We start from the raw sequence: 57,671 nt of genomic DNA on the forward strand, positions 1-57,671 counted from the left end.
TCGCCGAACCTTCCGACGATGCACCCATGTTAGGACACCTGTACGACATACCCGGGTTTGCGACCCGTCCTCCAGCACCTCTGGGGACGAAGAGGAGCGAACACCAAGGATGTGGACGGCCAGCGACGCCCTCCCCGGCGTCGCTGCCGGACGCGCGCGACCGGACGGTCGAAACGGGTGGGTGAGTCAGGCGCCGGGATGGTCCGTGCCCACCGGCCGGGCACCGCACCCGTGCAGCTTCAGGAAGCGTGGTGGTGCTCTGCGTCCCGCAGCCGGTACCCCACCTCGCGCACCGACTCCAGCAGGTCGGGGGCCCCGGCCTGCCGCAGCTTGGTGCGGATCCGGCTGATGTGGGTATCCAACGTGCGAAGCCCCGTCCGGGGGCGGTCAAGGGCCTCGGCGAGCTCGGCGCGGGTGAGGACGTCGGGCTGTCGCAGCGCGAGCGCCAGGAGGAGATCGAACTCGGTCCTGGTCAGGTTGACCTCGGCGGTGCCGACCGTGACGGTCCGGCTCCCTGGCGCCACCCGGACGATCTCGCCGACCACCACGTCCGGCGGCACGCGGGTCTCGACAGCCGCGGGTTGCGCGCTTCGCAGGAGCGCCTCCACCCTCGCCCCGATCTTGCGCGGCGGGGCCGGCAGCGCGATGACGTCCCTGGCGCCGCGGTCGAGGAGGACGGCCTCGAAGTCGTCGGTGAGACGCTCGACCAGCAGGAGGGTGGGGACGTCAGCGTCGGTGAGCCAGCGCTGGACGTCCATGAGCAGCGGGGTGATCACCCCGCCGTGGACGAGTGCCACCGCCGGGAGCGCCTGCTCCAAGGCCTCACGCAGCTGGTGCGCCCGGACCGTCGACCAGGCGACCCCGTGCTTCTTCAGCACACCGGTGGTGACCCCGAGGTGTGCCGGAGAAGGCTGAACGGGGATCAGCCAGACGCGACGGCTCACGATGCTCCTAGCAGAGCACGAACGCCGGGACGACATTCCCGGCGACCCCTTCCTAACCTTTGCAGTCTTTACCTTCCCTTTACCGTTGTCAACGGTTCTGCAGGGCCCCGTCCACGGCTCTCGGGCATCACCCCGTCAGCGCACGCGCGGCAGCCGTTGGTCCGACTGCAGCACCCCCCCGGAACAGGTCCCCCCGTTCCGCCAGCCGGTCCAGGATCGTCCTCACCGTCCACCGGTCCGGCCGCAGCTCAGGATCCTCCAGCTCGTCCCAGGCGATCGGCGCCGACACTGGTGCCCCGGCCGCCGGCCTCGGGCTGTACGGCGCCACCAGCGTCTTGTTCACCGCGTTCTGCGTGTAGTCCAGCCGCGCGAGCCCGCCCCGCTCCTTGACCGACCAGCTCCAGCTGACCAGGTCCGGCACCACCGCCCCGATGCTCCGGGACACCTTCTCGGCCCACGCCCGCGTGTCCGCGAAGGTCGGCCCCGGCGGATCGGCACCCACACCTGGAACCCCCGCCGACCCGTCACCTTCGGATAGCCCCGCACCTCCATGTGGTCCAGCGCGGTCCGGTGCAGCCGGGCGAGCTCCACCGTCTGCTCCCACGTCGTCTCCTCGCCGGGGTCGATGTCGAACATCACGTAGCTCGGCCGGTCCGGCGCCTCCGTCGGCGAGGTCCACGGATGCCACTCCAACGCACCGAAGTTCGCCACCCAGACCAACGCGGCAGGCTCGTCGACGACCAGGTAGGTCCGCGTCTCACCAGGGTCGGCGTCGGGGTTGTCCCACCGCCCGATCCACTCCGGGGCGTGACCGGGCAGCTCCTTGTGCCAGAACCCGTTCGACCCCACGCCGTCCGGGAAACGGTGCATGTTCAGCGCCCGCCCCCGCAGGTAGGGCAGCACCGTCGGGGCCACCTGCGCGGCATACCGGAGCAGGTCGCGCTTCGTGACCGGTTCCTCACCCTCCCGCGCGGGGAAGAGGACCTTGTCGAGGTTCGTCACCTTCAGCGTGCGCCCGAAGACCTCCCAGCTGCCGGCCTCGCCGAACCCGTCCAGGGCCGCCAGCTCCTCGTCGGCCACCACGGCGACCCCCCCGTCCCCGACCTCCACCGAGGCGCGGTTCGCGGGAAGGTCGGAACGCCATACCCGCTCCGGGTCCGCCCGCACCTCCTCGTTGGTGCGACCGCTGAGGACGGACCGGGGGAAGTCCTCGGCGTCCCAGCCCTCTTCGACGTGCTCGTCCTGCTTGTGGAACAGCAGCCACTGCTCCTTGTCGCCCTCCTGCCGGCCGGTCCGCACGAGCATGAACTCGCCCCGCAGCTTCTCCCCGTGGAGCCGCACGTGCAGCGTTCCGGCGCGGATCGCCGCCGCCGGGTCGTCGTCGTGGGACTCCCACGTGCCGGTGTCCCAGACGATGACGTCGCCGCCGCCGTACTCGCCCTCGGGGATGACCCCTTCGAAGTGGAGGTACTCCATCGGGTGGTCCTCCACGTGGATGGCCAGCCGCCGCACCTCCGGGTCGAGCGAGGGCCCCTTCGGCACGGCCCAGCTCGCGAGCACCCCGTCGACCTCGAGCCGGAAGTCGTAGTGCCGCCGCGTCGCCCGGTGCCGCTGGACGACGAAGACGGGTCCGGAGCCGGCGGGGTCGTCGGGGCTGTCGTCGCCAGCGCTGCCCTCGGGGGCCTTCCCGCTCGGCTCCGGGGTCCTCCCGAAGTCCCGCATGCGCCGATAGGTGCGCAGGGCCTCCTCGGGCGCCGGTCCCGCCTCTGCGGTCGCGTCCTGGTCCGGGGTATGCCGCTCGCGCGCCACCCCTCCACGGTGCCACGGGGCAGGAGGTGACGCGCGTGGTGGAGCCTCTCCACACCTCGACCGTGCCGGACCGCCTGTCCACAGGAGGCTGTATGACAGGTGTATGACAGCAGAGTATCGTCCCAGCATGGGCATCGTGAACGTCCGAATCTCCGGAGAGGCCGAGCAGGCACTCGCCGAGCTGACCGCCGACGGCACATCGACCTCGGAGGCGGTCCGCCGCGCCCTTCTGGACGCTGTCTTCCTCCGCCGGCGACAGCAGATGCGGGCCGAGGCTGCCCGGGCCCTGGCCGACCCGGACGACCGCGCGGCGGTCGAGGAGGCCATGCAGGAATGGGCCGATGTTGATCCGGGGTGACGTGTATGCCGTGCCAACCGCCCGCGGCGCTCGGGGGCACGAGCAGCGGGGGCCCCGCCTCGGTGTCGTGGTCCAGGCCGACGAGCTGCCGCTGTCGACCGTGGTGCTGGCGCCCACGTCACGCTCCGCCCCGCCGCGCATCTTCAGGCCCGAGGTCCAGATCGCCGGGGAGCGGACGTGCGTGCTCGTGGAGCAGCTGAGGACGCTGGACGTGGGCCGGCTCGGCCCGCTGGTCGGTCACCTCGACCTGGCGGACCAACGATCCGTGGACCTGGCCCTCGAGCTCGTCCTGGGGCTCGATCGTCCGGGCAACGGGTAGGAGAGGTCTGCGAGGAAGGGGAGATCTGCGAAAGGGTGGGGTGATGGCGCAGTCGAAGGACACGGTGCAGACCGCCTACGACCTGGTGGCGGACGACTACGCGCGGCTGCTGCCGGACACCCGTGCCGAGACCGCCCTCGACCTGGCCGTGCTCGACGCCTTCGTCGCACGGGTCCGGGACGAGGGGGATGTTCTCGACGCCGGCTGCGGGGCCGGGCGGATGGCCCGCCACCTGGCCGACCGGGGCTGCAGGGTCCGCGGTGTGGACCTGTCGCCCCGGATGATCGCGGCCGGACGTCGCGCCCACCCCGACCTCGACCTGACGGTGGCGTCGCTGGCCGACCTTCCCTTCGAGGACGGCCGGTTCGCGGGGGTCATGGCGTGGTACTCCACGATCCACACCCCCGACGAGGAGCTGCCCGGCGTCCTGGCCGAGCTCGTCCGGGTGCTGCGGCCGGGTGGCCACCTGCTCGTCGCCTTCCAGGCGGGGGAGGGTGTCGTGGACCTGGCCGAGTCGTACGGCCGGCACGGGCACGACGTCGTCCTGGAGCGCTACCGGCGCACGGTGGGGACCATGGCCGACCTCCTGGTCCGGGCCGGCTGCCGGGAGGTGGCCCGGATGGTGCGTGCCCCGGAGGGGAAGGAGGCGGAGGACCAGGCGGTACTGCTCGTGCGGCGGCGATGAGCGGCGGCTCAACCCACCCACACCTGCTCCGGCTCGGGGTGGGACAGGAAGTGGCTCATCGCCTGGGTGACCGCGTAGGCGCCGGCCTGCCCGAACACCACGACGTCCCCCGGGCGCAGGTCCTCGGGCAGGTCACCGGAGCCGACCCGGTCGAGCGAGGTGCACAGCGGGCCGGCCAGCGTCGTCGGCACGAGGCTCGCGCCCGTCCGGTCGGCCGGACCACCGTCGCCCAGCATCCCCACACCCGGCCGCAGCGCGACCGTCGGGAACGACTGCCCGGTCAGCAGGGGCCGCAGCAGGTGGTTGATCCCGCCCTCGAGCATGACGAACCGCTGGCCGCGCGAGACCTTCGTCCGCACCACGCGCGCGCAGTAGACCCCGGTCGGCGCCGACAGCCACCGCCCCGGCTCGAGCAGCAGCTCGCCCTCGAACCACGGGTTCTCGGTCAGCACCCGACCCAGTCCGGCACCCAGGGCGCGCACGTCGAGGCTCGGCTCGTCCGCGGCATACCTGACCCCCAGGCCGCCGCCGAGGTCGATCAGGTCGAGGCCGTGCCCGAGCACCCCGGCCAGCTCCCGCCCGATGCGCAGCGCCGTGCGGTGGTTGGCCAGCAGCCGGCCGGCGTCCAGCTCGTTGCTGGCCGCGAACACCTGAAGCCCGGTGATGCGCACCCGGTCGTACGCCCGCGCCGCCGCGACGAACTCCGCCACCTCCTCCTCGTCGACGCCGAACGCGCTCGGACCGCCGCCACCGATGATGGCCGCGACCTCCGACACACCCGAGGCGGGGTTCACCCGCACGCTCACCTCGAGCGGCTCGTCCCCGGTGTTGAGGGTATGCAGCCGCGCCACGTCCTCGATCCCGTCCACCTGGACACGTGCGCCGGCGAAGAGCGCCGCCTGCAGGTCGCGCTCGGACTTTGCCGGCCCGGCGAAGACCATCCGCCGGCCCGTGCCCCCGGCGGCGAGCACGGCCGAGACCTCGCCCGCGCTCGCACAGTCGAACCACGCACCGGCGGCCGAGAAGGTCTCCAGCAGCGGCAGGCCGGGGTTGGACTTCACGGCGTAGGCGAGGCGTACCCGCTCGGGCAGCGCGGCCCGGAGCCGGGCGAACCGCTCCCGCGCCACGCCCAGGTCGTAGGCGAAGAACGGTCCTGCGTGGTCGGTGGCGAGGTCGAGCAGCCGCTCGGCCCCGAGTGCGAAGAGGTCGGTCGTCGACGGTGCCAAGATCATCCTTCCCACCAAGGCGCCAGGCGCAACAGGCCCTCCACGAGCTCCTCGACCGGCCCGCCGAGGCTGACCCGGAGGAAGCCGGCGCCGCGCGGCCCGAAGGCGACCCCCGGCACGGTCGTCACCAGGCTCTCGTCGCGGACCCGCAGGGCGAACGCGGTCGTGCCCGCCGGGTCGATCCCGGCCGGGAGGGGGAGCCAGAGGTAGAAGCCGGCGCGCGACATCGAGCGGGATCCGGCTCCTGCAGCGGGTTGCTGCCCGCTGCAGGAACCGGTTCCCGCTGCAGGTCCGGGGTGTGGCCTGCCCGCAACCGCGTCGGCCAGCGCCAGCAGCTCCGGCGCCACCTCAGCCAGCACCTCCCAGCGCCGGGCGACCTCCCGCCGGGCGGCCGGGAGCACCTCGCCGGCCGACGTCAGCAGAGCGGTCGCGGCGTCCTGCGAGGGCCGGGCCGGGGCTGTGGTCATCGCGTTGTGGACGACCCGAGCGGGGGCCAGCAGCTCCGCCGGGCCGACCGCCCACCCGACCCGCAGGCCGGGGGCACCGAAGGCCTTGCTGACTGAGCCCAGCACCACGCCGGCGGCGAGCCCGGCCACCTCGTGCAGCCCGGCTGGTTGTCCGCCCGCGCCGACCCACAGGTCCCGGTAGACCTCGTCGCTGACCAGCACCGCCCCGTGCCGCGTGCACAGCTCGGCCAGCCGCCGCAGCGACTCCGCGTCCGCCAGCCCTCCGGTCGGGTTCGCCGGGTGGTTGACCACGACCACCGATACCGGACGCCCCGAACGCAGCGCCTCGCCCAGCGCCGCCTCGACCAGGTCGACGTCGAGCGCACCGCCGGGACCCAGGGCATACCCCACGGGGTGCGCCTGGCAGAGCTGCGCCAGCGAGCGGTAGGCCACGAACCCCGGGTCCGGCACGAGCACCGCGCTGCCCGCCTCGACGTGCGCGTGGAAGAGCGCGAACAGCGCCGCCTGGCTGCCGGAGGTCACCATGACCTCCTCCGGCGCGAGGGGTATGCCGTGCTGCCCCGCCACCGCCGCGACCAGCTCGGGGGAGGAGGAGTTGGGACCGTAGGGCAGCGGCCCGCCGGTGCGGCCCTGGTGCTCAAGTGAGCGTCGGGCCGGGGCGGGCATCGGCCAGCCGGGCTCGCCGAGGGCCAGGCTGACGGTGCCCTCGCGCGCGCCGACGGCCATGCGTCGGATGGGGGAGACGGCGAGGCCGCCCACCCGTGCTGCGACGGTCACCGCAGCGCCCCCTCGAGGACGGTGGCGGCGTCGGTGCCGGCGTCGCGGTACTTGACGATGACCGGCGCGTAGAGCGAGAGGCCCAGCACGTCGGCGTAGTCGCCGCGGGCGGGCCGCGACCCCGGCACGACGACTGCGCCCTCGGGCACCTCGCCGCGCCACTCGCGCTCCTCGACCAGGTCGTAGACCGTCGTCCCGGCCGTCAGCACGACGCCCGGCGCGAGCACGGCCCGCGAGCGCACGACGACCCCTTCGTAGAGACCGCACTGCGCCCCCACGAAGACGTCGTCCTCGACGACGACCGGGCGGGCGCCGACCGGCTCGAGGACGCCACCCAGCTGGACCGCGGTCGACAGGTGCACGCGCTCGCCGACCTGGGCGCACGAGCCGACGAGCACGTGGCTGTCGACCATCGTCCCGGCCCCGACGTAGGCGCCGACGTTGACGTAGCTCGGCGGCATGACGACCACCCCGGCCGCGACGTGGGCGCCCCGGCGCACCGAGGTGCCACCCGGGACGACCCGCACGCCGTCGGCCGTCCCGAACGTGCGCGCCGGCACCAGCGACCGGTCGACCGCGCCACCGGGCCAGTCCATCTCCACGGTGTCGCTGAGCCGGAAGGCCGCCAGGATGCCCTCCTTGACCCAGGCGTGAGCCGACCAGCTGCCGTCCTCGCCCCGGGTCGCGGCGCGCACCGTCCCCGCCTCGAGGTCGGCCAGCAGCTCCTCGACCTGCTCGACCGTCCCGACCCGGCGCTCGCCGTCCATCGTCCGCACCTCGTCCACGCCGTCCGTCACCTGCTCCTCCGTCCCTACCGTCACGACGCCACCCGACCGGTCAGGCTCTCCCGGGCCGGCGCGTCCAGCCGTGCGGCGCGACGGGCGGCGACCACCCCGGCGAGCGCCGTCTGCACCTGCGACCAGGTGCCCGGCTCGGCCGGCGACAGCGGCAGCCGGACCATGGCCGTCCCGAGCCCCAGGCAGGCCAGCGCGGCCTTGACCGGCACGGGGTTGGTCTCGACGAACATCGCCTCCATGAGCGGTGCCAGCTGCCCGAACAGCTCCCGCGCCCGGTCCAGGTCCCCGCGCCGGGCGGCCCGCACGAGCTGCGCGGTCTCGACCGGGGCGACGTTGGCGCACACCGACACCAGCCCCTGCGCGCCGACCGCGACCGAGGCGAGCGCGAGGTCGTCGTCACCGGCCAGGACGACCCGCCCGGCGGGCACCTCCTGACAGATCCTGGCTATCTGCCGCAGATCGCCGGAGGACTCCTTGACCGCGACGACCTGGTCGACCTCCCAGATCCGCCGCATGGCCTCGGGCGTGAGGTTGGTGCCGGTCCGCCCGGGCACGTTGTAGGCCACGATCGGCACGCCCGGCGCCGCCTCGGCGACCGCGCGGAAGTGCGCGACAAGCCCGCTGACCTGCGGCTTGTTGTAGTACGGCGTCACCACGAGCAGCCCGTCGGCCCCCGCCGCGACCGCCTGGGCCGCGAGCTCGCAGGTGCGGTCGGTGTCGTTGTGGCCCACGCCCACGACGACCGGCACGTGCCGCCGCAGCCGTCCGGCGCGCCGCGCCGCCGAGACGTGCCCGACCGCCTGCCGCACGAGCGCGTGCCGCTCGGAGTCGGTCACGGTCGCGGCCTCGCCGGTCGACCCGAGCACGACGAGGAAGTCGACGCCCCGCCCGTCGGCGAGCACGTGGTCGAGCAGCCGCGCGTACGCCGGGTGGTCCACCTCCGGCTGTCGCCCGGCCCCTCCCGCGTCGGTGCCGGTGGTGAACGGGGTCGCCAGGGCGACGCCGAGACCGGTGAACGGGGCAGCAGCCAGGTGGGACATGAGGAACCTTCCGTGCAGGTATGTGGCGCGCCCGGTCAGGCGGCCGCGTCCGGCGCGGGTGCGCCGGGGGTTGTGGGGGTGGTCAGGGTCGTCAGGTGCTCGGCGGCCAGGTCGGCCATCGACCACCGGCCGGCGGGTCGGCCGACCAGCCATCGGGCGGCCGTCAGCGCGCCGGTGGCGAAGACGGCCCGGTCGTGGGCCTCGTGCGCCAGGGTGATCGTCTCCAGCGCGGAGGCGGCGACGACCTCGTGCCGGCCGACGACCTCGCCGACCCGCAGGCTGGTCGTCTGCACCTGGCCGGCGTCCGCGTCCGCGCCCTCGGCCAGGGCCTCCCGCAGCAGGACGGCCGTCCCGCTCGGGGCGTCGACCTTGTGCCGGTGGTGGGTGTCGGTGACGGCGAGGTCGACGGGGGAGGGGGTGTGCGCGGCATACCGTCCCAGGGCGCGCGCCAGCTGCTCGACCAGGGCGACGCCCAGGGAGAAGTTGGGGGCGACGAGGACGGGCAGGTCGACGTCGGCCGGCACGAGCGCCGGGTCCCAGCCGGTGGTGCCGACGACCAGCGGGGTGCCGGTGCTGCGGGCCCAGGCGAGGTGGCCGGCGACCGCGTCCGCGGAGCTGACGTCGACCGCGACGTCGACCGGTGCCAACCCGTCGAGGGACGTCCCGCGGCCGACCGCCCAGACGACCTCCACGTCGTCCTGCGACGCGGCGGCAGCCCGGATCGCCGACCCGAGGCGGCCGGTGCCGAGAAGTCCGACGGAGAGTGCCATGCGTCGAGTATGCCGCCGCTGGAGGGGGCCTTCAGGCACTGTTTGTGCAGGTCAGAGAGGGTTTCCTGCCGTCCGCCGCGTTGACCGGACGATCTTCGGCGGTGGGGTGCCGGCGGCCTCCGAGACGTCCCGCGGATCGGCGAGAAGTTGGTACGGGCAGGAACGCGAGGGCCGGGCCGCTCAGGGACGGACGAGCCCCGACCGGTAGGCCAGGGCCACGAGCTGGGCCCGGTCGTGCGAGCCCGTCTTCATGAGCAGCCGGGAGATGTGCGTCTTGACGGTGGCCTCGGAGAGGAAGAGCATCTCGGCCAGCTCGGCGTTGGTGGGGGCGTCGGCCATGAGGCGGAGGACCTCGATCTCGCGGGGGGAGAGGAACTCCAGCGTCGGCCGCCCCCGCCCGTCCGTCGGCGACATCGCCCGGAGGGTGGCGATCACCTTGCCGGCCACGCTCGGGTCGATCCAGGAGCCGCCCTCGGCGACCGTCCGGACCGCGTCGACCAGGTCGGACGGGGCCGAGTGCTTGAGCAGGTAGCCGGAGGCCCCCGCCCGCAGCGCCCCGTAGAGCACGTCGTCGTGGTCGAAGGTGGTCAGCACGAGCACGGCGACGGTCTCCTGCGGCACGCCCCCGTCCACGGCCCCACCCGCGTCCTCAGCCACGTTCCCGCCGCGGCCCCCCTCCGTACCCCGACCCACGGCCGTGGACCCCTGGACCTGGTGCTCGGTGATGAGCCGGGTGGCCTCGACCCCGTCCACGCCCGGCATCCGGATGTCCATGAGGACCACGTCGGGATGCTCCCGCTCGGCCAGGACGACCGCCCGGGAGCCGTCGGACGCCGTGCCCACGACCTCGACGTCCGGCTCGGCGGCGAGCATCATCGCCAGTCCCTCCCGGACCTCCCGCTGGTCGTCGGCGACCACCACGCGGATCATCGCCGGCCACCCTCGACGGCGCCCGCGCCGTCCGCGGCCTGGTGGGAGGCCGGCGCCTGGGACGACGCCGGCGCCTCGGACGAGGTCGCCGCCTGGGACGAGGCCGGCGTCGGGGACGAGGTCACCGCCTCGGGCGGGGCCGTCAGCGGGAGGTCGGCGGTGGTGACGAACTCCTCGCCGACCCAGCCGGCGTCGAACCGCCCGCCGACCAGCTCGACCCGCTCCCGCAGGCCGACCAGCCCGTGGCCACCCTCGGCGACGTCGGGCCGGAAGCCCTCGGGTCCGGGGCGGCAGCGCACCTGGAGCTGCAGCTCGTCGGTGCCCCAGGAGATAAAGACGTCGACCACGGCCCCGTGGCCGGCGTGCTTCATCGCGTTGGCCAGCGCCTCCTGGAGGACGCGGTAACCGGCCAGCCCCACGGACCAGTCCACGTCCCGCGGCCGGCCGGACTGGTGCACCTCGACGACGAGTCCGCTGCTGCGGGTGATCCGGACCAGCTCGTCGACGGCGTCCATGCCCGGTGGGCTGCTCACGACCTCCCGCTCCACCGGCCCCTCCTGGTGCAGCGCGCCGAGCAGCCGCTGCAGCTCGCGCATGCTCTGCGACCCGGTCGTCTCGACGGAGGTCAGCGCCGCCTCGACCGAGCCCCAGCGGGCGTCGCCCTGACCGTCGCCCTGGCCGCCCTCGGGGCCCCCGCCCTGCCCGTCCCGGGCGATCGCCCGGGCCACCGCGCGGGCCCCGGCCGCCTGCATCATCATCGCGCTCACCGAGTGGGCGAGGATGTCGTGCAGCTCCCGGGCGATCCGGCGGCGTTCCTCGGCGACGGCCTGCTCCTGCAGCCGCGCGAGCTCCACGCGCAGCCCGGCGGTGTCGCGCGCGGCCCGCTGCTCGCGGCGGCCGAACAGCCACACCCCTCCGGCCACCGTCGCCCCGATCACCGACCCGACGAACGCGTCCGAGCCCCGGTCCGGGTGCAGGGCCACCGGCCCGGCCACGGCCACCACGCCCAGCACCAGGGCGGTCCGGGCGAGCCGTGGGCCGTCGGCCGTCCTCGCGGCGGCGTAGAGGGCCAGCAGCGCCCCGGCGACCGGCTGGGCCTCGACGGAGACGTAGCTCAGCGCCAGCGTCACCACGGTCATGGCCGTCAGCACCGTCATCGGCCACCGCCGGCGCAGCAGCAGCACGGAGTAGACCAGCGCCAGCACGATCATGTAGGTGGCCACGTCGACGTCCCACCGGCCGAACGCCAGCCAGTGGTGGCCCGTGCGTTCCTCCCCCGAGGCCAGCGTGAGGAAGAGGTCGACGAGGTAGACCACGACCGTGGCTAGCAGGAAGACGACCTGCCGCCACCTCCGGGGCGTGACCCGGGCCGCCCATGCGGTGACCGCCGCTGGCGCGGTGCGGGAGTCCGACGTCATACCTCTCCCTTCCCGGCGCAGCGGTCCGTCCCTGCCATTGTCGCGCAGGACGGCGTATGAGGTGTGGCCGCGGCGTCCGCCCCTGCCACCCCCTGCTGCGGCAGGGACGGACGCCGTTCGTGGTGCACGCGCGCCAGTCGTCCCAGGGCTGGCACGCTCACGGGTCGGCGGCTCCTCGACGAGAGGTGCTCCACCGGGTGCACCGTCAGTCAGTCTGGTGGGCGGGGGGACCGGGGTCGTCATCCTCCAGAGTGATTTCCGGGCGTCGTGGGGCTGCAGGACCCCGCCGGACGGAGGTGCGGGTGTGGCAGGCTGGGCGCACACGTCCTGCGCCCGGTCGCGGCGCGGACCCGGCACCAGGAGGACCCATGGAGCGCGTGCAGGTCGACTTGGACACCGAGGGTGCGGGCCGCGGCACGGTCATCCGCTACGGCCACTGGGGGCGGCCGGTGCTGGTGTTCCCCTCGGAGGCCGGCCGCGCTTGGGACTTCGAGAACAACGGCATGGTCGACGCGGTCCGCGACCTCGTCGAGGGGGGCCGGGTCAAGCTCTACTGCGTCGACGCCTTCGACCACCTGAGCTGGTCCGACAACAGCCTGCCGACCGAGGAGCGGGCGCGTCGTCACGGCACGTACGAGAAGTGGATCCTGGAGACGGTCGTGCCGCGGATCGACGAGGACTCGCCCGGCCACGCCGGGATCGTCACCACCGGGTGCAGCATGGGCGCCTTCCACGCGGTGAACTTCGGGCTCAAGCGGCCGGACCTGTTCCCGGTGGCGATCGGCCTGTCCGGCAACTACGACCCGACGTCCTGGCACTGCTGGGGCGACCTGGGCGAGGCGACCTACTTCGCCAACCCGTGCGCCTACGTCCCGGGGATGGAGGACGGCCACCTCGACTGGGTTCGGGCGCACGCCAACATCCTGCTCGTCGTCGGCCAGGGCGCCTTCGAGGTGCACCCCACCAAGTCGCTGCCCGGGGCCCATCAGCTGGCCGACCTGCTCGCCCAGAAGCACATCCCGCACGAGCTGGACGTCTGGGGCCACGACTCGGCCCACGACTGGCCGTGGTGGCGCAAGCAGCTGGCCCACCACCTGCCGCGGTTCTGCTGAGGCGCGTCGCTTCCTCAGGTCGATCACTCCTCGCCTCCGCCCCTCATCAGCGCGTCTTTGCCAATTCTTGACCAACCCTTGACCCTGGCTTTACCGGAGCGGTAGAACTGCCCCTAGGGCGAACCGTCTGGTGCGGAAGCCCGGGACAGGGGCACGCCGTGAGTGCGGACGAGAACGTCTCCACACCGGCCTGGTCGGCGTTCAGCCGGCGCAGGTTTCTCGAGTACGTCGGGATCTCCGGCGCCACGGGGGCCGCCAGCGCGGCCGCCGCCCAGCACGCGTCCGCGAGCCCTTCCGCGACGGTCTCCGGCGGGGCCAGGACCGTCGCCGAGGAGAACCAGCTGCCCGGGTCCCCGCCGGAGGAGTGGGAGTCCTGGGGCGACTTCACCTCCATCGCCGGTTTCACCACCCGCTACAGCTACCTGCCCGGCGACACCGTCCAGTTCAAGATCTCGGCGGAGGCGCCGGCCTACGACATCACGATGTTCCGCCTCGGCTGGTACCAGGGCAACGGCGCCCGGCACCTGGCGGACGTGACGCCCACCGGGTTCCCCCGGCAGCCGGAGCCCCTGCGGGACGAGACGACCGGGCTCGTCGACTGCGGCAACTGGTCGGTCTGCGCCACCTGGCAGGTCCCTGCAGATGCCGTCTCCGGCGTGTACTACGCCCTGCTCAGCCCGTCCGACGGCAGTCGGTCCAGCCACATCTTCTTCGTCGTCCGGCGTCCCGGTCCCTCCGACATCCTCGTGCAGACCTCCGAGATGACGATGCACGCCTACAACCGGTTCGGCGGGAACAGCTTCTACTACGGCCAGCCGGCGGGCCGGGCCTACAAGGTCAGCTACAACCGTCCGCTGCAGAACGACGAGGCCGAGAGCAACTTCCTCAACGCGGAGATCCCTCTCGTGCGCTGGCTGGAGCGCAACGGCTACGACGTCTCCTACTGCGGGGGCATCGACGTGCACCGGGACGCCGGCGTCCTGCAGGGGCGCAAGGTCTACATCTCCTCCGGTCACGACGAGTACGTCAGCGGGCCCCAGCGGGCGCATGTGGAGGCCGCCCGGGACGCCGGCACCCACCTGATCTTCATGACCGGGAACGAGTACTTCTGGCGGGTCCGCTTCGAGCCCTCCATCGACGGCTCGGCCACCACCGACCGGACGATGGTCTGCTACAAGGAGACCCTGGACGACGCCAAGACCGACCCGCTGCCCGAGTGGACCGGCACCTGGCGCGACCCCCGCTTCAGCCCGCCCTCCAACGGTGGCCGCCCCGAGAACGAGCTCACCGGACAGCTCTTCCGCGCCATCCTGCCCATCGCCTCCCCCGACTACCGCATCACGGTCCCGGCCGAGTTCGCACGGCACCGCTTCTGGCGGGACACCGCGGTGGCCGAGCTGCAGCCGGGCCAGACCCGCGACCTGGCCCCCAACACCCTGGGGTACGAGTTCGACGTCGACGCCGACAACGGCTTCCGCCCGCCGGGCCTGATCCGGCTGTCCACGACCGAGGCCGAGGTCCCGGCCCTGCTCATGGACTACGGGAAGACGTACGTCCGGGGCACCTGCACGCACCACCTGACGATGTACCGGGCCGCCAGCGGCGCCCTCGTGTGGGGAACCGGCACCGTGCAGTGGTCCTACGGGTTGGACGACTACCACATCAGCGACGTCGACACCCCGACCGATCCCGTGATGCAGCAGGCGACCATGAACGTCCTGGCGGACATGGGCGTCCTGCCGACCACCCGGCAGTCCGGGCTCGTCATGCCGGTGGCCTCCGCGGACACGCTGGCCCCCACCACGACGATCGTGACCCCGGCGCCCGGCAGTCAGGTGCCCATCGGGACTCCCCTGGTGCTCACCGGGACCGCCGTCGACGCCGGCGGCGGGATCGTCGCCGCGGTCGAGGCGTCCGTCGATGGCGGGGCGACCTGGCACCAGGCCACGGGAAAGGAGTCCTGGACCTACCTGGCCACGCCCACCGAGACGGGCGACTTCACGGTGCAGGTCAGGGCGGTCGACGACAGCTGCAACATCGGCGCCGCCGCCACGCTGACGCTCACCGCGGTCCCGCGCGGCTACCCCTGCACCATCTTCGCCGAGGGCACCGTCCCCGCCACCGAGGCCGTCGACGACCCGGGAGCCATCGAGGTCGGGGTGCGGTTCGAGCCCCAGATCGACGGCTTCGTCACCGGGTTGCGGTTCTACAAGGGTGCGGGCAACACCGGTGAGCACCTCGGCCGGCTCTGGACGGCCGGTGGCACGCAGCTGGCGTCGGCCCCCTTCACCGCCGAGAGCCGGGCGGGGTGGCAGACCGTCTCCATCCCGGCTGTCGCGGTCTCCGCCGGCACGACCTACGTCGCGTCGGTCTTCATGCCGGCGGGGCACTACCCGGCCGACGCGGGGTTCTTCCAGTCGGCCTACGAGCTGGCCCCGCTGCGGGCGCCCGCCAGCGGCGAGGCGGGCCTCGGCAACGGGGTGTACCGGTACGGCACGGCCGGGTTCCCCACCCAGACCTTCGGGGCGACCAACTACTGGGTCGACGTCCTGTTCGACACCGACAACCACCTGGCGCCGACCGTCGTCGACCACAGCCCGGCGTCCAACCTCCAGTCGGTGGCCCCGACGACCACGGTTAGCGCCAGGTTCAGCGAGGCCGTCCTGCCAGAGTCCGTCGAGCTCACCCTTCAGGGCCCGGACGGTGCCGCCCGTGCCGCCGCCCTCACCTACGACCCGGCGACCCGCACCGCGACCCTCGCTCCCGAGTCCGCCCTCGAGCCCCTCACGGCCTACACGGCGACCGTCGCCGCCGCCACCGACGAGGTGGGCAACCCCCTGGAGCCCTTCTCGTGGGGCTTCACCACCATCGGACCGCCCGGGACCACCCCCACGAGCCTGTGGGACACCGCCGCCGGGCCGGTCAGCTTCGAGGACGACCGCAGCCCGGTCGAGCTGGGGTTGCGCTTCCAGGTCACCCTGGCGGGCGCGGTCACCGCGCTGCGGTTCTACAAGGCCCCCGGCAGCAGCGGTTCCCACGTCGGACACCTGTGGGACGAGGACGGCTCCCTCCTGGGGACGGCGGTCTACGCCTCGGAGACGGCGGTCGGGTGGCAGCAGGCGCCGCTGAGCGCGCCCGTCGACCTGTTCCCGGGCCGGACCTACACCGTGTCCTACCACCTGCCGAACGGGTCCTACGGCTTCACGTCCGCAGCGTTCGCGGCGTCCGGCCACCGGCGCGGGCCCCTGCAGGCCCCGGCGAACGACACCGTCGGCGGCAACGGGGTGTATGCCTACGGGTCCGGGGGACTGCCGACCAACGCCCACCGCAGCACCAACTACTGGGCGGACGTGGTCTTCGAGGTCGCACCGGACGTGGGTCCGCCGGAGGTCGTCGACGTCGAACCGGCGTCCGGGCTCCTCGCCGTCGCCCTCGACACGACGGTGCGCGCCCAGTTCGACGAGCCGGTCGACGAGGCCTCGATCTCGTTCCGGCTGCGCACGGCCGACGGGGTGGAGGTGGCGAGCACGATCGCCTACGACCCCGGGTCGGCCACGGCGACGCTGACGCCGCGCGACCGTCTCGACCGCCAGGCCGGCTACACCGCCACGGTGACGGCGACGGACACCGCCGGCAATCCCATGGCCCAGCCCCACACCTGGTCCTTCACGACCGTTGCGGCGGACGGCTCCTCCCCGACCACCTTGTGGGACACCAGCTTCCGGCCGGCGGTCGAGGCCGAGGGCGATTCCTCCCCGGTCGAGCTGGGCGTCCGGTTCCAGACCTCCCGCCCAGGGACGATCACCGGGCTGCGCTTCTTCCGGGGGCCGGGGAACGACGGCCCGCACATCGGTCATCTCTGGACCGCCGACGGCACCCTCCTGGCCACGCTCAGCTTCACGGGCGAGACCCGGAGGGGCTGGCAGCAGGCCCTCTTCGCCGACCCGGTGCCGGTCGCGGCCGACACCGCCTACGTCGCGTCCTACCACGCACCCGTCGGCCGGTACGCCGCCACGTCCGGCGGCCTGGCCGCGGGACGCACCAACGGGCCCCTCGTCGCGGTCGCCGGCGGGTCGGACACACCCAACGGCGTGTTCGCCTACGGACCCGGCGGTTTCCCCTCCAGCAGCTGGGGGAGCGGCAACTACTGGGTCGACGTCATCTTCGCCGACAGCGTGGCTCCCTCCGTGGTCCAGCGGTCGCCGGACCCGGGGGCCGTGGTGGCACCGGACGTGGTGGTCTCCGCCGTGTTCGACGAGCCGGTCGACCCGGCGACCGTCGCCCTCTCCCTCCGGGACGGCGGGGGTGGGAAGGTCGCGGGGACGACGACCTACGACCCCGAGACGTGGCGGGTGGCGCTCGCCCCGGACGGTCCGCTCGCACCGGGGGCCACCTACACGGCCAGCGTCTCGGGGGCGACCGACCCGCAGGGCAACGTCATGGACGCCGCGGTGAGCTGGAACTTCACGGTGGCGGACACCGGGTTCTCCAGCCTGTGGAGCCTCGCCGACGCACCGGCCGTCACCCTCTCCGGCGACCCCGGGGCGGTGACGCTGGGGCTGAGGTTCCGGCCGGTGGTCGCGGGGCACGTGCACGGTGTCCGCTTCTACAAGGGAGGCCCGGCGAACGCGGGGCCGCACACCGTGACGCTGTGGAGGGACGACGGGACCGAGGTCGCCACGGCCGTCCTGGGCGCCGAGAGCGCCCGCGGCTGGCAGACGGGGATGTTCACCGCCCCGGTCCCGGTGGTGGCCGGAACCCTCTACGTCGTCTCCTACCACGCGCCGCACGGCAACTACTCGGTCACCGGCGGGTACTTCACCGACGACGCCCGGGCCAACGCCGAGGTGGAGGCCCCACGGAGCGCGGACGTGGGCGGCAACGGCCTCTACCGGTACGGAACGTCCGCGGCGTTCCCGCAGAGCTCGTGGAACGGCAGCAACTACTGGGTGGACGTGCTCTTCCGGACGGGCTGACACCAGCTCGGTCGCCGCGTCGGAGCGGGGTCGACCGACCGGTGCCGGCCCTCGGGCAGGGGCATCTCCTCGAGACGGAGGCATCATGCAGGGAGAGAGCAACGGTCGGCCGCTGCGTGTCGCCGTGGTCGGCGCCGGCTACTGGGGGCCCAACCTGATCCGCAACTTCGGCGCCAGCCCCGAATGGGACCTGCGGGTCGTCGTCGACCTGGACGCCGACCGGGCCCGTCGGGCGGTCGCGGCGCAGCCGGGGGTGCGGACCACCGCCTCCCTGGCCGAAGTCCTCGACGCCCACGAGGTCGACGCCGTCGCGATCGCGACCCCGGCGGCCACCCACGAGACGCTGGCGACCCAGGCGATGGAGGCCGGGGTGCACGTCCTCGTCGAGAAGCCGCTGGCCCACTCGACGGACGCCGGTGAGCGGATGGTCCGGCTCGCCGCCGCGCGCGGCCTGGTGCTCATGGCCGACCACACCTACTGCTACACGCCCGCGGTGCGCAAGCTGCAGGAGCTGGTGGCGGACGGCGAGCTGGGTGAGGTCCTCTTCGTGGACTCCGTGCGGATCAACCTGGGACTCGTCCAGCCCGACGTCGACGTCTTCTGGGACCTCGCGCCGCACGACCTGTCGATCCTGGACCTCATCCTCCCCGGGGGGCTGAACCCGACGACCGTGGCGGCGCACGGCGCCGACCCCCTGCGGGCCGGCAAGGCCTGCGTGGGCTACCTCACCCTGCCGCTGCCCGGGGGGGCGATGGCCAACGTGCACGTCAACTGGCTCAGCCCGACGAAGATCCGCCACATGGTCGTGGCCGGCACCCGGCGCACCGTCGTCTGGGACGACCTGAACCCCCAGCAGCGGCTGAGCGTCTACGACCGCGGGGTGGACCTCGTCCAGCAGGCCGAGGACGCCACCCGACGACGCAGCGCGATGATCTCCTACCGGCTCGGCGACATGTGGGCCCCCGCGCTCCCGGAGGTCGAGGCGCTCCTGCAGATGGTGACCGAGTTCGCGGCCTCCATCCGGGAGGGGCGCCCCAGCATCACCGACGGCGCCGCCGGACTCCGGGTGCTCCGCACCCTCGCGGCCGCGCAGGAGAGTCTGGCGCTGGGAGGGGCGACGGTCCCGCTCCCACGGACCGACGCGCGACCCGGTCCCGGGGGCAGTCGCACGAATCGGGGCGCGGCATGAGCACGGTGGCCGGCGCGTCCGCCGTCGTCAGCGGAGGTGCCGGCACGATCGGCTCCACGCTCGTGGACCAGCTCGTGGAGGCCGGCGCCTCCCGAGTGGTGGTTCTCGACAACCTCGTGCGGGGCCGCCGGGAGAACCTCGAGCACGCCCTGGGCACCGGTCGCGTCGAGCTGGTCGAGGGCGACATCCGCGACCGGGACCTGGTCCACGACGTCGTCCGCGGGAGCGACCTGGTGTTCCACCAGGCGGCCATCCGCATCACCATGTGCGCCGAGCAGCCCCGACTGGCGCTGGAGGTCCTCGTGGACGGCACGTTCAACGTCGTGGAGGCTGCCGCCGAGCACCGGGTGGCCAAGTTCGTCGGGGCCTCCAGCGCGTCCGTCTACGGCCTCGCCGAGACCTTCCCGACCCGTGAGGACCACCATCCCTACGACAACGACACGATCTACGGTGCGGCCAAGACCTTCAACGAGGGGCTGGTCCGCAGCTTCCGTGCCATGCGCGGGCTGGACTACGTCATGCTGCGGTACTTCAACGTGTACGGCCCCCGGATGGACATCTACGGGCTCTACACCGAGGTCCTCGTGCGGTGGATGGAACGGATCGCCGACGGACGGCCCCCGTTGATCTTCGGCGACGGCAGCCAGACCATGGACTTCGTCTACGTCCCCGACATCGCCCGCGCCAACGTGCTGGCGGCCACGAGCGAGGTGACCTCGGGCGTCTACAACATCGCCAGCGGGACCGAGACCTCGCTGCTGGAGCTCGCCAGGGCGTTGCTGCGGGCCATGGGGTCCGACCTGGGCGTCGAGCACGGGCCGGACCGCCCGGTCAACGGGGTCACCCGTCGTCTCGCGGACACGACGGCCGCCCGGCGGGACCTGGGCTTCGAGGCGAGCACCGGGCTGGAGGACGGGCTGCGGCAGCTGGTCGAGTGGTGGCGGCCGCGCCGCGAGGCCGTGGCGGCCGGCGCCCCGGCGGGGGGTGCCCCGTGACCCGCGTCAACGTCATGCAGCCCTGGCTGGGCGAGGAGGAGGTCGCCGCGGTCGCCGAGGTCATCCGGTCCGGCTGGGTGGCCCAGGGCCCGCGGGTGGCGCGGTTCGAGCGGTCCTTCGCGGCGCGCCAGGAGGTCGGGCACGCCGTCGCCACCTCGAGCTGCACGTCCGCCCTCCACCTGGCACTCCTCGTGGCCGGGATCGGCCCGGAGGACGACGTCGTGGTCCCGTCCTTCTCCTTCATCGCCACGGCCAACGCGCCGACCTACGTGGGCGCGAGACCGGTCTTCGCCGACGTCGACGCGGGGACGGGCAACCTCACCCCGGCGACCGTGGAGGCCGCGCTCACCGATCGCACGCGCGCGGTCGTCGCCGTGGACCAGGGGGGTGTGCCGGTGGACCTCGACGCCGTCCGTGAGCTCTGCGACCCCCGGGGGATCGTGGTGGTCGAGGACGCCGCCTGCGCGATCGGGTCCACCTACCGGGGGCGTCCCGTCGGGGCGGGGGCCGACGTCACCGCCTGGTCCTTCCATCCGCGCAAGCTCCTGACCACGGGAGAGGGCGGGATGCTCACCACGCCGCACGAGGAGTGGGCGGACCGGGCGGCACGGCTCCGCGAGCACGCGATGAGCGTGTCGGCCGCCGCTCGGCACGCCCAGGTGCTCGCCCCGGCCGAGGAGTATCTCGAGGTCGGGTTCAACTACCGCATGACCGACCTGCAGGCGGCGGTCGGACTGGTCCAGCTCGACCGTCTGGACGCCATCGTCGCGCGCCGGCGGCAGCTCGCGGCCGCCTACCACGCCGCGATCGGGGAGATTCCGGGGCTGCGCGCGGTCACCGACCCCGGCTGGGGCACGACCAACTACCAGTCGTTCTGGGTGGAGGTGCTGCCGCGCCACCCGCTCGACCGGGACACGCTGCTCACCCGGCTGGCCGAGGCCGGGATCTCGGCGAGGCGGGGGATCATGGCGGCCCACCGGCAGCCCGCCTACGCGGACCGCAACACCGGGGGCGCCGACCTGTCCGTGACCGAGCGGCTGACGGACCGCACGCTCATCCTGCCGCTCTACCACCAGCTCACCGACGACGAGCTCGGCCGGGTCGTCGACGTGCTGCGCAGCACCCGGGGCGGCTGAGGTGGACGACGTGCTGCTGGTGGCCGCCAGCGGCCTGGCGCGGGAGGTGCTGGCCGTGGTCCGCGTCCTCGGCCGTCACCGGGTGGTCGGCGTCCTGGACGACGACCCCGCCCTGCACGGGTCGAGCGTGGACGGCATACCCGTCCTCGGGGGCACGGAGCAGGTGGCCGCCCACCCGGATGCCCAGCTGCTCCTGTGCCCAGGGGACGGGGGCGCCCGACGGGCGGTGGCGGAGCGGCTCGCGGTCGGGCCGGAGCGCTGGGCCACCGTGGTCGCGCCGTCCGCCGACCTGGCCCCGGACACGACGCTCGGGCACGGGGTCGTCGTCCTCGGCGGGGTCGTCGCGACCGCGGCCGTCACCGTCGGCTCCCACGTCGTGCTGATGCCGCACGTGGTGCTGACCCACGACACCCGCGTCGGCGACTTCGCCACCCTCGCCGCCGGCGTGACGCTCGGCGGCCGCGTCCGAGTGGGGGAGGCGGCATACCTGGGCATGTCCGCGAGCGTCCGGCAGGACGTCCGCGTCGGCGCGGGCGCCGTGCTCGGCATGGGCGCGGTGCTGCTCACCGACCTGCCCCCCGGCCAGACCTGGGCCGGGGTGCCGGCCCGTCCGCTGGCCGCCCGGACGACGGAGGCCCCGGCATGAGAGTTCCCCTGGTCGACCTGGCCGCGCAGGGCGCCGAGATCGCCGACGAGGTCCTTCCCCGCCTGCGCGACGCGCTGGAGCGGGGCGCGTTCATCGGCGGGCCGGCCGTGGCCGGGTTCGAGGAGGAGTATGCCGAGTACGCCGGCGTGCGGCACTGCGTCGGGGTGGGCAACGGTACGGACGCGCTCGAGCTGGCGCTGCGCGCCACGGGGGTGGGCCCGGGCGACGAGGTGATCCTGCCGGCCAACACCTTCATCGCCACGGCGGAGGCGGTCAGCCGGGCGGGGGCGACCCCGGTCCCGGTCGACGTCGACCCCGATCACCTGCTCATCGACCCCCGCGCGGTGGCCGCGGCGGTGACCGACCGCACCGCGGCGATCGTGCCGGTCCACCTGTTCGGGCAGACGGCGCCCGTGGCCGAGCTCCTCCCGGTGGCAGGGACGGCGGGGGCGGTCCTGATCGAGGACGCCGCCCAGTCGCAGGGTGCCAGCCGGGCCGGCCGCAGGGCCGGGACCTGGGGCGTGGCGTCGGGCACCAGCTTCTACCCCGGCAAGAACCTCGGCGCGGCCGGCGACGCGGGGGCCGTGCTCACCGACGACCCGGAGGTCGCGGGTCGGGTGCGGGTCATCGCCGACCACGGCAGCCCGCGCAAGTACGTCCACGAGGTCGTCGGCCTCAACTCCCGCCTGGACGCGGTGCAGGCGATCGTGCTCTCGGCCAAGCTGCGCCGCCTGGAGGAGTGGAACGACCGGCGCCGTGCCGCGGCGGACCGCTACGACGAGCTGCTGGCGCACGTCGAGGGGGTCCGGACGCCCCGTCGACACCCGGACAACACCGACGTCTGGCACCTCTACGTGGTCCAGGTCGAGGACCGTGACCGTGTCCTCGCCGAGCTCGTGGAGCAGGGGATCGGGGCGGGCGTGCACTACCCGACGCCCGTGCACCTGACCCCCGCGTACGCCCACCTCGGGCACGCCGTCGGGTCGTTCCCCGTCGCCGAGGCCGCGGCCGCCCGGATCCTCTCGCTGCCGCTGCATCCGCACATCACCGCCGAGCAGCAGGAGCGCGTCGTGACCGAGCTGGCCAGGGTGACGAGCCGGCCATGACGCTGGACCCGGACGGTGCGCCCGCCCCCGAGGGCGGATCGTCGAGCCTGGCGCGACAAGCCTCCAGAGCGCTCGGCTGGAGCGTCCTCAACGCCTTCGTCTCCAAGTTCGGCACCCTTGCGATCGGTATCGCGCTCGCCCGGCTCCTGGGTCCCGAAGCCTTCGGCACCTACGCCGTCGCCATGGTGGCCCTGCTGGCGGTGCTCAGCTTCAACGAGCTGGGCGTCAGTCTGGCCATCGTGCGGTGGCGGGGGGACCCGCTGCGCATCGTGCCGACCGTCACCACCGTCTCGGTCAGCACGAGCCTGGTGCTCTTCGTGGCGGCCTACCTGGTGACCCCCACGTATACCGCGGCCATGGGAGACCCGGAGGCCACGAGCGTCGTCCGGCTCATGCTGGTCGGGCTCGTGGTGAACAGTCTCGTGGCCAGCCCGGCAGCGCTCATGCAGCGAAGGTTCCGTCAGAAGCAGCGCATGCTGGTCGACCAGGTCAACGTCTGGGTGGGGGCGGTGCTGTCGCTGTTGCTGGCCGTGGCCGGTCTCGGGGCGATGAGCCTGGCGATCGGGCGGGTCGTCGGGTCCGTCCTCGGGGCGCTGCTCTTCATCTGGTTCGAGCCCGCGGGGATGCGCTTCGGGTTCGACCGAGCCTTGCTGCGCCCGCTGCTGCGGTTCGGCCTACCGCTCGCCGGGTCGAGCAGCATCGTCTTCGCGGCCGGGTATGCGGATCAGATCGTGGCCGGGTCGCTCCTGGGACCCACCGAGCTCGGGTTCTACGTCCTGGCCTTCAACCTGGCGTCCTGGCCGGTGACGATGTTCTCCCAGCCGTTGCGTGCGGTCGCGCCGGCAGCGTTCGCCAGGCTCCAGGACGACACCGCCGCCCTGACCGGATCCATGCGGTGGGTCGTGGGTGTGCTGGCCGCAGCAACCTTCCCCGTCTGCTTCCTCCTGGCCGGTGCGGCTGGCCCCGTCATCCGTCTGGTCTACGGGGCCCAGTGGGCCCCGGCCGCCTCCGCGCTCGCCTGGCTCGGCGTCTTCGCCGCACTGCGCATCGTCTTCGAGCTGGTCTACGACTACCTGGTGGTGCTGCGCCGGACTCGGGGCATCTTCGGCATCCAGGTCGTGTGGCTGGTGGCCCTGGTGCCGGCGCTGGTGCTGGGAGCCAGGGGCTGGGGCATCGCAGGTGTCGCGGCCGCGCAGGTCGTCGTGGCCATGGTGGTGGTCCTGCCGCTCTACCTGGTCCAGCTCGCGCGCACCGGTCTACCTGCCGCCAGCGTCCTGGGACGGCTCGTCGTCCCGTTCCTCGGTGGAGCCGCGGTGTGGCTGGGGGCTGTTCTCGCCTCGCGGACGGTGGGGGGCGATCTTGCCGCTGCTGCGTCGTCGGCGGTGCTGGCGGGAGCAACGGCGGCCGCCCTCGTCCTGCGGGACCGCACCGTCGTGGCCCGCCTGCGCGAGATGCGCCGACAGGCCACCGACCTCCCGGTGAAGGTGTGACCATGGTGTCCTCGCGGAGCGAGACCCGAGGGTCAGGGGAGGAGCGCCTGCGGGTTCTCGTCTACCCGCACGCGATGGAGGTGGGCGGCAGCCAGATCAACGCCATCGAGCTGGCTGGGGCCCTGCGCGACCGCGGTCATGAGGTGTGGGTGTACAGCGAGGACGGGCCCCTGCTCCAGCTCGTCCGACGGCTGAACCTGCCCCGGGTCGCGGCGAGGCGCGGATACCACCGGCCCTCTCCGCTCACGGCACTGCACCTGGCGGTCGTGGCCGCCCGGGGACGGTTCGACGTGATCCACGCCTACGAATGGCCGCCGGCGGTCGAGGCCTACCTGGCGACGGCGTTCTCACGACGCCGCGTCGCCGTGGTGACGGTGATGTCCATGGCAGTCGCCCCCTTCCTGCCCTCGTCGATGAGTCTGGTCGTCGGGACCGAGCGCATCCGGCAGCATGCGGCCGCGCGCAGGTCAGGAGCGACCTCGCTGCTGGAGCCGCCGGTGGACGTCGAGTGGAACGCGCCCGCCGGGCGGGGCGCCGACTTCCGCGCCGCCTACCGGCTCGACGGGCCGCTGGTCGTGGTCGTCTCCCGACTGGCCCACGAGCTCAAGCTCGAGGGGATCCTCACCGCCGTGCGCGCAGTCGGTCGGCTGGCGGGGGAGACACCGGTGCGGCTGGTGGTCGTCGGGGACGGTCCAGCCGCGCAGGAGGTGCGCGACCTGGTGGCGGAGCGGGGGCACGGCGCGGTCCTCCTCACGGGGTTGCTCGAGGATCCCCGCGGTGCCTACGACGCTGCTGACGTGGTGATCGGCATGGGGGGGTCGGCGCTCAAGGGCATGGCGTTCGCCAAGCCGCTCATCGTGCAGGGCGAGCACGGATTCTTCAGGCTCCTCACGCCAGAGTCGGCGGGCGACTTCCTGGAGCACGGGTGGTACGGGGTCGGGGAGGGCGACCTCGCGATGGCTGAGGACGATCTCGTCCACCTCCTCCGGGAGCTGCTCAAGGACGAGCGGCGTCGGGAGGAGCTGGGCAGCTACGGAAGGCAGCTGCTGGAGCAGCGGTTCTCCCTGGTGCGGGCGGCGGCCGTGCAGGAACGGGTGTATCGGCAGGCGATCGCCCACCGCGCCGGGCTGGCCCGACGCGTCCTGGAGGGGGTGGTCGCGGCAGCAGGCCTGGTGGCGCACAAGGCGGGCCGACGCCTCGCGCGGCGCCGCGGTGTGGTGCAGGTGGACGACTTCAACGCGAGGCCAGCATGAGGCGGAGCGGGCATCGCGCCCGACGGGACCGTCAGCCGGGGACGGTCCAGCACATCTAGGTACGGAGATCCAGGATGCCGGCGAGTGTCTCGGCTCGCCGGGCCCACGTGTGCGTCGCCGCGAAAGTGCGACGCCGCTCGACGAGTCGGGGATCGGCACAGGAGATGACGGCTTTCCGCGCTGCCCGGGCGAACGGCTCTGGCGTGTCTGCCTCCACGATGTCCGGAGACCCAAGCCAGTCGTTGGCGGGAAGGCCTGTCGAGACCACCGGGAGCCCCGCTGCGAGGTACTCCAGCGTCTTCAGCGGGAAGCTGTAACGGTTGAAGTCGTCAGTGCGGTAGGGGACGAGCCCGACGTCGACGGACTCCATCCAGAGAGGCAGGTCCTCGAAGGGTTGCGGGCCCACGGCCCGTGCCCTCGGGTGGGCCAGGATGCGGGACAGCCGTGCGCCGTCGAGGTCGCTGCTGACCGGCCCGACCAGCAGAAGGGACATCCCCTCGTCGAGCACGGCGGCCAGCAGGTCCAGGTCCGTCCTCTCGTTGAGGTGACCGACGAACCCGGCCACGGGGCCGGGCAGGTCGACCTCGATCCTGGACTTCCCGGGGGCGGGGGCGAGAAATCGTGAGACGTCACAACCGTTCGGCAGGTCGTGGACCGTGTGCCCCGCACTGCGCCACCGCTGTGCGGCCAACGGGCTCGCGGCCAGGATGGCGTCCGCGGCGGCGGCCACGCGCCGCTCACCCCGGAGCAGCGTGGCCCCGTCCATTCCCCAGTGGAGCGCGCCCGTGGCGACGTCGTCCTGCATCCAGTAGAGGTGGGACGCCTCCGGTGCCAGGTCGAAGACGTCGACCAGCAGCATCGTGCTGACGACAGCCCGGACCTCCCCTCCCAGCTCGGCGACCGCCTGCCGGATCCGGTGGCGGACCACGCGTCGGGTCAGCGGCAGCACGGACCGTCGGAACGGGCGGGGCGGCACCACGGGGGTGAGCCGCACCAGACCGGGCTGGACCTCACGCAGCCGTGGCCGTTCCAGTGCTGGCCTGACCCGCGGGTTGTGCCGGGGGCCGAGGTGGGAGAGCGGGGGGTCCACGTAGAGCACCGGCGCGTGGTGCACGAGCTCCTCGGCGAGCGGCCGGTCGGCGAGCCTGACGTCGTCCCAGTTGTTCGCCGCACAGAGAACCACCATGTCGGACCAGGCTCCGGCCGGGAGCGCGGCTAACCCCTCCATTCACGTGCCCACGGTCGAGACGGGATGCTGGTCGGGGGTCTTGCGCGAGGCGCCCGGCGCCGCAGGCCTGACACCTCGGTCCAGGCCGGCCTGCCGGCGCTGGACGCTGCCGTCCAGGTCGTCACGGTCCCGGCTGGGGCGTCGCTGCGGACGACGAGGCCCCTCGCCCCGACGGCGTCGGTGCTGACGGGCCGCTGTGAGCCACTCGCCGAGAGAGACGGACGCGAACACCAGGATCCCGCCGGCCAGCAGGATGCTGATCACGGCGCGGAGCCTGCTGGAGAACTTCTCGGTGGCCTTGGGGGAGTCGGCGATGAGAAGCGCCTCGAAGTGATACGTGGGGTCTGCCCCGTAGACCTCCTGGACGACGCGGAGGTCCTCGACGAGGATCTCCGCGAGCGCCGCCTTGGTGTCCTGGGCGGCCGTCGGGCTGTCCCCCACGCCGGTGATGTCGAGCACGAAGCCGTTGCCGACCCCACCCCTGGCCACCGTGTACTCCGGGCTCAGACCCCGGGCGTCCAGGATGTCGGCGGTGGTGTCGCTGCTCAGCCGGGTGAGGAGCACGTCGGTGATGAGTGTGGGGTTCGATGCCCGCAGGTAGGGGTTGTCGCTGTTGACGTCCTTGAGCGCCGGGTCCTCCTCCAGCTCGACGTCGGTGGGTACGTCGGGGTTGACGAGCGCGTAGCTGATGGTGGACTCGTACTGACGGGGTCCGTACTGGAACATCGCACCGGCAGCTACCAGCGCGACGAGCAGGGCGGGCATGGCGAACCACCGCTGCCGCCACAGGGCACGGAGCACGGACACCGGGTCCATCAGAGACCTCCTGGGATTGGTTCGCCCGCCGGGGGTGCGTCTGGTCGCGGCGCGCCCGCATCTCGTCGGGCCATGAGCCAGACGGCACCGCCGAGGCCGACGAGAGCGGGATAGGTGAGCGTGAAGACGGGGAAGGACAGCGAGTCGAAGGTCAGGGACCCGACCGTGGCGACGGCGCAGCCCGCCGTGACCGCACCCGCCAGGGTCCGCAAGGCGGGTGCCTGGGCGGTGCGGGCAGCGTGCAGCGTGGTGATGGCAGGGAAGGCCAGGTACATCACCGTCCCGGCGAGGCCGACGAGCCCGATGGTGACGGCGCTCTGCAGGTACTGGTTGTCCAGGATGTGCAGGGCGTTCTCCGGAAGGTAGTTGCCGGGTCCGAGGCCCAGCCACGGTCGCTCCTCGAGCATGGCGACCACCCGCGGGTAGTTGTTCATCCGGGTCGTGAGGGACAAGTCGTTCGGCGGTGGGTTGAGGGCGTTGCCCAGGGTGCTCATCAGCCCCGGCACCGTCATGAAGAGCCCCACGAGAGCGACGGGGGCTGCGACGGCAGCCCACACCCGGGCCGCCCTGGGCAGGAACGGGAAGAACGTGGCCAGTGCCACCACGATCCCGAGGACCCCGGAGCGCGAGATGGTGATGGCGATGCCGAAGATGAGCAGCGCGGTCCCCACCGCGTGTACCCACTTGCGGCCACGCCGGTCATAGATGAGACGCCAGATCGAGAGAGGCAGCAGCATCGAGCAGACGACGGCGAGCTCGATCGGGGTGAAGGTGCTGCCGGCCACCCGCACCATCGCGCCCCGCAGCTGGTAGACCGTGGCCCCGCCGTTGTCGACGAAGCCCGGCATGGCCATGCCGATCCACTCCATCGGGTTGACCTGGATGGTGAACTGCGCCACGGCGACGAGGGAGCAGAAGAGTGCGCCGTTGAGGATGGCGCGGACGTAGCGCAGTGCGTCGTCCGTCGACCGGATGGTCTCTGCGGCCACGACGACGATCGCGAAGCTGGCGAGCAGGACGAGCAACCAACGGTCCGCGGTGGCGCGGGTGGTGGCCGTGCTCCCGCCTGTCAGCCCGGCATTGAGGGCGGCGTACGACAGCAGGGTGACGAAGATGAGACTGCCGATGGCAAGCCGACCGGGGTGTCGTAGGGGGAGCGGGTTGTGCAGGCCCAAGAGGGCGGAGGCGAACCAGAGCATGAAGAGGATGAGCGACAGGATGATGGGCACGGTGCCGGCGGCCCCGAGCGGGTCGAGCACCATGGTCGAGGGGAAGAAGAAGACACTGAAGGCGATCACCCGCAGGAGCAGAGGAGGCCCTCCGGGCGGCACGGATTGGATCGCTGGCTGCCCCGGACGACTCACGCGGGCTGGTACGTCCAGGGTCATCCGATGCCGCATGTCCCACCGTCCAGCTGGTAGATGTGGACCGCGTTCGCGTCCCGGAACTCGTCGACGAATCGGCCCTCCGCTACAGGCACCGACCTTTCCTCCCCGACCACCTGTCCTGCGGTGGCGGTGGTGCACGCGAGGTCGAAGGTCGCCAGCTGGTGGCCGTCGGCGGTGGACCCCGCGATGATCGTGAACGAGTCGTCGTGCACCTTCACCACGGCGTCCACTCCGTCCGACGTGGTGAGCAGACCGTCGACGAAGGGGGCGTTGAGGATGGGGGCGAGCTGGTGGATCTGCCGGTTGACCGCGGCGACGTCCGCGCGGACAGCATCCCCGCAGGCGTCGCGCAGGACGTGCTGGGTGATGCAGTCACCACCGAAGTTGTGGTTGAAGTAGATGACTCCCCGGGCCCCGTGGACGATGCCGCTCCAGACGGCCGCGCGGATCTGGGGTCCGGTGATGGTCGGCGCCCAGGACTCGCTGAACGGGTGCCCGACCTCGACGAAGTGCCATACCGGTTTGCTGCCCCTCGGCTGCACGAGGGATCGCGCGCGTTCGACCGTCCAGCCGTAGTTGGCGGCGAGGCGGCACCGGCTCTCGCCCAGGTGTCGGCCCTCGCCCGGCCCCTGCCCTCCCTCGGACCTCCCGCAGATGTTCGGGTCGGTGAACCAGTAGGTGTCGACGGAGACCAGATCGACGAGGTCCAGGAATTGTGCGGCCTCTGCGTCGGAGTGCCAGAACGCTACCCCTTTGCCGTAGTTGACGTACGTCATGACCCCGGGGGGAGCATCGCGGAGGAGCGTCTCGACCACCGTGAAACCGCACCTGGCGGTGGAGAGCCTGCAGATCTGCCCCTCGCCCGGGTAGTTTCCCGACCACTCCTCCGAGCCGGCGCCGGCCCACATGTCCGGCTCGTCCGTCACGAGGAAGCCGTGAGCCCGCCGGTCGTCCGAGCTGACGATCAGCGACATCCCGGCCTCGGTGGCCAGGGACAGGTCGGAGTTGGCGGTGACCTCGACATAGGTGTTGATGCCCAGGCTGCGGTCCTGGGCCACGTCCTCGGCAGAGACGAGGCTCTCGAACCACACACCGACGGGGAAATGGTCCGCCGACGTCGGCAGACCGTTCGTGAACTGTGCGTAGTAGTCCGTGCCGCCGTCGACCGGGCGGACGGTCGGTTCTCCACCGACCCGCGTGGGAGGGGAGCTGGCCCTGTCGTCCGCCGACGTCGAGGCCGCCTCGCACGAGGCCAGGACGACGACGAGAACGATCAGCAGGGGGGCGACCGATCCCGGTCCGCCTGAGTTCCTGACCGACGGCCGCCGCATCATCGGGTTGCCTCCCTGACCGCGTCGTGCACGTAGCGCTCGATCTCCGGCGGGGTGTGCGCGTTGGACTGGACATGGATGGCGATGTCGTCGTCCGCGAGGCTGTCGACGAACTCGCGTGCACTCCTCCTGTTCAGCGGTTCCCGCTGCCAATAGACATGACACAGCGGTCTGTCGGACTGGAAGGCGCGCTGGGCCGGCGAGGCGAGGTTCATGACGTACTCGCCGTAGAGGGTGTACTCGGAGATGTCCAGGCACCTGCCGATGACGGTCTGCCAGGGCCGGCCGGCCACCTGGGCGACCCGATCGGTGCAGTCGCGCACCAGCGTGGTGTCCCACGAGGTGATGCCCCCGATGAAGTCGTCGTAGGGGGGATCGTCGAACGGGTCCAGTGCCAGCAGCCGATGTGCCCTCCGGTGCCAGGCCCGATGACGTGCCATGCCTTCATGGACACCTTCGGGCAACCGGAACAGCCGGGTGCATCCCCCACGCCGGAAGGTGGTCTCGGTCACCGGGCGGATGAGCTGGGTCTCGGAGTCGACGAAGACCAGGGTGTCGGCGTCCACGTGCTCGGCGGCGGCCAGCTTGACCAGTTGCTGGAGGATCCATCCCCGCATCGGTGGCCAGGGTCTTCGCACGTTCACCGCTGCGATCTGGACGGCAGACGGCAGACCGGGAAGTCGTGCAACGGTGCGGTTGAGCCACTCGGTGGTGACGATGGTCGACGACAGCACCTCCCGCGTGCTCGTCAACCGCAGGCGTCCTGAGCGGGTGAGCGGCGCGAACAGGTCGACGTCCGCACGAGGGACGAACGCGTAGTGCATCAGGTCGCTGTACTGGACCACGGAGTCGTGAAGGCGGGCGAACCGGTCGAAGTCCGGTGCGTAGGAGGTGGTGACGAAGGCTGTGCTCACGAGGGACCTCGACTGGTGGCGTCGCGTTCCCAGACGGTCCCGGCCGGGTCACGTCCGCTGCGCGCAGCGATGGCAAGGCTGGCGTAGACGACCGCATCCAGAAGACTCAGCGGTCCCGTCACCGTGCTGGCCAGCTCACGGACGGTGGAGGCCGACGTGCTCACCCCCAGCTGGGCGGGGCCACGGGCCTGACGGCGGAGAACCGTCAGGAGCGCAGTCGTCGTGCGCGGGGTCCGGACCACCGCCGGATCCGTCGGTACGACGACCTTCTCGTCCTGCGCGAAGGTCGAGTCGACGAGCAGGTCGTCCGCGATGACGTCGGGAAAGGGAGCGACCCGCCGGTGTCCCTCCTTGCTGAGTGCGTAGACGCCGGCGCCCCAGAGCGCTCGTGACATCGACGGCATCCGCGATCTGGCGCGGTAGTAGCTGCGCACGAGCGGCCCCGCACCGCGCAGGTCCCACACGTAGGGCGGCCGGGCGGCCAGGGCTCCGGACTGCAGCTGCGTGAAGACGTCCATGACCGCCCGCGGCGTAACGGTGACGTCCGCGTCGAGGTAGAGCCGGGGCCAGGACCCGGCCACGGCGTCGGCCGCGTTGAGGGCGGCGGTCTTACCTGGGGCGGGGAGGTCCAGGACGCGGGTGCCTGGTGCCGCCCGGGCGATCTCGACCGTGCCGTCGGAGCAGCCGTTGGCAGCGACGACGACCTCCACCCCGGCCTGGCACAGCGGGGTGACGGCATCGAGCGTCCGTCCGAGCACGGCTGACTCGTTGTGCGCGGGGATGATGATGGAACCACCCAGACCGGTGCGGGGGGTTCCCCGGTCCGCGTGCGGCAGGTCGATCCAGGACGACTCCCGCAGCAGTGTCCGGAGCGCCGCCCGGTGGACCGGGGCGTACGAGCGAAGCGCCTCGCCCAGGACCACGGCGGCACGGAACTGGGCGGCTCTGCGGGGAGACTGGTGCTTCCGGGCATACCGGACACGGTTCACGGTGAGGAGGACGTCGAGGTCCACGGAGGTCCCGGAGCCTCCTTGGCGGTGGTGGACCCGGGCAGCGGGCTCGTACCAGATGGCGCCCCCGGCATCGCGGACCCTGCGCATGTAGTCCGTCTCCTCCGAGTAGAGGAAGAACCGCTCGTCCCACTCGCCGACCTCGTCAAGAGCGTCCCGCCGCACGAGGAGGGCCGCCCCGGTGGCCCAGTCGATCTGGTGCGCCACCTCATACCCGGCGCGAGCCCACACGGTCTCGCTGGTCGACCCCGGCCGCCGGCGCAGACGGCTGCCGAAGAGGGCATCCCCCAAGGCCGTTCGCCGTGTCGGTTCTCGCCGCAGTGAGGGGTAGACGTCCCCGTCGCTGTCCCGGATCTGCGGGACCACCACCGCGGCGCCCGTGCGTCGCATCGTCGACACGAGGGCCGCCACGGCGCCAGGTTCAAGGACCAGGTCGGGGTTGAGGATGAGCACCGCGTCGACGGGCGGAACGGTGCGGACCGCCACGTTGATGCCCCCGGCGTACCCGAGGTTGCCACCGGCGGTGACCACGGTGACTCCCGGGTGCGCCCCGGCCACCTCCACGCTGTCGTCGGTGGACGCGTTGTCGACCACGATCGCCGACAGGCGGATGGAGTCGTGGAGCTGGGCCTGCAGACTGTTCAGCAGCGTGGGGAGGTGGCCCGCACTGTTGTGCGTGACGGTGACCGCGCAGACAGCCGTCGGCGCCACGGCCGCCATCTCCTGCTGCCGCATCGCCTGGGGCCTCGGACCTCGGGTCCTGGTGGGCGCCGCACGGACGGTCGCGTCGGACAAGGTCATGCCGCCAAGGCGTTCCCGCGCAGATGAACGCGATGTGCTCGGGTCCGGATGCCGGTGGTCGTGGTGCCCATGAGGAGCAGCAGGGCGAAGGGCAGGTCGTCCAGGAGGTAGCGTCTGGCGAGCCGACGCGGTTCACGAACGAGACGGTAGGCCCATTCGAGCCCGACCCTCTGCAGCAGCGTCGGTGCCCTCGGGATCCGTTCGGCCGCCATGTCGATGGCGCCGCCGCATCCCACGAACCACACCCCGGGGAACTCCTCGAGGATGCCCTGGATGAGTCGCTCCTGCTTGGGGAAGCCGAAGCCGCAGAAGACGATGGCCGGGTGGGCGCCGTGGAGGCGCTCCGTCAGCAGGGCCATCTGCTCCGCGGAGCGTTCGAAGCCGAGGGGCGGGGAGTAGACGCCGACGACGACCTCGGCGCCGGGGTGGCGCGCGTTGAGCTGGTGCGCCGCCAGCTCGGCCACGCCGTCGGCGGCGCCCAGGAGGAACACCCGGTGCCCCTCACGGGCAGCACCGGCGGTGAGGGTCCAGATCAGCGACGAGCCCGTCACCCGCTCCGGCAGGGGGGTGCCTGCGAGCCGGGCGGCCCAGATCACGGGCATCCCGTCGCAGACGACGAGGTTGGCGGAGTTGACCAGCTCACGCAGAGTGGCGTCGCGCGAGCGCTGGAGGATGTCGATGTTGGGTGTGACCAACCACCCCCCTCGCCCCTGTCGCAGCTCGTCGAGAACCGCCTCGACCGTCTGCTTCTCGGTCAAAGAGTCGAAGGTCACCCCTCCGACGCAGCACCTGTTTTCGCACAACATGAACCCTCCCCAGAGTTCACCCCACGCCGCAGGCGACCCCGGTTGCTCGCGCTCACCGTCACGTCACCCATTGCGTGAGCGGGGCTGGGTCGTCTGTCCTGCTTTACCTGAAACCGACCGCTTCTTTACGAAAACTTGACGATTCCTCGTTCAAGGTAGCGCTGCTTCAGGTTGACGTAAAGGGGTTGACGAGATATTGGTCACACCAGTTCTGGGCAGGAGGCGTCCCCTGCTCCTGCGGCGACGTGACTCGCCGGGGGCGTTCGACCTTGGTGCGCCTCAGCCCACCGGATGCCCGGCGGCGACCAGCACCTGCTCCCAGGTCACCGACCGCGGGGCGCCCAGCCGGTCGGGCGTCGCCAATGTCGCGATGGCCTGCGCCCGCTCCCGTCGGCCCAGCTCCTCGCCGAACCGGTCCACGACCAGCAGGGCCCGCGGGCGGGCCAGGCCGCCGAGCAGCTCGCGCACCGTGTCCATGAGGTCCACGGCGATGGCGTCGAGGTCGGCCGAGCCCGCCCCACCGGCCGCAGCACCGGAACCAGCTGCGCCCCCGCCACCCGCAGCCCGCGACAACGTCACCGCCGCCACGAGCGACCGCCCCAGCTCGGGGTCCTTGCGCCAGGTCACCTCGGCCCGGTCGACGTAGGGGTGCTCCGTCAGTACCTCCCGGACCTCCCGCAGCGACACCAGCTGCCCCGAGATGGACACCACGTCGTCGGTCCGGCCCAGGAACTGCACCGCCCCGTCCTCGTCGACCCGCCCCAGGTCGCCGGTCGCATAGACCCCCGGGTGCCGCGTCCAGTGCGCCTCGGCCACGCCGGCCGAGTCGCCCTCGACCCCCACCATCGTCGCGGCCCACGGCCTGGTCAGCACGACCTCGCCGGTCTCCCCGGCCGGCACCGGCACCCCGTCGACGTCCACGATCGTCAGCCCGCAGTCGGGCAGGGGCGGCGCGTCGGACAGCCCGGTGATCCGCACGATCCCGCCCAGCTCCAGCTGCCCCCAGGCGTCGGCCACCTCGGTCCCCTCGACGCCGAACGCCCCGCGCAGCCACGCGGCCAGCTCCTCCTCGACCGGCTCCCCGGCCGTCGCCACCCGCCGCAGCGTCGGGATCCCCGAGATCCCGGGCATCTCCCGGGCCCAGCCCCGCACGGTCCGCATGACCGACGGGCTGGTCAGCAGCGACTCCACGCCATACCGCCGGATGATGTCCCACGCCCGCTGGTGGTTGGGCACGTCGAGGGTGCCCTCGAACATCACCGTCGTCGCCCCGCCCGCCAGCGGCCCGTAGATCCCGTGGAACTGCGTCACCGCCCAGGCGATGTCGCCCACGCACCAGAACGGCCCGCCGGTCGACAGGTGCTCGTGCACCGCGACCGCACCGGCCAGCATCGTCCCGGTCCCGTGCACGATCGAGACGGCCTGGCCGCCCCGGTTCGCCAGCGGGATGCTCGCCACCGGGTGGTCGACCGGCAGCGCGACCGCGTCGCCGTTGAGCTCGGGCCGCCCCTCCCCGACCCCCGGCCGCGACCCCGCCAGTAGGTCGTGCAGCCACCGGTCGCCCTCGTACCACTGCACGTCCATCCCCGTGCGCCGCACGACGACCGTGTGCTCGATCCCGCCGGCGGCCAGCATCGCCTCGTCGGCCCGCGCCTTGAGCGGCAGCACCGTCCCGTGGCGCCACGCGCCGTCCTGGGTGAAGAGCACCTTGAGGTCCAGCAGCGAGAGCCGGTCGGCCAGCGGCTCCACCGGCAGCGGCGCCGGCAGCACCGTGTGCACCGCCCCGATCCGCGCGCAGGCCAGCATCGCCACGACCGTCTCGGGCAGCCAGCCCAGGTGCAGCCCGACCTTGTCGCCGACGCCCACGCCCATCTGCCGCAGCGACCGTGCGAGCGCGACGACCTGCTCGTGCAGCTCGGCGTAGGTCAGGCTCCGCCGGTCGCCCGGCTCGCCCTCCCAGTGCAGCGCGACCTGGTAGCCCCGCTCGGCCAGGTGCCGCTCGACGCACGACACGGACAGGTTCACCGTCGCCCCGGACATCCAGGTGCCCGACCTCTCGCCGGGCTCCCACAGCGACTCATAGGGGGTGAGCAGCCCCAGCCGTCCCACGACGTCCGCCCACGCGCGCTCGTCCGGCATGGACCGAGGGTATGAGGTGGAGCTCGCCTCCGCGGTCCCGTCCCCCTCACGCATGGCCCAGCGTCCTTCCCGCGGCCCGTGCAGCCCGGCCGAGGTGTGCGGCCACGGTGGCCACGTGCGGCTCGTCGGTGGTGTCGTCGACCGTGGCCGCCAGCGCGGCGACCGTCGTGCCCTGGCCGTCGACGACCGGGACGGCGACCTCGGCGGGCAGCATCGGGTCCTCCGGGGTCACGGCCAGGTGGTCGGCCGCGGCCCAGGTCTCCTGCTGGCCGCGGGCGATCTCGACCAGCTCCGCCGGTGCCGACTCCAGCAGCCGGGCCCACTGGTCGGCGTCGCCGCGGGAGCCGAGGACCCGCCCGCCGGCGCTGTCGAGGGCGTGGTGCACGCGGTGGGTGTCGCGGTAGGGGCCACGGTCCTGCCCGTCGACCCGGTCGATGTCGACGACCTCGCAGCGCACCAGGGTCTGCACCCGGACGGTCGCGCCGACCTGGTCGCGCACCTGGGTCAGGTAGGGCGCCAGCGCCCCGAGCAGCGGCAGCCGGGACAGGTAGTGGTTGGACAGCCGGGTCAGCTCCGGCCCCAGGCCGTAGCGCGAGGACCGCGGGTCCTGCACGACGAGGTCGGCCAGCACGAGCGAGCGCAGCAGCCGGTGGACCGTCGGCACCGAGAACTGGCTGCGCTCGGCCAGGTCGGTGAGGTGCTGGTAGGCGGGTCCGTCGCTGAGCAGCTCGAGGAGCTGCACGGCGTTGCGGACGGTGCCCAGGCCCCCCCGGGCCTGGCCCTCGCCCCCGGCGTCACTGTTCGGCATGCGGGCCATCTTCCATCACGTGTGGGTTCCGTACCATCATGCGTCGAAAACTTTCTGCAGACAACCCTTGATTTCCAGATAGTGAAAATGTAGCGTCAACCTCCGATACGGATCGAGGACGACCCGAAGGAGTGCCCGTGACGAGGACCCGCCCGTGCTGACCAGGGCCTACCAGCATTCGCTCAACGGCAGCAGCCGCCCGACCGGCCTGCCGCTGCTCGAGGTGGACGACATCTCGCTGCGCTTCGGCGGCGTCAAGGCGCTGACCGACGTCTCCTTTACCGTCACCCAGGGCGACGTGCACGCGATCATCGGCCCCAACGGCGCCGGCAAGTCCTCGCTGCTCAACTGCATCAGCGGCATCTACCACCCCCAGGAGGGGCAGATCCGCCTCCACACCGGCGGCGGCCAGGACGTCACCGGCAAGGACGTCGCCGAGGGCCACCACCTGCTGACCCAGCTGCCCCCCTTCAAGGTCGCCCGCCTCGGCGTGGCCCGCTCCTTCCAGAACATCGAGCTCTTCTCCCACCTGACGGTGCTGGAGAACCTCATGCTCGGCCGGCACATCCACATGCGGCACAGCGTGATGGCCTCGATGCTCTGGTTCGGCCCGGCCCGGAAGCAGGAGATCGAGCACCGGCACCTCGTCGAGGAGGTCATCGACCTGCTCCAGCTGCAGGAGTTCCGCAACAAGCCGGTCGGCGCCCTGGCCTACGGCATCCAGAAGCGCGTCGAGCTCGGGCGCGCGCTCTGCATACAGCCCGCGCTCCTGCTCCTCGACGAGCCGATGGCCGGCATGAACGCCGAGGAGAAGGAGGACATGGCACGCTACGTCCTCGACGTCCACGAGCTCGCCGGCGTCACCGTCATGCTCATCGAGCACGACATGAACGTCGTCATGGACGTCTCCGACCGGGTCAGCGTGCTCGACTTCGGCAAGCTCATCGCCGACGGCACCCCCGACGAGGTCAAGGCCGACCCGGCGGTGATCGAGGCATACCTCGGCGCCGACGAGGACGAGAAGCAGGGGGCCTGACGATGGCGACCGCGACGACCAGGATGAAGTCCTCGGCCCAGACCCCCGTCGACCTGGACACCGCGACCTTCCCGCGGCTCATGCTCGACCTGGCGAAGACCCGCCCAGACGGCGTGGCCATGCAGGAGAAGCTCTACGGCATCTGGCAGCCGCTGACCTGGGCCGACTACCGCCAGCGGGTCGAGGACTTCGCCCACGGCCTGGCCGGCTACGGCGTGCAGCGCGGCGAGATCGTCGCCGTCCTGGGCGACAACCGCCCCGAGTGGCTCATCGCCGAGCTGGCCGCCCAGAGCATGGGCGCCGCGGTCGTGGGCATCTACCCCACCTCGATCGGCGAGGAGCTCGAGCACATCCTGTCGATGTCCCGCGCCCGCGTCGTCGTCGTCGAGGACCAGGAGCAGGTCGACAAGCTGCTCCGCCTGCGCGAGACCAGCGAGAGCCTGCTCGTCGAGCAGGTCGTCTACTACGACCCGCACGGCCTAGAGTCCTACGACGACCCGTGGCTGGTCGACTTCACCGAGGTCGAGGCCGCCGGCCGCCGCCGGGCCGAGCAGCAGCCGACCTGGTTCGAGGACGAGATCGCCCGCAGCACCCCCGAGGACATCGCGGTCATCTGCACCACCTCGGGCACCACCTCCAAGCCCAAGCTCGGCGAGCTGTCCCACCGCAACCTGCTGACGATGGCCGACCACCTCACCGAGATCGACCCGGCCGACCACACCTTCCGCTACGTCTCCTTCCTGCCGTTCGCCTGGATCGGCGAGCAGATGCTGGCGGTGGCGATCGGCCTGTCCCGCGGGCTGACGATCTCCTTCCCCGAGGACGCCTCCACCCAGCGCAACGACCTGCGCGAGATCGGGCCGGACGTGATGTTCTCCCCGCCGCGGATCTGGGAGTCGATGCTCTCGGAGGTGCAGGTGCGCATCGACGAGGCCGGCTGGCTCAAGCGCAAGATCTTCGGGTGGGGGTATGACGTGGGCGACCGGGCCGCGCAGGCGCGCGTCCACGGCAAGGGCGGGGGAGGCCCGATGAGCTGGCTGGCCGACCAGGTCAGCACCCGCCCGGTGCGCGACCAGCTCGGCCTGTCCCGGGTGCGCCGCGCCTACACCGGCGGTGCGCCGCTGGGGCCGGACGTCTTCCGCTTCTTCCACGCCATCGGGGTCAACCTCAAGCAGATCTACGGCCAGACCGAGATCTGCGGCATCGCCGTGGTCCACCGCGACGATGACATCGCCTTCAACACGGTCGGCCAGCCGATCCCGGGCACCGACCTGCGGATCAGCGACGACGGGGAGATCCTGCTGCGCTCCGCCTCGGTCTTCCGCGGCTACCACCGCCAGCCGGAGGAGACGGCCAAGACGGTCGACCCCGAGGGCTGGCTGCACACCGGCGACGCCGGCTACCTCGACGAGGACGGCCACCTGGTCGTCATCGACCGGGCCAAGGACGTGCTCACCGCCCCCGACGGCAGCCGCTACTCCAGCGCGTTCATCGAGAACAAGCTCAAGTTCAGCCCCTACGTCGAGGAGGCGGTCGTCTTCGGCCCCAACCGCGAGGGCGAGCGGATGACCGCGATGATCACCATCGACCCCGGCACCGTCGGCTCCTGGGCCGAGCACGAGCGGCTCAGCTACACCACCTACACCGACCTGGCCGGCAAGCCCGAGGTCTACGAGCTGGTCGCCGAGGAGATCACCCGGGCCAACGAGGACCTGCCCGAGTCGATCCGGGTGGCCCGCTTCCTGCTCCTGCACAAGCAGCTGGACCCCGACGACGACGAGATCACCCGCACCCGAAAGGTGCGGCGCAACGTCATCGACGAGCGCTACGCCGACCTCATCGCGGCCCTGCGCAGGGGCGACGACTCGGTGGGGATCTCCAGCCGGGTGACCTACCAGGACGGCACGTCCATCCTGCGGGAGCTGTCGCTGACGATCTTCGACCTGACCACCTACTCGATCCCGGAGGGCCGGGGTCGTCGACCCGTCTGGAGTGGCCGCCGATGAGCACCTTCCTCAACCTGCTGGTCTACGGGCTGGCCGACGGCGCGATCCTGGCGCTGGCCGCGCTGGGCTTCGTGCTCATCTACAAGGCCACGAGCGTCATCAACTTCGCCCAGGGCGAGTTCCTGCTCGTCGGGGCCTACATGTTCTACACGGCCTTCGTCGTGATGGGGCTGCCGCTCATCGCGGCCGTCGCGGTCGGCGTCGTGGTCGCCACGATCCTCGGCGTGGTCGTCGAGCGGTTCATCCTGCGGCCGATGATCGGCGAGGACCCGATCAGCATCATCATGGTGACGATCGGCCTGTCGATGCTGCTCAACGCCCTGGTGCAGATGTTCTACGGCACCAGCGTCAAGAGCCAGCCGGCGATCCTGCCGCGCGGGTCGGTGGACTTCCTCGGTGCGACGGTGCCGCTCAACCGGCTGCTCGTCATCCTCATCGCCGCGGTCGTGCTGACCGCCTTCACGATCTTCTTCCGCCGGTCGCGGCACGGCATCGCGATGCGCGCCGTGGCCGACGACCAGCAGGCGGCGATGACGATGGGCATCTCGGTGCGGCGCATCTTCGCCCTCGCCTGGGTGCTGGCGGCGGTCTCGGCGCTCATCGCCGGTGTGCTGCTGGCCGACATCTCCGCGGTCGACCAGAACCTGGCCGCCTTCGGCCTGCTGGTCTTCCCGGTGGTCATCCTCGGCGGGCTCGACTCGGTCCCCGGCACGATCGTCGGTGGCCTGACCATCGGCCTGCTCAAGCAGTTCGTCTCCGGCTACCTCGACCCCGGACTGGCCACCGTCATCCCCTACGTGGTGCTCGTGCTGATCCTGCTGGTCAAGCCCTACGGCATCTTCGGCGAGACGCGGATCGAGAGGGTCTGACATGGCGACCGCAACCGGCATCTACCACCGGACATACTCCTCCGAGCTGCGTCTGCGCAGCACCCGCGCGGAGCTCTTCCGCCTCGGCCTCATGGTCGTGCTGCTGATCGTCCTGCCGTTCGTGCTGGACAACTACTGGCTCTCGATCGTCAACACGATCCTCATCGCCGTCATCGGCGCGGTGGGCCTGAACATCCTCGTCGGCTACACCGGCCAGATCAGCCTGGGCCAGGGCGGCTTCCTCGCCGTCGGGGCCTACTCCTCGGCGCTGCTGTCCGAACGGATGGGGATGCCAGTACCGCTGGCGATCGCGTTCGCGGTGGTCTTCACCGCGGTGATCGGCACCTTCTTCGGCCTGCCGGGCCTGCGCCTCAAGGGGCTCTACCTGGCGATCGCGACCCTGGCCTCCCAGCAGATCATCGAGTTCATCATCCGCCGCTGGGGCTGGCTGACCGAGGGCCGCGGCTACATCACCCTCGACCGGCTCAACGTCCTCGGCTGGACGCTGCCGCGGGAGTCCTTCGAGCAGAGCTGGTACTGGATCCTCCTGGTCCTGGCGGCGATCGCCGTGATGGCCGCGCGCAACCTCTTCCGCACCGGCCTGGGCCGCTCGTTCATGGCCGTGCGCGACCAGGACATCGCCGCCGAAGCGATCGGGATCAACCTCACCCGGGCCAAGCTCACCGCGTTCGCGGTCTCCAGCGGGTTCGTCGGCCTGGCCGGCGCGCTGACCGCGCACTACACCGAGACGGTCACCTGGGAGGCGTTCACCCTCAACGTCTCGATCATGTACCTGGCGATGATCATCGTCGGCGGCCTGGGCAGCATCGCCGGCGCCGTCTACGGCGCGGTGTTCATGTCGCTGCTGCCGGTGCTCATCCGCGAGCTCGCCGACGTGGTCGGCCCCGCCGCCCCGTGGTTGTCCAGCCAGCTCCCGGCGATCCAGAACGCGATCTTCGGCCTGGTCATCATCCTGTTCCTCATCATCGAGCCCCGCGGCCTCAACAGGCTGTGGGAACGCGCCAAGGAGTACATCCGCTTCTGGCCCTTCCGCTACTAGATCCCCACCACAACTCTCAACGAGGAGAACCATCATGAAGAGCACTGGACGTGGCGCGTTCGTCGCCTCCCTCGCCGCGCTGGCGCTGGGCCTGTCCGCCTGCGGCAGCGACGACGGCGGCAACGGCGGTGGCGGTGACGCCGGCGGCGACTCGGGCGAGCCGATCAAGGTCGGGATGATCGCCGACCTCACCGGCGCGACCGGCGACGTGGGCGCCCCCTACAACGAGGGCATGCTGGCCTACGTCGACTGGCGCAACGAGAACGGCGGCGTGGCCGACCGGGAGATCGAGGCCATCTCCAACGACTACGCCTACGAGGTCCCGCAGGCCGAGCAGCTCTACAAGCAGTACGTCAACGACGGCGTCGTGGCCATCCAGGGCTGGGGCACCGGTGACACCGAGGCGCTGCACACCAAGGTCGCCGACGACGAGCTGCCGTTCATGTCCGGCTCGTTCGCCGAGAGCCTCACCGACCCGGAGGAGGCGCCCTACAACTTCGTCGTGGCGCCGACCTACTCCGACCAGATGCGCGTCGCGCTCAACTGGATCGCCGAGGACTCCGGCGGCGGCGCCGAGGTCGCGGTCTTCCACCACGACAGCCCGTTCGGCCAGGCCCCGGTCGCCGACGGCGAGGCGTGGGTCTCCGAGGAGGGCCTCGACCTGGGCTACCAGGCCTACGCGATGCCCGGCGGCCAGCAGAACTACGTCGGCCTGCTCTCCCAGGCGCAGAGCCAGGGCGCGGAGTACATCGTCATCCAGAACGTCGCCTCCCCGGCGGCGCAGGTCGCCAAGGACATCGCGGCGCAGAACCTGGACATGAAGATCGTCTGCCTCAACTGGTGCGGCAACGAGCTGTTCATCGACACCGCCGGCGCCGACGTCGCCGAGGGCCACATGCTCGTCCAGCCGTTCGCGCCGATCACCGCCGAGAAGGACGGCCACGAGGAGATGATCGCCTACCTGGAGGAGCAGGGCGAGGACCCGGCCAGCAAGGGCACCTCCTGGGTGCAGGGCTGGATGGTCATGCACGTCATGGCCGAGGGCATGGAGAAGGCCGCCGAGGACGGCGAGATCACCGGCCCGGCCATCCGCGAGGCGCTGGAGACCATGGGCGCCATCGACACCGGCGGCGTCATCGGTGAGGGCAACATCGAGTTCTCCGCCGACTCCCACCGCGGGTCCACCTCCACCGGCATCTACACCGCCGAGGGCGGCGAGATGGTCGAGGTCGAGGCGGGCGCCACGCCATGAGCACCACCGCAGGAGTCACCCCGGGCGCGGCCTCCGCGCCCGGGGGCGGCCCCGGCGCGAAGGACTCGGACCTGCTGGTCCTCAACAACGTCGAGGTCATCTACGACGACGTCATCCTCGTGCTGCGCGGCCTCTCGCTCGGCGTGCCGGAGGGCAGGATCGTGGCGCTCCTCGGCTCCAACGGGGCCGGCAAGTCGACCACGCTCAAGGCGGTCTCCGGGCTGCTGCCCAGCGAGCGCGGCGAGGTCACCGACGGGTCCATCTCCTTCGCGGGGGAGGACATCACCCGGATGGAGCCCTCCGACCGGGTCACCCGCGGGATGAGCCTGTGCATGGAGGGGCGGCACGTCTTCGAGCACCTCTCCGTCGCGGAGAACCTCGTCGCCGGCGCCTACACCCGCTCGGGCAAGGAGTCCTCCTCGGACCTGGAGATGGTCTACGAGTTCTTCCCCAAGCTGGCCGACATGCGGGCCCGGGTCGCCGGCTACCTCTCCGGCGGCGAGCAGCAGATGCTCGCCATCGGGCGGGCGCTCATGGCCCGGCCCAAGCTGCTCATGCTCGACGAGCCGAGCCTGGGGCTGGCGCCGCTGCTGGTGCAGGAGATCTTCGGCTACATCAAGCGGCTCAACGACGAGACCGGGCTGACCGTGCTCGTCATCGAGCAGAACGCCCGGCGGGCCCTGGAGGTGGCCGACCACGGCTACATCATGGAGCAGGGCCGGATCGTGCTCGAGGGCCCCGCGGCCGAGCTGCGGGAGAACCCCGACGTCAAGGAGTTCTACCTGGGCCTCGGCGACGAGGGCAGCCGCAAGAGCTACCGCGACGTCAAGCACTACAAGCGCCGCAAGCGCTGGCTGTAGACCCCCACCTTCCCCAAGGAGTGACCATGTCGATCCAGGCTGCCCTCAAGGCCCGCGAGGAGGCCCTCGCGCCCGTGCTGGAGCAGAGCCTGCGGCGCGCCGCCGAGCGCGTGCCGGGCTTCGCCGCCCGGCTGGCCGAGGCGGGGCTCACCGTCGAGGAGGTATGCCGTCCCGGCGGGCTCGGCGCGCTGCCGGTGCTGTCCAAGGACGAGCTGGTCGAGCGGCAGCAGGCCGACCCGCCGCACGGCGGCATGCTCGCCGCGGACGCGGACGTGGCGCGGTGGTTCCAGTCGCCCGGGCCGCTCTACGAGCCGCAGCTGGAGGGTGCCGACTGGCGGTGGGGGCAGGCGCTGGCCGACCTGGGCGTCGGCGGCGACGACGTGGTGATCAACTGCTTCGGCTACCACCTCTCGCCGGCCGGGGCGATGCTCGAGCAGGGTGCGCGGTCGGTCGGGGCGGCGGTCGTGCCCGCCGGGATCGGCAACCAGGACCTGCAGGCCCGGGCGATCGCCGACCTGGGGGTGACCGGCTACGTCGGGCTGCCGTCCTACCTCAAGGCGCTGATCGAGCGGTTCGACGGGCTGGACGGTGTGGAGGCGGACCGGTGGCGGCTGGAGCGGGCGCTGATGACGGCCGAGCCGCTGCCGGAGTCGCTGCGCGCGGTGCTGGCCGAGCGGGTGCCGATGGCGCGGATGGCCTACGGCACGGGGGAGACCGGGCTGCTGGCGTGGGAGCCGGCGGGGGAGGACCCGCTGGCCGGGCACGGGATGGTGCTGGCCGACGGGGTGGACGTTCAGGTGTGCGAGATCGGCACCGGCCGGCCGGTGACCGACGAGACCGAGGGCGAGGTCGTGGTGACGCTGCTGCGCAGCGACTACCCGCTCGTGCGCTTCGGCACCGGCGACCTGTCCGGGTGGACGCTGGGGCCGGACGGCTCGCTGCGGCTGCGCGGGGTGCTGGGCCGGACGGGGGCGGCGGTGAAGGTGCGGGGCATGTTCCTGCACCCGCGCCAGGTCGCCTCCGTCATGGAGGGGGTGGAGGGGGTCGCCGACTACCGCTTCGTCATCGAGCGGGTCGACCACGTCGACCAGCTGCGGTGCGAGGTGGTGCCCGCCGCTGCCAGCGGCGGGGAGCCCGGCGCCGGCGCGACGACCACCGGGCCCGACGGCGATGGCGACGAGCTCGCCCGCCGGGTGGCTGACCGGGTGCGCGAGGGGTTGCGCTTCAGCACCCGCGTCCAGGTGGTCGAGGCGCTGTCGCCGGGCGACGGACCCGTCGTGGACCTGCGCGACTGGAGCTGAGGGGTCTCGTCGGGACAAGGCTGTGCACCGGACACCACGTCGGTGACGTTGCATCGGTCCCCCAACCTTGTCTCCGGCTGGTCGGCCTGCTTCGGTGGGCAGATGTACCTCAGCTGCCGGACCTCCGGCCCCGCCCTCGCTGCGAGCCTCGTCGGCGTCCTCGTCCTGACGGCCTGCGAGCCGGCGGTCGAGGGCTCGCCCCAGGAGGTCGCCGACGCCGTGGCCGCGGCGCTGGAGACGGGGGAGTTCGACGCGGTGCCGATGGTCGACGGCGTCCCCGCGGATGCTCAGGCCCGGCGCGAGGAGGCCTACGCCGCGCTCGGCGAGGTGCCGCTCGACGTGCAGGTGCTCGACGTCTCCGACACCGAGGACGTGGCCGAGGCGCGCCTGCAGCTGACCTGGGACCTGCCCGGCGAGGGCGAGGACCTGGCGCGCGAGGTGCCGGTGCGGATGCAGGTCGTCGAGGACGAGTGGGCCGCCACCTGGGACCCGGCGCTGGTGGGCGTGCCCGACGGCCGGGTGTTCGCCGTGGAGGAGACCGGGCAGCCGCGCGCCGAGATCCTCGACCGCGACGGCGAGGAGCTGGCCACCGCCCGACCGGTGTGGCACGTCGGCATCGACAAGACCCGGGTCGAGGCGCAGGAGGTCGAGGAGTCCGCGCGCCGGCTCGCCGAGGCGGCCGGGACCGACCCGGAGGGGTATGCCGCGTCCGTCGCCGCGGCGGGGCCCGAGGCTTTCGTCCGGCTCATCACCTACCGGCAGAGCGACGAGGAGGGGGAGCGGCTCGTCGCCGCCACCGAGGAGATCCCCGGCGCGGTCGCCCTGGACGCCACCCAGGTCCTGGGGCCGACGCGGACGTTCGCCCAGCCGCTGCTCGGCACCGTGGGGGAGGTCACCGCCGAGCTCGTGGACTCCGACCCGGAGCGCTACGCCATCGGCGACGTCGTCGGGCTCTCGGGGCTGCAGGCGGCCTTCGACGACCAGCTACGCGGCGAGCCCGGATTGGTCGTCTCGGCCGTCGACCCCGACACCGGCGAGGGCTCCGAGCTGCTGGACCGGGAGGGCGTGGAGCCCGAGCCGCTGCAGGTCACGCTGGACCTCGACCTGCAGGAGCTGGCCGAGGACGTGCTCGCCGACGTCGGGCCCGCGAGCGCCCTCGTGGCGCTGCAGCCCAGCACCGGCGACGTGCTGGCCCTCGCGAACGGTCCCGGTTCCGAAGGGATCTCGACGGCGCTGGCCGGTCAGTACCCACCCGGGTCGACGTTCAAGCTCGCGTCCGCGCTGGCGCTCCTGCGGGCGGGCCTGACGCCGGAGTCGACGGTGCGGTGCGAGCCGACGCTGACGGTGGACGGCTACGAGTTCACCAACGTCCCCGGCTACCCGGAGTCCGCGCTGGGCGACATTCCGCTCGTCACGGCGATGGCCAACTCCTGCAACACCGCCCTCATCGGTGAGCGCGACCGCATACCCATGGAGGAGCTGGCGCGGGCCGCGCGGGACCTCGGGGTCGGAGCCGTGTGGGAGATGCCGGTCACGGCGTTCAGCGGCAGCGTCCCCGACGAGGCGGGGTCGCAGACGGAGCACGCCGCGAGCCTCATCGGGCAGGGCTCGGTGCTGGCCTCGCCCGCCGCGATGGCGGTGGTGGCGGCGAGCGTCGCAGAGGGCGGGCCGGTGGTGCCGCGCGTGGTCGCGGGCCAGGAGGTGCCGGAGCCGGAGGGGAGCCTGTCGACCGAGGAGGCGGAGGGGCTGCGCACGATGATGCGGGCCGTGGTCACCGACGGCAGCGCCTCGATGCTGGCCGACAACCCGGGGGAGCCGGTGCTGGCCAAGACCGGCACGGCGGAGTCCGGCACGCAGGACCCGCCGCAGACGCACGTGTGGATGGTCGCCGTCCAGGGCGACCTTGCGGTGGCGATCTTCGTGGAGGAGGGGGAGTTCGGCTCGACGACCGTCGGGCCGCTGATGGACGCGTTCCTGACGGAGGCGGCGGGCTGACGGGGGAGGCCGTTCGCGATGAGCGGTACGGGCCGACTATGGTCGGGGCAGGGGTCCGGCCCGCCGTCATGCGATCTGGGAGGTCCCGTCGTGCCCCTCTGGGTGGTCCGAACCCTCACGGTCCTGACCCTGGTCTCCGGGACGATCTACCTGTTCTGGCGGTGGACGGACTCGATCAACTGGGCCGCGTGGTGGATCGGCGTGCCCCTCGTCGTGGCAGAGACCTACACCCTCATCGACGTGGCGCTCTTCGGGCTCACGGTCTCGCGGGCCCGGCCGCGCGGTGAACCTCCTGCCGCGCCATCCGGCCTGAGCGTGGACGTCTTCATCACCACCTACGACGAGCCACCCTCGATGGTGCGCGCCACGGCGGAGGCTGCCCGGGCGATCACCTACCCCCACCGCACGTGGATCCTCGACGACGGGGAACGGACCGAGGTCGAGGCGCTGGCCGCCGAGCTGGGGGTGGGCTACCTGACCCGCGGCGAGGAATGGGTCGGTCGCCCCCGGCACGCCAAGGCGGGCAACGTCAACAACGCCCTCGCGCAGACCGACGGGGAGATCATCCTCATCCTCGACGCCGATCAGGTGCCGGCGCCCCACATCCTGGACCGCACGCTCGGCTGGTTCACCGACGACCGGGTCGCCCTCGTGCAGACGCCGCAGTTCTTCACCAACGTCCCGGCCGCAGACCCGCTCGGCAGCCAGGCGCCGCTCTTCTACGGGCCCATCCAGCAGGGCAAGGACGGGTGGGACGCCGCCTTCTTCTGCGGGTCCAACGCCCTGCTGCGTCGCGAGGCGCTGATGGAGGAGGGGCTCCTCGGCTACGTCCGCGACACCGAGTACGCCATGGAGCGGTCCCTGTCGGCCTCGCGCACCGTGCTGCGCCAGGCCAGGCGCCGACCCGGTGCGAAGCACCCCGTCGCCGCCCGGCTCATCGAAGAGGTCGACCGGGCGGTCGCCGAGGCCCGTCGGCAGTTCGACGCCGGGACGCCGATGGCCGACGTCTCGCTCATGCTCCAGCGGCACGTCGACTCAGTCCTCGTCGACGCGCACGGGGAGGGGTGGTCGCTCACCCGCTCGGACGAGACCTTCGTCCAGGAGCTTCAGGACAGCCTGGCCCACGGCTTCGACACCGACGACGTCGACGAGGCGATGGACCGGGCCACCCACCACGAGTGGACGCCCGAGGGCGCCCTGGAGATGGTGCACCAGCTGGTCCGTGCGATCTCCGTCGAGCGGGGCCACGAGGCGCACCCGGTCATGCCCCTGGCGACCGACTCGGTGACCGAGGACATGGCCACGTCCATGCGGCTGCACGCGCTGGGGTGGTCGAGCGTCTACCACCACGAGATCCTCGCCCACGGGCTCGCGCCGACGGACCTGGAGTCCATGCTCAAACAGCGCCTCCGCTGGGCCCAGGGAACCGTGCAGGTCGCCCTCCGGGACAACCCGCTGACGCAGCGCGGCCTGAGCATCGGGCAGAAGTTCATGTACCTCTCGACGATGTGGTCCTACCTCAGCGGGTTCGCCGCCGTGGTCTTCCTGGCGGCCCCGGTGATCTACCTGCTGCTCGGCATCCTGCCGGTGGACGGGCTCACACCCGACTTCTTCGTGCGCTTCGTGCCCTTCCTCGTGCTCAGCCAGCTGCTCTTCGTGGCCGCCGGGTGGGGCATCCCGACGCTGCGGGGGCAGCAGTACAACATGGCGCTCTTCCCGGTCTGGATCCGCGCGTGCAGCACGGCGGCCAAGAACGTCTGGTTCGGCCGGCCGCTGTCCTTCGTCGTCACCCGCAAGACCACGACCGCCACGACCCCGCCGGCCTGGACGCTGGTCCGGCCGCAGCTGATCGCCATGGTGCTGCTCGTCGTGGCCACGACGGTGGCGCTGGTCCGCTGGGCGGGGGGCGTGGGCGACCCGGTCGGCATCGGCGTCAACCTGGTCTGGGTCGTCTACGACCTGGCCATGCTCGGAGTCCTCATCCCGGCCCTCGGCTACCGCGGGCACGCGCCCGAGAGTGCACCCGTCCCCGCCGGGCCGCGGAGCTCGGTCGATGCCTGACACGCCCGGCACGGCCGACTGGACGGTCCTGCGCCCGTACGGGCGGATCGACCGGGAGCACGCCGCCGCGCTGGTCGAGCAGGTCACCAGGACGTGCGCGGACACCGGTCCGCACGTCGTCCTCGACCTCTCCGACGTCTTGCAGGTCGACGCCTCGGGGCTGGGGGCCCTCGTCACCTGTCTGCGCATCGCCCGGACGGCCGGCGGCGATCTGCGGCTGGTCTGCGCCCCCGGGCCTGTCCGGGACCGCCTGCAGCGCTACCGCACGGACCGGGTCTTCCGCCTGCACGAGTCCGTCCACGAGGCCATGGCCGCTGGCAGCCCGTCGACCCGGCGCCTCCGGCCGCCCGCCCCGGTGAGGTGGGCAGGTCCCGGCCGCCGGAAGGGCGACGGGCAACCGGGGTCGACCGGCCCCGACCTCACGGACGGTCCGTGAGCGCATCCTCGAGGACGTCCTGACTGTCCTCCAGCAGACGCCAGTCGGCGACGTCGTCGTCGGCGTGGAACCAGACGAACCCCGTGACGTCCTCCTGCTCCCCGAGGTAGGACACCAGGTCCGCGGCCCACTGCCCCTGGTCGCCACCGACGGCGGTGCTGGCGGTCTCGGCCACGACCAGCTCCTTGCCGGGCGCCAGCGAGCGGACGTGGTCGAGCGTGGCCCCGAAGATCTCCTCAGGACTCTGCCAGGTGCTCCACTCCGCCGCGGTGCCCCAGTTGTAGCCGTCGACCCCGACCACGTCCACGTAGTCGTCGCCGGGATACATCCCGGACAGGTCGTCCGCAGGGTCGGCCAGGGAGTTCGGGCTCCACATCCACCGCACGTTGTCCGCCCCGGCCTCGGTCACCCGGTCGTGGACGTGCCGGTATGCCTCCACGTAGTCACCGGGCTCGTTGCCGTTGACCGACTCGCCCCACGGGTACCAGGTGCCGTTCATCTCGTGGGCGAACCGCACCGTCACCGGCTTGCCCCAGGTGGCCAGCGCCTCGCCCCAGTCGGCGAGGTAGTCGTCGTAGCGGCCCGCGGTGATCTCGGACAACCGGAAGTCCGGCTGGTCCACCCCCTCGTCCCACCGCCACGGCTCCCACGACAGCACCGCCTCGGCGCCGCGTCCGGCGACGACGTCCAGCTCGTGCAGCGGAGGGTCCTGGGCGAAGTCCTTGTAGAAGAGGATGATGCTGGGGCTCTCGCCGACCGCCTCGGAGAGGTCGACCAGGGTCTGCCCGGTCGGCCCCTCGGGCACGGCCAGGCCGAAGCGCAGCCGTGCGTCGGCGATCGGCGGCAGGTCCTCCGCCGCGGGCGCCGAGGCGTCCTCGGTGGGGCTCACGCTCGTGGCGGCGGGTGCCGCCGTCGACGGGGCGGCGCCGTCGGACGCCGCGTCACCTCCGCTGCCCGGGCTGCAGGCGGCGAGCAGGCCCGCCGCGACCAGGGTCGTGGCGAGCGCTGGGCGGGCACGTGCGGGCACCGGTGCGACCTCCGGGGTGCGGGTGGGGCGAGGTGGCAATCTATCGCGGGACGAACCGGAAGAGGAACTTCGAACGCACCATGAGCAGGAGCGTCAGGATGACGAGCCCGTAGACCAGGGTGTTCAGCCACACGTCGCCGTAGGGCACGATCCGCAGGTTCGTCACCAGGATGATGACGAACACGTGCATGATGAAGACGTAGAGCGTGGCCCGTCCCAGGGGGACGAGCAACCAGCCCAGCAGGGCGTGGATCGGCTTCCACAGCACGGTCAGCAGCGCGAAGGCCGCGACCACCAGCACGACCACGTTGAGCAGGCGCCCGGGGCGTAGCTGCGTGCGGTCGAACCACTGGTTGTACAGCGGGTTGAAGACCTCCGGGTCGACCAGGCTGAGTCGCACGTCGTAGGCGTTGGACAGGAACGGGTTGTTCCACGACAGCAGCATGAAGCCGGCCGCGGCCAGGCAGCTGAGCAGGAGCAGGCCACGACCGGTCCCGCTGCGCAGGAACCGCAGCAGCTCGGGGCGGAAGAAGCCGGCCGCCATGCCGAGCACGAAGAGCAGCTGCCAGGCCAGGACGGGGAAGGCGTCGTCGGACTGGAACGGCAGCACCTGCAGGCCGGTCAGCTGGCCCAAGGCGTAGAGCGCGCCGCTGACGAGCAGCACCTGGGCCGTCCACCCGCGGTGGAAGGCGTGCAGGACGAAGGGGCTGAGGAACAGCAGGATGACGTAGAGCCCCAGGATGTTGAACTGCCACGGGCCGAACTGCAGCCCGAGCAGCCGGGGGACCACCGACGGGTCGGCAGGATACTGCAGCAGGCCCTCAAGGCCGGCGAAGAGGTCGTAGGAGGACGGGGGAGAGGTGGGGGCCACCGGGCCGGCGGTGGGGACGGAGTAGGTGGTGACCGGGGTCGTGTTGAGCCAGGGCACGTGGCTGAGGGCGAAGACCGTGAGCGGGACGAACAGGGCCCACAGGTAGAGCCGCCAGGCACGCGACCAGCCCCGGTCGACCGCCTCGAACATGCCGACGGACATCCGCGGCCGCGAGACGATGCCGAGGATGACGCCGGCGAGGACGACGAACAGCTCGGCGCCGGACACGATGCCGATCGCCTCCTGGGAGGCCAGGTGGAACAGCGACGTCATCCCGAGGTGGTCGACCACGACGAAGAGGATGGCCAGCCCGCGGAGCAGGTCGACCCGCAGGTCCCGCCTTCCGGTGGCGGGGTAGGCGAGCGCCCGCATCGGCCGGACCCACAGGGCGGCCGCCCAGAGCAGGAGCACCAGACCGAGCACGACCCCGACGACGATCCAGCTGGACTGGCGGTCCAGGGTGGTGCCGGTGGTCCGCTCCCCGGCGGCCGGGTTGGGCGCGACGAGGGGGCCGGTGCGCACGCCGTGCTCCTCCACGGTCTGCATGAACCAGCGGGCGAGGTCGGGCCGGTCGGTGACCCGCAGGTCGACCGCCCGTCCCTCGGCGTCGGTGTAGGAGATCTCGTGCATCAGGACGATCTCGGTGCGGTCGTAGCCCTCGGCGTGCAGACGCAGCACCTGGTCCCACCAGCCGGCCTTGACCTCGGTCTCCCCCGGGCCCTCGCCAGGCCGGTACGCCGCACCGGTGTCGACGAGGAGGGGGAGGTCTCGGTCCACGGCATACCGCTGGTAGAAGCCGTCCGGGTCCACACCCTCGGCCCGGCCCAGCAGCGACCGGGCGGTGTCCGGCTCCGGCACGGGCGTGGCCACGCCCTGCTCCGTCTGCGGGTCGTAGAGCATGGTGAGGCCCACCATGTCGACCCACTCGTCGCCCGGGTAGTAGGGGGAGTAGGCGTCGTCGCGGTCGTCGAGGACGCCGTCCTGGTTGGTGTCCAGGGCCGGGTCGGTGCCGGCGTCCCCAGCGCCGTCCGCCGGGGTGGGTGCGTCGGTGGGGAACGGATAGCCCTCGCCCGCCTGCGGGGACCACACCATCGCCACGTCGCCGTCGATCGCCCGGAGGGCCTCGGCCGTCATCCGGAAGGCGTCGGTGTATGCCGTGGGCCGCAGCCCCCACGCGACCCAGGGGGTGTTCATCTGCGGGCCGAGGACGACCAGGGCGGGCGCCTGGAGGTCGGCGGTCGCCTCCGTGACGCTGAGCGCCACGCCGTCCGCGACCTGCTGGTCGTAGTCCTCGAGGCCCGCGTGCGGCCGGACCGCCACGACGAGTCCGGCTCCGAGCTCGTCGGCCTCGAGCGCCGCCGTCCGCAGCTCGACCGTGCTGGTCCCCGTCAGAGGGAGGTCGAGGGGGACCGCGACGTAGGCGGGTGGGCGGCCCAGGCGGTCCGTGAGCGCCTCCGGGCTGTCCGCAGCACGGTCGACCTCGACGGCGAGGAAGGGACCGTCGTCGGGAGAATTCGTGGATGACGTCGTGGCGGCACCGCTCGCCGGTCGGCGGGTCGTGGGGTCGGCGGAGGCCGCCAGGACGGGCACCGTGACGAGCAGGAGGACGACGAGGACGAGGGCCCACCCCCTGGGCCAGTCCTGCTCGACCGTGGCCGTCGGCGTCGGACCCGTGCTCGACCGGGAAGCCATGTCGGTGCAGACACTACCGCGCGGTCGCGGAAGGAAGACCAGCGAGGTCAGCCCGAGGAGGTGACCTGGTCGAAGGCCAAGGCCCACTCCTCGGCCGTGGGGTTGTCCGGAGCAGCCGGCCCCACCTCGACGACGGCGACCCGGTCGTGGTTGTCCTCGGCCCAGGCGACGATGTCGTCCGCCACGCCGGCGTCGTAGAGCTCGGGCGGGGCGACGGCGAGAAGCACCGGGACGTCGTCGGCGACTCCGTCGACCTCGGCCAGCAGTTCGTCCAGGGAGTCCGCGACGTCCTCGTCCTCGCTGTCCATCCCCAGCGAGATGAGGACGGCGTCCACGCCGCCCGCCTCTTCGGCGAACCGGTCGATGCGCTCGGCGGCGTCGGCGATGGTCGTGCCGTCACGGCTCGCGCTCCAGATGGTCAGCTGCGGCCCGTTCTCTTCGGAGAGCACGATCGGGTCGTTGAAGGTGACGTCCTGCGCCTCGCCCCAGTGGTGGATCGTCACGGGGCGGTCGGTGCCGACCTCGTCACCCCACAGCTGCACCCATTGGCTCGGCATGTTGCTGTAACCGTCACCGATCACCAATAGGTCGGCCTCGTCGGACCACGCGTCCACCCAGTCCCGGACCGTGGCCCGTTCGACCTCCGAGGAGTCGTCTTCGGTCGTGGGCTGCTCCGTGGCGGACTCGTCGGACGGGGCGGACGTCTCGGTGGTCGGCTCGGACGTGCTCTCGTCCGCGCTGACATCACTTGTCGACGGAGCAGCGTCGGTGCCAGCGTCGATCCCCGCCGTCGAGGCCGGCGCGTCGGTCAGCGAGGGGTGCGGCCGGTTGACGCTCCACACGGCGAAGGCCGAGGTGCCCACGGCGAGCGCGGCTAGCCCGGCGATGAGCGCGTTCTGGGTGCGGGTCGACAGCGCCACGGCTCACCCCTGGGCGACCGGTGTCTGGGGCTGCGTCTGCTTCTGTCGACGGGCCTTACGTGACCGCGGGCGACGGCCGCGCCCCTCGATCTCGGTGTCGGGGCGGTAGTTGCCGTAGGAGTACTGGTAGGCGTCCGGACCCTTGGTCGCCAGCCGGTTGGCGACCAGGCCCAGCACCTTACCGCCCACCCGCTCGAGCGTGCCGAGGGCCCGTTCCAGCTCGTCCCGCCGGACGACGTTGGCTCCGACCACGACCAGGGCACCATCGGTCATGGTGGAGAGGATGGCGCCGTCGGTGACGGCCAGGAGCGGCGGGCCGTCGATCAGCACGTAGTCGAACTCCGCGCTGAGCCGCTCCAGCATGCGGCGCATGGCGTCCGACCCGAGCAGCTCGCTGGGGTTGGGCGGGATGGGTCCGCAGCCGAGCACGTAGAGGCCCTCGACGTAAGGCTGCAGCACGTCGGCGAGCTCGACGCGGCCCACGACGACGTCGGTGACGCCGGCGGCGTTCTCCAGGCCCATGTAGTCGAGCAGCCGGGGCCGGCGGAGGTCGCCCTCGATGAGGCAGACGGTCGACCCGGTCTCGGCGATCGTCAGGGCCAGGTTCGCAGCGGTCGTGCTCTTGCCCTCACCGGGGACGGACGAGGTGATGAGGAAGGTCGTCGGCTGGTCGTCCGGGTCGAGGTAGAGCAGGTTGGTCCTAAGCGCCCGGAACGACTCGGCGCGCGGGCTGTGCGGGTCGATCTCGATGACGAGCGGGTGGGCCGGGGCGTCCTTGTCGAAGGCGATCGCGCCGATGGTCGGCTCCTCGGTGACCCGGGCGATGTCGGCCTCCCCACGCACGCGACGGTCCAGGAGGTCGCGAAGCACGGCCAGACCGAGGCCCAGCAGCAGACCCAGAACGAGGGCCAGCGCCATGTTGCGCAAGGGGTCGGGGCTGGCCGGGTCCTCCGACGGGGTTGCCGGCTGGACCACCGTGGCCTTGACGGCGCTCTCTCCCTGCTCCGAGACCCGCTCCAGCTCCTGCACCGTCTCGGCGAACTGGTCGGCCACCATGTTCGCGATCTCCGCCGCCTGCACTGGGTCGCCGTCGACGACGGCCACGTTGATGAGGACGGTGTCCGCAGGCACGGTGGCGGTGACACGCCGGGCCAGACCACTGGCTGAGGCTTCCAGCCCGAGGTCGTCGATGACCGGTCCCAGCACCGCAGGGGTGGTGACGATGTCGGCATACGTCGCGACCTGACGCTGGGTGAACGAGCTGCCCTGCACGAGGTCGGAGACGTCGCTGCCACCGGCGGTCGAGACATAGAGCTCGGCTTCGGCGCGGTACTCCCGGGGCGTGATTGCCGTCAGCAGCGCGGCGACCGCGACGGTCGCGAGCAGGACGGCGACGACGAGCCGCCAGCTGCGCCGGACGATGCGCAGGTAGTCAGACAGTTCCATGCAGGTATCCCGGGCTCGGTGGACGATCGGCCAAACGCCGCTAAACCTACCGGAACAGGTAGCGTTCCCCCATGGCGAACGACGTGCGCACCCACCTCATCGGTCTGCTGCTCGGCGCGGAGGAGGACTGGCCCCGCGCGTTCGAGTCCATCCTCGGCATGGTCGGCCCGATCAAGGCCGGCGGCCAGACGCACACCCTCGCCAGCGAGCGGGTCCGCATCCACCCCTTCGACCTCACCGACCCGGTCCGCCACGGCCTGGTCATCGACCGGCTGGCGTACTGGTACTACCACCCCCGCGAGTGGCTCAAGAAGGCGTCGCTCATGGACGACACCTACCTGCTCAACAGCCCGTTCACCTTCCAGGCGATGGAGAAGCACAGCGCCTACGTCGCGATGCTGCGCCTGGGGATGAAGATCCCCAAAACCGTGCTGGTGCCCTACAAGAACCCGGTCGACAACGTTCGGTGGGCCTACACCGCGTCGCGCTACAACGACCCGTTCGACCTGGAGAGTATCGCCGAGGAGGTGGGTTACCCGCTCTACATGAAGCCGTTCGACGGTGGAGGCTGGCGCGGGGTCTCCCGGGTGGACGACGTCGAGGGCCTGCACCGCTCCTACGACGAGTCCGGCAACATGCTCATGCACCTGCAGGCCACCATCGACTACGACCACTTCGCAAGGGCGTTGTCGATCGGGCCGGAGACCATGGTCATGGACTTCCGCCCCGGCGAGCCTATGCACAGCAGGTATGCCGTCACCCACGACTTCCTCTCCCCGCAGGCCGGGTGGGAGGCCGAGACCGTCAGCAAGGTGGTCAACGCCTTCTTCGGCTGGGAGTTCAACAGCGCCGAGATGCTCGTCAAGGGCGACGAGGTGCACCCGATCGACTACGCCAACGCCTGCCCCGACGTGGCGCTGACCTCGCTGCACTACTACTTCCCATGGGCGATCACCGCCCTCGTCCGATGGTCGGCCTACTGCATGGTGACTGGGCGGCAGTCTTTCATCGGGGTGCGCTCGCCCCGGGCCTACTTCGACGTCGCCGACGACCCCGACCGCAGTTACACCGAGAAGATGCAGGCCTACCGCCGGCTGGCGGACGAGGAGTTCGAGACCGATCGCTACTGGGAATGGTGCGAGCAGCACCTGCCCCACCTGCCGGAGCGGGTCCTGGAGTGGGTCGGCTCGGACGACTTCGACCGGCTGCTCGTGGACACGGTCACCGCGACCTATCCCGAGCACGAGCACGAGCAGTTCCTCGCCCACTTTCGGGGGTTGACAGGGATGTGGATGAACGACCAGTCGCACGACTTAGGTGCATAGCGCTCGGTGCGGCTAGAGTGCTGGGCGCTTCCGCTCACATAGCAAACACATTCATGGGGACTCTATGCGCCTGCTCATCACCGGGGGAGCCGGGTTCATCGGCTCGAACCTGGCTCGTCTCGCGTTAAGCCGCGGCCACGAGGTGGCCATCATCGACGACCTATCGACTGGCTACCGCCACAACGTCGACGGGCTCAACGTCGAGTTCATCCAGGCGTCCATCCTCGACGCTGCTGCCCTCGCACAGGCCGTCGACGGAGTCGACGCCGTCACCCACCTCAGCGCGTTGGGCTCGGTGCCACGAAGCATCGCAAATCCGGTGGCCACCCATGAGGCGAACGCCACTGGGACTCTGCGGGTGGTTGAAGCGGTCCGGGAGGCCGGGAGTCCGCACCTGGTCGTCGCATCCTCTTCGTCGGTATATGGAATGAACCCTGCCATGCCCAAGTCGGAGCGCGAGTGGATCCGTGCGATGAGCCCCTACGCCGTGAGCAAGATCGCCGCGGAGCAGTATGCCTTGGCCGCCCAGCAGTCGTTCGGCCTCGAGACCCTCGCCTTCCGGTTCTTCAACGTCTACGGTCCGCGTCAGATGCCCGGTCACGTCTACGCAGCCGTCATCCCCATCTTTCTTGATCACCTTCTGCGGGGGGAGCCGCTGCCGGTCAACGGCGACGGCTCGAACTCACGCGACTTCACGTACGTCGGCACTGTCAGTAGCACCCTGCTCGACGCTGCCGAGCGTCGTGTGGTCCACCCAGAGCCGGTCAACCTGGCCTTCGGGACCAACACGTCGCTGCTTCAGCTGATCGACCGGATTGCGGAGGTGTCGG

The 57,671-nt window shown here is 72.0% G+C and carries 47 protein-coding genes (1 of these 47 running past the window's edge); 24 read left to right on the forward strand and 23 right to left on the reverse strand.

The features are described from left to right. Nucleotides 1-239: 239 nt before the first annotated feature. The 3 genes from FJR00_RS14850 to ligD (FJR00_RS14855) all read right to left on the reverse strand — a co-directional run bounded on the left by FJR00_RS14850 (nt 240) and on the right by ligD (FJR00_RS14855) (nt 2,753). Complete coding sequence (locus tag FJR00_RS14850; RefSeq protein ID WP_238330522.1) at nt 240-944, reverse strand: winged helix-turn-helix transcriptional regulator; 705 nt, start codon at nt 942-944, stop codon at nt 240-242. 127 nt (nt 945-1,071) lie between these two features. Then, nucleotides 1,072-1,389: a non-homologous end-joining DNA ligase LigD gene (gene ligD / locus FJR00_RS16610; RefSeq protein WP_337678398.1), complete on the reverse strand. Its 318-nt coding sequence runs from the start codon at nt 1,387-1,389 to the stop codon at nt 1,072-1,074. After that, nucleotides 1,284-2,753: a non-homologous end-joining DNA ligase LigD gene (gene ligD / locus FJR00_RS14855; protein ID WP_238330523.1), complete on the reverse strand. Its 1,470-nt coding sequence runs from the start codon at nt 2,751-2,753 to the stop codon at nt 1,284-1,286. Before ligD (FJR00_RS14855) ends, ligD (FJR00_RS16610) begins: the two co-directional genes overlap by 106 nt. Nucleotides 2,754-2,880: 127 nt before the next feature. Between ligD (FJR00_RS14855) and FJR00_RS14860 the strand changes: the two genes are divergently transcribed. The 3 genes from FJR00_RS14860 to FJR00_RS14870 are packed head-to-tail and all read left to right on the forward strand — an operon-like array spanning nt 2,881 to nt 4,115. Beyond that, nucleotides 2,881-3,111 (forward strand): hypothetical protein, encoded by a 231-nt coding sequence (locus tag FJR00_RS14860; protein ID WP_141339408.1) that lies wholly within the window; start codon nt 2,881-2,883, stop codon nt 3,109-3,111. Next, the gene (locus FJR00_RS14865; RefSeq protein ID WP_238330524.1) at nt 3,095-3,430 is read left to right on the forward strand and encodes a type II toxin-antitoxin system PemK/MazF family toxin; all 336 of its coding nucleotides are present in this window, start codon (nt 3,095-3,097) and stop codon (nt 3,428-3,430) included. Before FJR00_RS14860 ends, FJR00_RS14865 begins: the two co-directional genes overlap by 17 nt. Before the next feature lie 43 nt (nt 3,431-3,473). After that, nucleotides 3,474-4,115: a class I SAM-dependent methyltransferase gene (locus tag FJR00_RS14870; protein ID WP_238330525.1), complete on the forward strand. Its 642-nt coding sequence runs from the start codon at nt 3,474-3,476 to the stop codon at nt 4,113-4,115. A gap of 8 nt (nt 4,116-4,123) precedes the next feature. Here FJR00_RS14870 and FJR00_RS14875 read toward each other — a convergent pair whose 3' ends face one another. From FJR00_RS14875 to FJR00_RS14905, 7 genes are all read right to left on the reverse strand, one after another. After that, entirely contained in the window at nt 4,124-5,347 is a 1,224-nt protein-coding gene (locus FJR00_RS14875; RefSeq protein WP_141339409.1) for an alanine racemase, read from the reverse strand. Further along, nucleotides 5,344-6,585 (reverse strand): pyridoxal phosphate-dependent aminotransferase, encoded by a 1,242-nt coding sequence (locus FJR00_RS14880; protein WP_141339410.1) that lies wholly within the window; start codon nt 6,583-6,585, stop codon nt 5,344-5,346. The genes FJR00_RS14875 and FJR00_RS14880 overlap by 4 nt, the downstream gene beginning before the upstream one ends. Next, nucleotides 6,582-7,406 (reverse strand): 2,3,4,5-tetrahydropyridine-2,6-dicarboxylate N-succinyltransferase, encoded by an 825-nt coding sequence (locus tag FJR00_RS14885; RefSeq protein WP_238330526.1) that lies wholly within the window; start codon nt 7,404-7,406, stop codon nt 6,582-6,584. Before FJR00_RS14885 ends, FJR00_RS14880 begins: the two co-directional genes overlap by 4 nt. Further along, entirely contained in the window at nt 7,403-8,422 is a 1,020-nt protein-coding gene (dapA, locus tag FJR00_RS14890) for a 4-hydroxy-tetrahydrodipicolinate synthase (protein WP_141339411.1), read from the reverse strand. Before dapA ends, FJR00_RS14885 begins: the two co-directional genes overlap by 4 nt. A gap of 35 nt (nt 8,423-8,457) precedes the next feature. Next, nucleotides 8,458-9,192 carry a 4-hydroxy-tetrahydrodipicolinate reductase gene (locus FJR00_RS14895; protein ID WP_141339412.1) on the reverse strand — a complete coding sequence of 245 codons (735 nt, stop codon included), beginning with the start codon at nt 9,190-9,192 and terminating at the stop codon, nt 8,458-8,460. Between the two features lie 180 nt (nt 9,193-9,372). Further along, entirely contained in the window at nt 9,373-10,122 is a 750-nt protein-coding gene (locus tag FJR00_RS14900) for a response regulator transcription factor (protein ID WP_141339413.1), read from the reverse strand. Then, on the reverse strand, nt 10,119-11,540 hold the full coding sequence (locus FJR00_RS14905) for a histidine kinase (protein WP_181409659.1): 1,422 nt from the start codon (nt 11,538-11,540) through the stop codon (nt 10,119-10,121). Before FJR00_RS14905 ends, FJR00_RS14900 begins: the two co-directional genes overlap by 4 nt. 368 nt (nt 11,541-11,908) lie before the next feature. On the opposite strand from FJR00_RS14905, the gene FJR00_RS14910 reads away from it, so the two are divergent. The 9 genes from FJR00_RS14910 (at nt 11,909) to FJR00_RS14950 (ending at nt 25,443) form a co-directional block, all read left to right on the forward strand. Further along, entirely contained in the window at nt 11,909-12,652 is a 744-nt protein-coding gene (locus tag FJR00_RS14910) for an esterase family protein (protein ID WP_141339415.1), read from the forward strand. A gap of 158 nt (nt 12,653-12,810) precedes the next feature. Then, nucleotides 12,811-17,628, forward strand: a complete 4,818-nt coding sequence (locus FJR00_RS14915) for a DUF4082 domain-containing protein (protein ID WP_141339416.1) — start codon at nt 12,811-12,813, stop codon at nt 17,626-17,628. An 85-nt stretch (nt 17,629-17,713) separates the two neighbouring features. Next, the gene (locus tag FJR00_RS14920) at nt 17,714-18,817 is read left to right on the forward strand and encodes a Gfo/Idh/MocA family protein (RefSeq protein WP_141339418.1); all 1,104 of its coding nucleotides are present in this window, start codon (nt 17,714-17,716) and stop codon (nt 18,815-18,817) included. Further along, on the forward strand, nt 18,814-19,812 hold the full coding sequence (locus FJR00_RS14925; RefSeq protein WP_141339420.1) for an NAD-dependent epimerase/dehydratase family protein: 999 nt from the start codon (nt 18,814-18,816) through the stop codon (nt 19,810-19,812). Before FJR00_RS14920 ends, FJR00_RS14925 begins: the two co-directional genes overlap by 4 nt. 14 nt (nt 19,813-19,826) lie before the next feature. Next, nucleotides 19,827-20,948 carry a DegT/DnrJ/EryC1/StrS family aminotransferase gene (locus FJR00_RS14930; protein WP_141339480.1) on the forward strand — a complete coding sequence of 374 codons (1,122 nt, stop codon included), beginning with the start codon at nt 19,827-19,829 and terminating at the stop codon, nt 20,946-20,948. A 10-nt stretch (nt 20,949-20,958) separates the two neighbouring features. Then, the gene (locus FJR00_RS14935) at nt 20,959-21,594 is read left to right on the forward strand and encodes a NeuD/PglB/VioB family sugar acetyltransferase (protein ID WP_337678399.1); all 636 of its coding nucleotides are present in this window, start codon (nt 20,959-20,961) and stop codon (nt 21,592-21,594) included. Further along, nucleotides 21,591-22,700 carry a DegT/DnrJ/EryC1/StrS family aminotransferase gene (locus tag FJR00_RS14940; protein WP_141339424.1) on the forward strand — a complete coding sequence of 370 codons (1,110 nt, stop codon included), beginning with the start codon at nt 21,591-21,593 and terminating at the stop codon, nt 22,698-22,700. Before FJR00_RS14935 ends, FJR00_RS14940 begins: the two co-directional genes overlap by 4 nt. Next, the gene (locus FJR00_RS14945; RefSeq protein ID WP_141339426.1) at nt 22,697-24,190 is read left to right on the forward strand and encodes an oligosaccharide flippase family protein; all 1,494 of its coding nucleotides are present in this window, start codon (nt 22,697-22,699) and stop codon (nt 24,188-24,190) included. The genes FJR00_RS14940 and FJR00_RS14945 overlap by 4 nt, the downstream gene beginning before the upstream one ends. 2 nt (nt 24,191-24,192) lie before the next feature. Then, nucleotides 24,193-25,443: a glycosyltransferase gene (locus tag FJR00_RS14950; protein ID WP_238330527.1), complete on the forward strand. Its 1,251-nt coding sequence runs from the start codon at nt 24,193-24,195 to the stop codon at nt 25,441-25,443. A 55-nt stretch (nt 25,444-25,498) separates the two neighbouring features. Here the strand turns inward: FJR00_RS14950 and FJR00_RS14955 are convergent, their stop codons facing one another. The 9 genes from FJR00_RS14955 to FJR00_RS14995 form a co-directional block, all read right to left on the reverse strand. Then, entirely contained in the window at nt 25,499-26,629 is a 1,131-nt protein-coding gene (locus FJR00_RS14955; RefSeq protein ID WP_181409660.1) for a glycosyltransferase, read from the reverse strand. A 42-nt stretch (nt 26,630-26,671) separates the two neighbouring features. Beyond that, entirely contained in the window at nt 26,672-27,487 is an 816-nt protein-coding gene (locus FJR00_RS14960) for a chain-length determining protein (protein WP_141339430.1), read from the reverse strand. Continuing rightward, nucleotides 27,487-28,785 carry an O-antigen ligase family protein gene (locus FJR00_RS14965; RefSeq protein WP_238330528.1) on the reverse strand — a complete coding sequence of 433 codons (1,299 nt, stop codon included), beginning with the start codon at nt 28,783-28,785 and terminating at the stop codon, nt 27,487-27,489. Before FJR00_RS14965 ends, FJR00_RS14960 begins: the two co-directional genes overlap by 1 nt. Before the next feature lie 86 nt (nt 28,786-28,871). After that, nucleotides 28,872-29,966, reverse strand: coding sequence for a hypothetical protein (locus FJR00_RS14970; protein WP_141339433.1), 1,095 nt, complete (start codon nt 29,964-29,966; stop codon nt 28,872-28,874). A gap of 239 nt (nt 29,967-30,205) precedes the next feature. Then, on the reverse strand, nt 30,206-31,120 hold the full coding sequence (locus tag FJR00_RS14975) for a DUF6492 family protein (protein ID WP_181409661.1): 915 nt from the start codon (nt 31,118-31,120) through the stop codon (nt 30,206-30,208). Next, the gene (locus tag FJR00_RS16420; protein WP_238330529.1) at nt 31,117-32,865 is read right to left on the reverse strand and encodes a glycosyltransferase family 2 protein; all 1,749 of its coding nucleotides are present in this window, start codon (nt 32,863-32,865) and stop codon (nt 31,117-31,119) included. The genes FJR00_RS14975 and FJR00_RS16420 overlap by 4 nt, the downstream gene beginning before the upstream one ends. Before the next feature lie 62 nt (nt 32,866-32,927). Next, nucleotides 32,928-33,689, reverse strand: coding sequence for a WecB/TagA/CpsF family glycosyltransferase (locus FJR00_RS14985; protein ID WP_202876700.1), 762 nt, complete (start codon nt 33,687-33,689; stop codon nt 32,928-32,930). A 327-nt stretch (nt 33,690-34,016) separates the two neighbouring features. After that, nucleotides 34,017-35,876 (reverse strand): acetate--CoA ligase, encoded by a 1,860-nt coding sequence (locus FJR00_RS14990; RefSeq protein WP_181409662.1) that lies wholly within the window; start codon nt 35,874-35,876, stop codon nt 34,017-34,019. 46 nt (nt 35,877-35,922) lie between these two features. After that, on the reverse strand, nt 35,923-36,684 hold the full coding sequence (locus tag FJR00_RS14995) for an IclR family transcriptional regulator (RefSeq protein WP_181409663.1): 762 nt from the start codon (nt 36,682-36,684) through the stop codon (nt 35,923-35,925). 154 nt (nt 36,685-36,838) lie between these two features. Between FJR00_RS14995 and FJR00_RS15000 the strand changes: the two genes are divergently transcribed. The 10 genes from FJR00_RS15000 (at nt 36,839) to FJR00_RS15045 (ending at nt 49,560) form a co-directional block, all read left to right on the forward strand. Then, nucleotides 36,839-37,720 carry an ABC transporter ATP-binding protein gene (locus FJR00_RS15000; protein WP_141339443.1) on the forward strand — a complete coding sequence of 294 codons (882 nt, stop codon included), beginning with the start codon at nt 36,839-36,841 and terminating at the stop codon, nt 37,718-37,720. A 2-nt stretch (nt 37,721-37,722) separates the two neighbouring features. After that, nucleotides 37,723-39,726: an AMP-binding protein gene (locus tag FJR00_RS15005; protein ID WP_141339445.1), complete on the forward strand. Its 2,004-nt coding sequence runs from the start codon at nt 37,723-37,725 to the stop codon at nt 39,724-39,726. Next, nucleotides 39,723-40,595 carry a branched-chain amino acid ABC transporter permease gene (locus FJR00_RS15010; RefSeq protein ID WP_141339447.1) on the forward strand — a complete coding sequence of 291 codons (873 nt, stop codon included), beginning with the start codon at nt 39,723-39,725 and terminating at the stop codon, nt 40,593-40,595. Before FJR00_RS15005 ends, FJR00_RS15010 begins: the two co-directional genes overlap by 4 nt. 1 nt (nt 40,596) lies before the next feature. Continuing rightward, a complete protein-coding gene (locus tag FJR00_RS15015) occupies nt 40,597-41,655 on the forward strand; it encodes a branched-chain amino acid ABC transporter permease (protein WP_141339449.1) in 1,059 nt (352 codons plus the stop codon). Between the two features lie 34 nt (nt 41,656-41,689). Continuing rightward, nucleotides 41,690-42,907, forward strand: coding sequence for an ABC transporter substrate-binding protein (locus FJR00_RS15020; RefSeq protein ID WP_141339451.1), 1,218 nt, complete (start codon nt 41,690-41,692; stop codon nt 42,905-42,907). Beyond that, nucleotides 42,904-43,767: an ABC transporter ATP-binding protein gene (locus FJR00_RS15025; protein ID WP_141339453.1), complete on the forward strand. Its 864-nt coding sequence runs from the start codon at nt 42,904-42,906 to the stop codon at nt 43,765-43,767. The genes FJR00_RS15020 and FJR00_RS15025 overlap by 4 nt, the downstream gene beginning before the upstream one ends. A 26-nt stretch (nt 43,768-43,793) precedes the next feature. Further along, complete coding sequence (locus tag FJR00_RS15030) at nt 43,794-45,068, forward strand: phenylacetate--CoA ligase family protein (RefSeq protein WP_141339455.1); 1,275 nt, start codon at nt 43,794-43,796, stop codon at nt 45,066-45,068. A 102-nt stretch (nt 45,069-45,170) separates the two neighbouring features. Next, on the forward strand, nt 45,171-47,063 hold the full coding sequence (locus FJR00_RS15035) for a penicillin-binding transpeptidase domain-containing protein (protein ID WP_141339457.1): 1,893 nt from the start codon (nt 45,171-45,173) through the stop codon (nt 47,061-47,063). A 90-nt stretch (nt 47,064-47,153) separates the two neighbouring features. After that, a complete protein-coding gene (locus tag FJR00_RS15040; RefSeq protein ID WP_238330530.1) occupies nt 47,154-49,124 on the forward strand; it encodes a glycosyltransferase family 2 protein in 1,971 nt (656 codons plus the stop codon). Continuing rightward, nucleotides 49,117-49,560 (forward strand): STAS domain-containing protein, encoded by a 444-nt coding sequence (locus FJR00_RS15045; protein WP_141339461.1) that lies wholly within the window; start codon nt 49,117-49,119, stop codon nt 49,558-49,560. The genes FJR00_RS15040 and FJR00_RS15045 overlap by 8 nt, the downstream gene beginning before the upstream one ends. Here FJR00_RS15045 and FJR00_RS15050 read toward each other — a convergent pair. From FJR00_RS15050 to FJR00_RS15065, 4 genes are read right to left on the reverse strand one after another with little or no spacing between them, the layout of a single operon-like run. Further along, nucleotides 49,544-50,587 carry a glycoside hydrolase family 26 protein gene (locus FJR00_RS15050; protein ID WP_141339463.1) on the reverse strand — a complete coding sequence of 348 codons (1,044 nt, stop codon included), beginning with the start codon at nt 50,585-50,587 and terminating at the stop codon, nt 49,544-49,546. The genes FJR00_RS15045 and FJR00_RS15050 overlap by 17 nt on opposite strands. 40 nt (nt 50,588-50,627) lie before the next feature. Then, nucleotides 50,628-53,150, reverse strand: a complete 2,523-nt coding sequence (opgC, locus tag FJR00_RS15055) for an OpgC domain-containing protein (RefSeq protein ID WP_141339465.1) — start codon at nt 53,148-53,150, stop codon at nt 50,628-50,630. 47 nt (nt 53,151-53,197) lie between these two features. Next, on the reverse strand, nt 53,198-54,070 hold the full coding sequence (locus tag FJR00_RS15060; protein WP_141339467.1) for a cobalamin B12-binding domain-containing protein: 873 nt from the start codon (nt 54,068-54,070) through the stop codon (nt 53,198-53,200). Between the two features lie 3 nt (nt 54,071-54,073). Next, a complete protein-coding gene (locus FJR00_RS15065; protein WP_141339469.1) occupies nt 54,074-55,516 on the reverse strand; it encodes a tyrosine-protein kinase domain-containing protein in 1,443 nt (480 codons plus the stop codon). A gap of 71 nt (nt 55,517-55,587) precedes the next feature. On the opposite strand from FJR00_RS15065, the gene FJR00_RS15070 reads away from it, so the two are divergent. Then, nucleotides 55,588-56,841: an ATP-grasp domain-containing protein gene (locus FJR00_RS15070; protein ID WP_141339471.1), complete on the forward strand. Its 1,254-nt coding sequence runs from the start codon at nt 55,588-55,590 to the stop codon at nt 56,839-56,841. 64 nt (nt 56,842-56,905) lie between these two features. Then, nucleotides 56,906-57,671 carry the 5' portion of an NAD-dependent epimerase/dehydratase family protein gene (locus FJR00_RS15075; protein WP_141339473.1) on the forward strand. Its footprint extends 188 nt past the window's final position, so only the first 766 of its 954 coding nucleotides appear in the window; the start codon lies at nt 56,906-56,908; its stop codon lies off the right edge, out of view.

The organism is Ornithinimicrobium kibberense, assembly GCF_006519705.1.
Taxonomy (GTDB): Bacteria; Actinomycetota; Actinomycetes; order Actinomycetales; family Dermatophilaceae; genus Ornithinicoccus; species Ornithinicoccus kibberensis.

Coding starts and splice junctions, on each gene's coding strand:
- opgC (WP_141339465.1), bottom strand. CDS start 53,150: ATGGCTTCCCGGTCGAGCACGGGTCCGACGCCGACGGCCACGGTCGAG.
- FJR00_RS15030 (WP_141339455.1), top strand. CDS start 43,794: ATGTCGATCCAGGCTGCCCTCAAGGCCCGCGAGGAGGCCCTCGCGCCC.
- FJR00_RS14905 (WP_181409659.1), bottom strand. CDS start 11,540: ATGACGTCGGACTCCCGCACCGCGCCAGCGGCGGTCACCGCATGGGCG.
- FJR00_RS14945 (WP_141339426.1), top strand. CDS start 22,697: ATGACGCTGGACCCGGACGGTGCGCCCGCCCCCGAGGGCGGATCGTCG.
- FJR00_RS14940 (WP_141339424.1), top strand. CDS start 21,591: ATGAGAGTTCCCCTGGTCGACCTGGCCGCGCAGGGCGCCGAGATCGCC.
- FJR00_RS15045 (WP_141339461.1), top strand. CDS start 49,117: ATGCCTGACACGCCCGGCACGGCCGACTGGACGGTCCTGCGCCCGTAC.
- FJR00_RS15065 (WP_141339469.1), bottom strand. CDS start 55,516: ATGGAACTGTCTGACTACCTGCGCATCGTCCGGCGCAGCTGGCGGCTC.
- FJR00_RS16420 (WP_238330529.1), bottom strand. CDS start 32,865: ATGCGGCAGCAGGAGATGGCGGCCGTGGCGCCGACGGCTGTCTGCGCG.
- FJR00_RS14995 (WP_181409663.1), bottom strand. CDS start 36,684: ATGCCGAACAGTGACGCCGGGGGCGAGGGCCAGGCCCGGGGGGGCCTG.
- FJR00_RS15025 (WP_141339453.1), top strand. CDS start 42,904: ATGAGCACCACCGCAGGAGTCACCCCGGGCGCGGCCTCCGCGCCCGGG.
- FJR00_RS14990 (WP_181409662.1), bottom strand. CDS start 35,876: ATGCCGGACGAGCGCGCGTGGGCGGACGTCGTGGGACGGCTGGGGCTG.
- FJR00_RS14865 (WP_238330524.1), top strand. CDS start 3,095: ATGTTGATCCGGGGTGACGTGTATGCCGTGCCAACCGCCCGCGGCGCT.
- FJR00_RS14920 (WP_141339418.1), top strand. CDS start 17,714: ATGCAGGGAGAGAGCAACGGTCGGCCGCTGCGTGTCGCCGTGGTCGGC.
- dapA (WP_141339411.1), bottom strand. CDS start 8,422: ATGTCCCACCTGGCTGCTGCCCCGTTCACCGGTCTCGGCGTCGCCCTG.
- FJR00_RS14930 (WP_141339480.1), top strand. CDS start 19,827: ATGCAGCCCTGGCTGGGCGAGGAGGAGGTCGCCGCGGTCGCCGAGGTC.
- FJR00_RS15070 (WP_141339471.1), top strand. CDS start 55,588: ATGGCGAACGACGTGCGCACCCACCTCATCGGTCTGCTGCTCGGCGCG.
- FJR00_RS14870 (WP_238330525.1), top strand. CDS start 3,474: ATGGCGCAGTCGAAGGACACGGTGCAGACCGCCTACGACCTGGTGGCG.
- FJR00_RS14960 (WP_141339430.1), bottom strand. CDS start 27,487: ATGGACCCGGTGTCCGTGCTCCGTGCCCTGTGGCGGCAGCGGTGGTTC.
- FJR00_RS15010 (WP_141339447.1), top strand. CDS start 39,723: ATGAGCACCTTCCTCAACCTGCTGGTCTACGGGCTGGCCGACGGCGCG.
- FJR00_RS14910 (WP_141339415.1), top strand. CDS start 11,909: ATGGAGCGCGTGCAGGTCGACTTGGACACCGAGGGTGCGGGCCGCGGC.
- FJR00_RS14950 (WP_238330527.1), top strand. CDS start 24,193: ATGGTGTCCTCGCGGAGCGAGACCCGAGGGTCAGGGGAGGAGCGCCTG.
- FJR00_RS14955 (WP_181409660.1), bottom strand. CDS start 26,629: ATGGTGGTTCTCTGTGCGGCGAACAACTGGGACGACGTCAGGCTCGCC.
- FJR00_RS14860 (WP_141339408.1), top strand. CDS start 2,881: ATGGGCATCGTGAACGTCCGAATCTCCGGAGAGGCCGAGCAGGCACTC.
- FJR00_RS15015 (WP_141339449.1), top strand. CDS start 40,597: ATGGCGACCGCAACCGGCATCTACCACCGGACATACTCCTCCGAGCTG.
- FJR00_RS15005 (WP_141339445.1), top strand. CDS start 37,723: ATGGCGACCGCGACGACCAGGATGAAGTCCTCGGCCCAGACCCCCGTC.
- FJR00_RS14895 (WP_141339412.1), bottom strand. CDS start 9,192: ATGGCACTCTCCGTCGGACTTCTCGGCACCGGCCGCCTCGGGTCGGCG.
- FJR00_RS14925 (WP_141339420.1), top strand. CDS start 18,814: ATGAGCACGGTGGCCGGCGCGTCCGCCGTCGTCAGCGGAGGTGCCGGC.
- FJR00_RS15035 (WP_141339457.1), top strand. CDS start 45,171: ATGTACCTCAGCTGCCGGACCTCCGGCCCCGCCCTCGCTGCGAGCCTC.
- FJR00_RS15020 (WP_141339451.1), top strand. CDS start 41,690: ATGAAGAGCACTGGACGTGGCGCGTTCGTCGCCTCCCTCGCCGCGCTG.
- FJR00_RS14875 (WP_141339409.1), bottom strand. CDS start 5,347: ATGATCTTGGCACCGTCGACGACCGACCTCTTCGCACTCGGGGCCGAG.
- FJR00_RS14900 (WP_141339413.1), bottom strand. CDS start 10,122: ATGATCCGCGTGGTGGTCGCCGACGACCAGCGGGAGGTCCGGGAGGGA.